We start from the raw sequence: 57671 nt of genomic DNA on the forward strand, positions 1-57671 counted from the left end.
TGTATCGAGTGTGTGATTAGTGTGAAAATCAGTATGTACATGCCAAATTACATTTAAGAGCCTGTCCAGTTCTTGGCTACAATCCACTGTTTTTTGAGAAGTCATTCCGTAGCGTTCAGCAAAATAAATCATTTTTTCGCGTTTTTTTTCAATCGCTTGCTCAAACATTGAAATCGGCTCCATCTCTAAATGAAATTTTTAGTATATATGTAGTACATATTATACAAAAATCCCATAAAAAAGAAACACATTTGCTAAAAAAAGTAAAAATTCTACATTTTACGCCAAAAATAAAGGAGTAACGAATAGGATATGAGAAGAATATTGTAAAAATTAGCGTGCATGAGAAGGTTTTTTTCTTACGGATGCGAATACAATTAAAGGGTATGAGTTTTAGGATGGAGAGTGGAAATATTGCGTTTGGTAACGGCGAAAAAAGATGAAAAGGTATTTGTAGGTATTGTGGATGAAGAGGAAGAAAAGGTATTACATGTAAGAGAAGCGCAAAGACAAAAAGGGGAAAAGGTTACGATTCCGATTACAATGTTAGAGTGTATTGAAAGAGGAACCGAATGCTTTGAAAAAATATGTGATATTGTAAATTGGGCGAAGGAAAATGAAGGAGCGGCGTATTATCCGTTAACTGAGGTGAAAATATTAGCACCAATTCCAAGGCCAAGGAAGAATATTCTTTGCGTTGGAAAGAACTATCGTGAGCATGCGATAGAAATGGGCGGAGTAGAGTCAATTCCAGAAAATATAATGATCTTTACGAAAGCGCCAACGACAGTTATTGGAATGAATGAAAAAATTAATAGTCATCCCCACGCAACGAATGAACTAGACTATGAAGGAGAACTAGCTATCATCATTGGTAAGAGAGGGAAACAAATAAAAAAAGAAAAAGCACTTGAGCATGTTTTTGGTTATACCATTATAAATGATATAACTGCTCGCGACATTCAAAGGAAGCATAAACAATTTTTCCTTGGAAAAAGTTTCGATACGTTTTGTCCGATGGGACCGTATCTAATTCATAAATCAATGGTGAGTGCGCCAAATGCGTTACACATTGAAACGGTAGTAAACGGGGAAGTAAGGCAAACTTCAAATACAAATAAAATGATTTTTACAATAGAAGAAATCATTTCAACGATAAGTAAAGGAATGACGTTAGAGCCAGGCGATATTATCGCAACAGGAACGCCGGCTGGTGTCGGGAAAGGTTTCACACCACCGAAGTTTTTGCATGCTGGTGATGAAGTGGTCATTACAGTAGAAGGAATTGGTACTTTGCGAAATGTAGTGAAATAAAAAAAGAGCTATCTTGTGAAAAGATAGCTCTTTTCTATGGTCTTGGGTGATAGAGGTAATCGATAATCGAAAAAGTGTAAAGACCAATGAATGCAAGTGTACAAATGCCAAATAGTATAACCGTAAGTGCACTTTTTTCTCGTCCAAAACCAATGATAGTAAGAATAACAGCAGTCCAAAATGATGCTTTCAGTAATGTGAATGTAGTAGAAGTTGAGTAGTGACTAAGCAATGTTACGGAAATTAGGAAGCCGAAGAATGTAACTAAAATAAAAGATGTAGCTAAATAGTTAATATGTTTACCATACCTTAATAACATATCGCACCTGCTCTCTAAAATAAAATACAGAAAATTACAATTTTATTTTAGTATAAATCAATATAAAAAGAAAGAGGTTGTCCCAACATGTAGGGCAACCTCTCTATTATTACGATAATACCGCTTTAATTTTTTGGAACGCCCACTCTAAATCTTCTTCAGAGATTACTAGAGGTGGTGCGATACGAATTACATTTTCGTGTGTTTCTTTACATAATAGACCAGCTGCTTTTAGTTGTTCACAGTAAGGACGAGCTGGCTCGTTCAATTCGATACCGATGAATAAGCCTTTACCGCGAATATCAGTAATCATTGGGTTATCAATTTCTTTTAATTGCCCAACTAATTTTTCACCTAATTGAAGAGAACGCTCTGTTAATTTTTCTTCTTCTAACACTTCAAGAGCTGCGATAGAAACAGCACATGCAAGTGGATTACCACCGAATGTAGAACCGTGAGAACCTGGCTCGAATACGCCTAAAATGTCGCGGTTTGCTGCTACGCAAGAGATTGGGAATACGCCGCCGCCAAGTGCTTTACCAAGTATGTACATGTCAGGAGTTACATTGTCCCAATCACAAGCAAATACTTTACCAGTACGGCCTAAACCTGTTTGGATCTCATCTGCTACAAATAAAACGTTTTCTTTTTTACATACTTCAAGAGCTTCTTTTAAGAAACCAACTGGTGGGATGTTAATTCCTGCTTCACCTTGGATTGGCTCTAAAATGAATGCAGCTGTATTTGGTGTAATTGCAGCTTTTAACGCTTCTAAATCACCGTAAGGAATTACGATAATGCCAGGAAGCATTGGACCGAATCCACGCTTGTACTCTTCGTTTGAAGACATAGAAACAGCACCCATTGTACGACCGTGGAAGTTATCTTCACAAACGATGATTTCAGCACGGTTTGCTTCTACTTTCTTCACATCATAAGCCCAGCGGCGAGCTGTTTTAATTGCAGTTTCAACAGCTTCTGCACCTGTATTCATTGGAAGTACCATTTCTTTATTAGTTAGTTTCGCAACTTTTTCGTACCAAGGACCTAATTGATCGCTATGGAAAGCACGAGAAGTTAACGTAACACGATTAGCTTGGTCAATTAAAGCATTAATAATTTTTGGGTGACGATGACCTTGGTTTACTGCAGAATATGCACTTAATAAGTCCATATAGCGGTTTCCTTCAGGATCTTCTACCCAAACGCCTTCTGCTTTAGAAATAACGATTGGAAGTGGGTGATAGTTATTTGCCCCGTATGTGTCTGTAAGTTCGATAATATCCTTAGTTTGAATCATGATTGTTCCCCCTTTTGTTATTACAAGAAGTTTGTAAATACTCTAAATATTATAGCATTTAAATGTAAAAAAGCGAAACATTTCCTGAAAATAAATGAACATGTTATCATATAGAGTGAAAAAGTGTGAAAAGAGGAGGTAAGGGATACGATGGTACATATGCATATTACAGCATGGGCGTTAGGTTTAATTTTATTCTTCGTTGCGTATTCACTTTATTCAGCAGGAAGAAAAGGTAAAGGTGTACATATGGGGCTTCGCCTAGTGTATATCTTCATTATTGTGACAGGATTCATGTTGTACATGAGTATTGTGAAGACAGCAACAGGTAGCATGCACATGTGGTACGGCATGAAAATGTTAGCCGGTATTTTAGTTATCGGTGGAATGGAAATGGTTCTTGTAAAAATGAGCAAAAACAAACCAACAGGGGCGGTTTGGGGCTTATTTATTGTTGCGTTAGTAGCAGTAATATACTTAGGACTAAAATTACCGATTGGCTGGTACGTATTCAAATAAAAATAAAACCACCTTATAATCTCAAGTGTTTGGGAGGTAAGGTGGTTTTTTTATTTTATGTAGCATCGATATGTAACTCTTCTCCGGTTACTTTCGTAAAACGAAACATGTTTTTATTTGACGTAGCGTGACGAACGAAATGGTGTTGCAGTGTACAAATCATCTCTTCGTTATCAAACAAAAGAATATTTACTCCTTCGCGTGCTTCTTCTTTCGGTAAGAAGGATAAATAATTATGACAATACATGCAATCATATAAAGAGTAATGAAGGGATTGCAATGATTCGGTTAATAACGTAAAGACAGAGTCAGGTAATTCCTCAAGCCATTCCGTATAGCTAAGAAGTAATTTCTTTCGAATTCGTATCATTTCCCCGTTTTGCAGGTGGTGCTGTTCGTTGGCGATTTGTAATACATCTTGCTCATAGAAACGAGCTGGTAGCCAGTTGTTGTTATATAAAATCTCAAAGCCATCTTCGGCAATATCTTCTAATAAAAATGCTTCATCATTTTCATCATCAAAGAATACCCATTCATTGTTTATATATTCTACATTACCAACTGTATGAGCGCGAGGCTGGTTATATAAAATATGGTTACGTTGTATCATACACGATTTCTCCTTTATGAAAAGTAGTTATTTCTGTTATAGACAGTTCGTGCATTCTTTATAACTAGACACATCTAGACATAGGTGGGCATACAATAAAACACGTTTTACTGAGTGAAAATGCTATTCCGTATGTGGGTAGTAGATTATAGTCAAGTTTGTCATTTTTTTGATCCGCACCTTTAAGGTGGGGATTACTGCTCGTTTAGGAAAAGAAATAAGATGGAAGGATGATTCGTATGTGCGGGATTACAGGATGGGTGGATTATAAACGCTCATTAGAAGGAGAAAGGGACGTCGTTACGAAGATGGCCGAGACGTTAGCGAAGCGTGGCCCGGATGATAATAAAGTTTGGATTAAAGGCAATGTCGCATTTGGCCATAAACGGTTAATCGTTGTTGATCCTGAGGGTGGTAAACAACCGATGACTTGTTTAAAAGATGAAACGAATTATGCGATTTGCTATAACGGCGAACTGTATAACACGGAAGATATTAGAAAGGAACTATTAAGAAGAGGATATACGTTCAAAGGTCATTCTGATACGGAAGTACTATTAGCGTCGTATATTGAATGGAAAGAAGAATGTGTCGATCATTTAAACGGTATATATGCGTTCGCCGTATGGGATGAACAGAAAGAACAAGTGTTTATTGCGCGAGATCGATTAGGGGTAAAACCGCTATTTTATAAATATGATAGTGGGCGATTATTATTTGGTTCAGAGTTAAAAGCGATACTGGCTCATCCGGATGTGAAAGCGGAAGTAACGTTAGAAGGATTATCAGAAATATTCGGTCTTGGACCATCTAGAACACCTGGTCACGGTATTTATGCTGGTATAAAAGAATTACGTCCAGGTCATGCAATGACATTTTCAAAGAATGGTTTATGTATATGGAGATATTGGAATGTAGAAAGCAAAAAGCACGAAGACTCCTTTGAAGAAACAGTAGAGAAAACACGCTTTTTATTACAAGATGCAATTACGAGGCAACTCGTTTCTGACGTACCACTATGTACTTTTTTATCAGGCGGTGTAGATTCGAGCGCGATTACAGCAATTGCTGCGAGAGAATATGAAAGATCAGGGAAAGGACAATTACACACATACTCTGTTGATTATGAAGATAATGACAAATACTTTAAAGCGAATGCGTTCCAGCCAAATTCAGATGCTCCGTTTATTCATTTGATGACCGAGACGTTTCAAACAACCCATCATCGTTGTGTCATTTCAAATGAACAATTAGCACAGTATTTAACAGAAGCCGTACTCGTTCGTGATTTGCCTGGTATGGCTGATATTGATTCGTCATTATTATGGTTTTGTCGTGAAATCAAACAAGATTTTGTCGTCGGTTTATCTGGGGAATGTGCAGATGAAATATTTGGTGGTTATCCGTGGTTTTATAGAGAAGATGATTTACAATCGAGTGCATTTCCATGGATGCGCTCTACAGAAGCACGGGAACAACTTCTGAAAAAAGAATGGAGAAATAAATTAAATTTACAACAATATGTACAGCAGCGTTATGAAGAATCCATTCAAGAAGTTCCTATTTTAGAGGGAGAAAGCCCAATTGAAGCAAAGAGAAGACAATTATTTTACTTGAACATGGTATGGTTTATGACAACATTATTAGACAGAAAAGACCGTATGAGTATGGGGGCAAGCTTAGAAGTACGCGTTCCGTTTGCAGACCATCGACTTGTCGAATATGCGTGGAATATTCCTTGGGAAATGAAAATGTATAAAAACCGCGAAAAAGGTCTATTGCGTAAAGCGTTAGAAGGATTACTTCCAAATGACATTTTATATAGAAAGAAGAGTCCATATCCGAAAACGCATAATCCGCACTATACGAAAGCAGTAACAGTATGGCTACAAGATTTATTAACGGATAAAGGATCAATTTTACACGAACTATTTGATAAAGAGCAGCTGAGCGGATTAATTGAGTCAGGTGGCAGTGCATTTCAGTCCCCTTGGTTCGGTCAATTAATGACTGGTCCTCAGCTTTTAGCTCATTTAGCGCAAATTCATGTTTGGTTTAAAGAGTATGGGGTGAATATTAAAGAATAGAGAAAAGAGCGGCTTACTGGTGTGAGCCGCTCTTTCTCTTATTTTACTTCAATATAAATATATTTGTTGTATTTCTTGTCTTCAGTCGTTGCTGTTAAAACAACACGTCCAGGTTTTAAAGCTTTTACATACGCTCTGTCATTTTGATGTTCTAGTGTAGCGATGCTAGAATCGCTGCTTTTCCAATTCAGCTTTTTGTTTGTTGCATTTTCAGGAAGAACGGAAGCAGATAGAAGCTTTGTATTTCCTTGGTCAAGCTTGAAAGAACGTTCATCCACCTTTATTCCTGTAGCCGGTACATAATTTGGTTGCACTGTTACATTGCATGTTGCCATATATTCTCCTGTTGCAGTTGTTACAGTAATTGTCACAGTACCAGCTTGTTTCGCATGGACAGTTGTTTTTCCGTTTGCTGTTTCTACTGTAGCGATAAACGGATTACTACTTGTCCAAGATAATGTTTTATTTGATACATTTTGATTGATTTCAGGAGAAAGCTCAAATGATTCTCCTTCTTTTAGCGTGTGTTCTGATGAATTTAATTTAATGTTGGTAGGGAAGGTTGTTAATAAATTTTCAGGTGTTTTTGCATCCCAAGTTACTGGCTGATTTAAGCGCAATGCTTTTGCTACAACAGCAGCTGTATCCATATTTGTCATTGGAGCTGTAATAGTCAAAGGTGCGTTTATTCCAGGTCCGTTTATTGCCCAGAATATATTTTTCTCTTCAGGAGAGTTGCCGCCATGACCGAATCCTTTTCCGCCGTGATCTGTTGTCATAATAATAAGGCTATCATCGATTAAACCAGCATCACGAATTGCTTCTAATATGCTATTTACATTACGATCGGTCCGTTCAATTTGTTTCATATACTCAGGGCTTCCATGACCATAAGTGTGGCCGGCTTCATCAATTTCATCTAATTGAATAAATGTTACATCTGTTTCCTTCCCTTTCGTAAGAATATAGTCGACAATTTTTGGTGTCAGCTCATCATCGTGTGTAGATTGTAAATAAGCACCCGATGATTGTTCGATAATGCCGAAATTAATTGGATTCCAACCAACGAATGATGCGAGTGTGGCATCTGGTCGCTCTTGTTTTAACATTTTCATAAATGATGGGACTGTTGAATTTTCTGGGAATAGAGTCGATTCAGCGATTGCATTTGTTATTTTCGTTTTATCTGCTACTGAACCGTGTAAAATACCAGCCCAGTTTTGACCACTCATCGTTGGTGAAAGAGCTTGTGCTGTATAAGTGCTAGCGCCGTTAGAGATGAAATTTTGAATATGAGGTGCATTTGCATTTTTTACAGCCACGCCTGCCCCATCTAAGCCGATAATAAAGACATGTTTATAAGGGAAAGTATTATGCTTATTTAATTCCTTTTCTAATATTTGTATATCCATTTCGTTTATTATGCTGTCTTCATTTAAATCAGCTTTTTTTATTTCATTCCAGTTTGCATGAGTAGGAGTACTTCCGATAAATGTTTTTGCCATGTTTATGTCATCATTCGATAACAATCCATCTTGATTAATATCAAGTGAGTTTGCCACTATAACTTCAGATTGAACTGTGTTTTTACCATCCTCAGATGTAGCTTGAATCGTTGTTTTTCCGGTTGCTTTTCCTGTTATCTTTACTTTTCCATCAACCATTTGAACTTCTGCAATATTTGGATTGGTGCTTTTCCATGTAACATTTTTATTTGTGGCATCGAGTGGTTTTATCTCTGTGTGAAGATAAGTAAATCCTCCTACTTTTAATTGAACAGAAGGTTGATCGATTAAAAGATCCGTAACGGGAATTGGTGGAGCGGCTTCATACATCGCTTGAACTTCTTCAATTGTCACGGATTTTTTGAAAATGGATAAATCATCTAGTTTCATATTGAAGTTATTTCCGAATAAAGAACCTTTTCCATCCACTCCAATTTTAGGTGTGTAATTTGTATCAATTGTACCTTTCATTTTACTAATATCAACTTGCTTCGCGATTTTTCCATCTTTATAAATCGTTGCATTGCTATTACGATCGTGTGAAATTACGATATGATGCCAAGCGTTATCAGCGACATTAGGGATAGTGGAATCAACACGAGAACTACCGGAAGTTTTGAAGTTCCAAAGTAACGATTTGTCTTTTAAGCCGACAAACCAGCCTAAGTTTCCGCCACTGTTCCAATCTTTGTTTGAAATAATGGCTGGATCAGCGTTTACACCAGATGATTTTATCCAAAAAGCTATTGTGAAGTTTGTATTCTCGCCAAATTTAAACTGTTCGTTATTTCCTAAGTCAATATAGGAAGCTTCTTTTTGCGACGTTGCTTTAAATTGAAGAGCTTTATTGATGCGGCCGTCTGTAAAGAGAGGGTTTCCATTTTTGAAAGCGATGGAATGTTTAGAAGTTGAACTATCTGACAAATTTTCGTCAAATGATAATTTTAAAACTTCAGCTGATGTATTGATTTCTTGTTGTATGGATATAATTGGGGATTCTGCTAAAACGTTCGTTGGGATAACGGTAGATAAAAATGTACCCATTGTTAATGTAGAAATAATCGATGATTTTTTTATAAAAGGCTTCTTCATTATAATTCCTCCTTAACGGTTACCCGTTTGTTTTTTTCTAAGTTTCATAATAAAACGCAAATTTTGAGGATGAGTAACTAGAATATTGAGAATTCTTTAAGTTGATATGAAGTTCCACAAAGAATTTGTTTCTATATAGTTTGGAAGAATCGAAACCTTAAGGTTATCTTAAGGTTCAACTTAATATAACTAAAGGTTTGTTTCTTACAATGGCTTATATAGAAAATGACATAAAGGAGAAACAAATATGAAAACAGTATTGAAGTGGGGATGTTTAACACTTTTAGTTCTTTCCTTATTAGGAGGAGCGGGAATTTATTTTCTAGGGAAAGAAATATGGGGACAAGTAGATCAATCGATTCAAAATCCTTCAAAAGATATGATCATTGCTGTTAGCGCAGAGCAATATATAAAAGACTATATGGAAGATGAAGATGGGAAAAAATATAGCGGGAAATTCGTTGAAGTATCAGGGACAATTAAAGAAGTTGGAGAGAGGTATGTTGAACTAGAAGGGGAGAAACGGATTGTAGTAAAGTTGCAAAAAGATGTGCAAACATCGGAATTAAAAGTAGGAGAAGCAATTACGATTCGTGGATTTGAAGCTGGTTTTGTAAAAGAAGATGGGTATATTCAAATTTGGAAAGGTATTATTGTGAAATAATGAAAAAAATAGAGAAACTAGAAGGGAATAAGAATTATGAGTGAACAAGCAGAAAAGAAGCCATCTATATTTGGAATGATAGGGAATCCTGTTTTGCAATATAAGAGAATGAAAAATGATATAAAGATAACGAAAGTATTACTTATCGTATTAATTTTATCAGGTATGGCAGGGACAATACAAATATACGCCCATGAAAGAACGCAAGAAGGGATGCAAAAGGCAGCCGAAATCGCAGAAATTTCTGGCTCAGGTGTCTCTTTATGGGCTACATTAGGAATGGGATTTGGGGTTGCGTTTATAATGGCGCTGTTTGGATATTTGTTTACAGCACTTGTTTATAAAGCATTATTAATGTTTACGGAGAGCTATGCGACATACAAAACAATATTATGCCTTACTTTGTATGTGAGCATTATTACGGTGCTAGGAAGGTTTTGTAATGCACTCATTGCTGTTGGACTAGGCGGAAGTGGAAAAGAAGCATACACAAGCTTAGCTGGTTTATTTGAAAAAGGTACGATGTTATATGCAATTGGGAGCAAGTTTGAATTATTCTCCATTTGGGCATTGATCGTAACAGCGGTTGGTTTACAAATTGTGGCGGGAGTTAGCAAAAGGCAAGCGATGGTTATAACTGTGGTGTTCTTTAGTTTATCAGTTTTGTTTGGAGCAATCCGTTATATGTAAAAAGACTACGATTTCGCGTAGTCTTTTTTATTTTTGCTTTGGTAAAGTAATGATAAAGCGAGTTCCGGTATCCGTTTCACTTTGAGCAGTAATTTCCCCGTGATGTAATTCGATAATCCGTTTTGAAATGGCCAGGCCTAACCCGCTTCCGCCATCGCTACTACGAGCGGCGTCACCTCTTACAAATTCAAGAAAGATGCGATTGATTGTATCGGAGGGGATACCGACGCCATCGTCTTGAATTTGAAGAGTAATTGTGTCTTCTGTTTCCGAAAGAGAGATAGTAAGTTTCGTTCCGATAGGATTATATTTCAAGGCATTTATAATAATATTTCCTATAGCGCGTTCCATTTGTTTTCGATCCAGTTGAATGATACTTGGATGTTCTAAAAGTTGTAAATCCAATGCGAAGTTTTTTGCTTCTATTTCCCCGTAGTACGTGACAATCGTTTCTTTAATAAATTCGGTGATGTCTTCAGGCTGTCGGTCCAATTTATATACAGGGTTGTCTAATTTTGTGAAATGTAATAAATCCTGAATCAAGTTATCTAACTGCAATGATTTATCGTGGATATAAGTTAAATACTTCTTCTGTTGTTGCTCATCCATTGAATGATCCACTAATGCTTTAGAATAGCCTGCAATCGAAGTCATTGGCGTACGGATATCGTGTGTAATATCACGAAGCAACCTTTTTTTATTTTCTTCGCTTTTTATTTTTTCCTCTTGTGCGATTTGTAGCTCATGAGCCATATAGTTGAAAGCATTTTTAATTTCTTCAATCTCATGATACGTTTGAAATTGAAGTTTGTTGGAATAATCGCCTTCTGTCATCTTCTTAATACCAATTTGAATCTTTTTCATTGGTCTAGATAACTTTCGAATAGAGAAGAAGAGCAATAAGCTGTTAACGCATAAAAAGAAAACGAAAGCAATACCGAAAGCTTGAAAAGCGTAAACGCCAATATTTTCGAATAGCTTTTTCGTGGCTTCTTGCTGAGGTAGTTTAACGATGCAAAAATAGGGTTGCTCATCATTACCAGTAAAAGGAGTGATATTCATACTATAGTCTTGAGAGTTTGTTTCGTCGGTATTCATGTAATGTTGCAAATTATTTAATGTATACTCAGTTACGGCATCTTGCTTCTCACCAATAACATGAACAACTTTATTGTTTTGAATAATCTCGATCCAGCCGCCAGCCTTTAAAACAGCGTCTCCTCGTATTTCTTTATAATTACTTTGGACGATATCTTTCGCTTCAATGTTGAGAAGTGCAGGCTCTCGTTCGATGTCATGAGAAAGTCGAATCAGAATAAAACTAATAAAAATGACAACTGAAATAATGGTAACGGCGATAATGGCGAAATAATTAATGACGAAGATAGAAAATAGGCTACTATTTCGCTTCATGTTGATACCTTGAAAATATAACCGAGCCCACGAATTGTTTGTAAATAGGTAGGTTTTTTGCTGTTTTCTTCAATCTTGTCTCTTAAGTTGCTAATGTGAACCATAATTGTATTGTCATCTCCGAAATAGTCTTCTTCCCAAACCTTTTCGAATAATTGACGCTTCGTAAAAACGTGATTTGGATTGCTCATAAATAATTCAAGTAGCTTATATTCTGTAGAAGTTAAAGTAATAGTGTTTGCATTTTTACAAACATGGCAGCTTGCTGTATCGAGCTGTAAGTCGCCTAACGTAATGACTTGTTGCTTCGTTAGAGTTTGATTGAATTGATAGTGTCTGCGTAATTGAGCTTGCACTCTCGCAACAAGTTCAAGTGGATCAAAAGGCTTCGTAATATAGTCATCTGCTCCTAAATCAAGTCCTAAAATTTTATCGTAACCTTCACTTTTCGCCGAGATTAAAATGATTGGAAGTGTTTTTATTTTACGAACTTCTTTTACTAAATGATAGCCGTTTAGTTTTGGCATCATAATGTCGGCAATGAGTAAATCAATTGTTTCATTTTTGATTATCTGCAGGGCTTCTTCGCCTTCAAAGGCTTTTATAATATGAAAATTTTCACGTGATAAATAAAGCTCAATAAGCTCTACAATTTCTTTTTCATCATCAGCGATTAAAATTCTTTTTGTCATGATGTCTCCTTGCAATGTATTTAATGAGTATTATGTACGTTCAACACTTATATATCATAGTCGTTTTACATAAATGGAAGCAAATTAAAATATGACAATTAATATTAAATAAATTGTCATATAAAATTCAAAATTATATTAGAAATAATATTTATTTAGAATAATTATTTTGACGTACTTATTATTAGTTGTTATAATTGGAAACAAATGTTCTTGAAAAAGATTCTCATTTATAAAATTGAGGTGTTATATAGATGACAAAGAAAAAAATAGGCTTACTCGTAATGGCATATGGAACGCCAGAATCATTAGATGATGTAGAAGCGTACTACACACATATTCGCCACGGGCGTAAACCTTCCGAAGAAGCACTCCAAGATTTAATAGGGCGCTATAAAGCAATTGGAGGAATTTCACCACTTTCAAAAATTACGAAAGAGCAAGCGCATAAATTAACAGATTCAATGAATAATATGTTTACAGAGTATGAATTTACTTGTTACTTAGGCTTAAAACATATTGCCCCATTTATAGAAGATGCAGTAGAAGAGATGAAACGCGATGGAATTGAGCAGGCGATTAGTATCGTATTAGCTCCGCATTATTCTACATTTAGCATTAAAGCGTATAATGACCGTGCTATTCTTCTTTCGGAAGAAATCGGTGGTCCTGTTATTGAACCAATTGAACAATGGTACGATGAACCGAAATTTATTTCGTATTGGGCAGAGCAAATAAAAGAAACATTTACAAAGATTGAAGGCAAAGAGAAAGCTGTCGTAATTTTTTCAGCGCATAGTTTACCAGAAAAAATTATTGCGGTAGGTGACCCTTATGTAGAGCAATTGCAGCATACAGCGGATTTAATTGCAGAGGCTGCAAATATTCATCACTATACAATTGGTTGGCAAAGTGCTGGAAATACACCTGATCCATGGATTGGGCCGGATGTGCAAGATTTAACGAGAGATTTATTTGAAGAGCGTGGATATGAATCTTTCATATATTGTCCGGTTGGCTTTGTGGCAGAGCATTTAGAAGTTTTATATGACAATGATTACGAATGTAAAGTTGTAACTGATGAATTAAATGTGGCATATTTTAGACCAAATATGCCAAATTCACAATCTGTATTTATCGATTGCTTAACTGAAATTGTTTCCAAAAAAATGAAGGGAATAGTTGACAAGAACCTAGTTTTAAATAATAATTAATTTATAATAATTTTAAATAAATAATAATTACTATGAGAGAAAGAGGAGGATCCCCTAGATGAATCCAAATAATCGCTTAACAACAAACCAAGGTGCTCCAGTTGGAGACAACCAAAATTCTCGTACAGCTGGTCGCCGTGGACCGGTATTATTAGAAGACTATCATTTAGTAGAAAAACTGGCTCACTTTGATCGTGAACGTATTCCAGAGCGCGTTGTGCATGCACGTGGTGCAGGTGCTCACGGTGTATTCGTAACGAAAAACAGCATGAAGCAATATACGAAAGCAGCATTTTTACAAAATGAAGGAACTGAAACGCCTGTATTTGTTCGTTTCTCAACGGTTATTCATGGTCAAGGTTCTCCGGAAACAGCTCGTGACCCACGCGGGTTCGCTGTTAAATTTTATACAGAAGAAGGAAATTACGATATCGTAGGTAACCATTTACCAGTCTTCTTCATCCGTGATGCAATTAAATTCCCTGATATGGTGCATTCTTTAAAACCAGCACCTGATACAAATATTCAAACACCAGATCGTTACTGGGATTTCATGACGTTAACGCCAGAATCTACACATATGATGACATGGGTATTCTCTGATTATGGTACACCAGCAAGCTACCGCGAAATGGAAGGTTTCGGTGTCCATTCATTTAAATGGATTAATGCAGAAGGTAAAATTGTCTACATTAAATATCACTGGAAACCACAGCAAAATGTACGTAACTTAAGTGCAAAAGAAGTGCAAGAAGTACAAGGAAAAGACTTTAACCATGCAACTCGTGACTTGTTCGATGCGATTGAAAAAGGAAATTATCCGAAATGGGATTTACACGTACAAGTGATGCAACTAGAAGAAACGGATTCTTTAGATTTCGATCCATTAGACCCGACTAAAGTATGGCCAGAAGATCGCTTCCCATTAATCGAAGTAGGGACAATGACGTTAAATCGTAACCCGAAAAACTTCTTCGCAGAAGTAGAGCAGGTGGCGTTCTCTCCAAGTGCAACTGTAAATGGTATTGAACCATCTGAAGACAAATTATTACAAGGTCGTTTATTCTCTTATCCAGATACACAGCGTTATCGCCTTGGTGCAAATTACTTACAAATTCCTGTAAACTGCCCATACGCAGCTGTTCGTAACCAACAACGTGATGGTGCGATGCAAATCGATCAAAATCCATCTACAATCAACTACGAACCGAGCCGTCACACTGAAAATCCAGTTGAAGACCCGACTTACCGCGATTCAACTATGAAAGTAGAAGGCTATGTATCTCGTGAAAAAATTGAGAAACCAAATGATTTCAAACAAGCAGGTGAGCGTTACCGTTCATTCTCTAAAGAAGAGCAAGAAAACTTAATTGCAAACTTAACAAATGACTTAAAAGACGTAAATGAACGCACGAAATTACTAGCTGTTTGTAACTTCTTCCGTGCAGATCAAGAGTACGGTATGCGTTTAGCGCAAGCGTTAAATGTTGATATTACGCAATATGTAGGAAATGCTCCGAAATAAATAGGAAAAGACGACTGTTAAACAGTCGTCTTTTTTGTGTGTAAAAGATGTTTTACATGCGGGGTGAAAGATGTTATACTCTTGTCAAACAAGTTTTACATATAAGAGGTGTATTTTGATGGATGTTTTGATTTTTATTATTGCGTTAAGTGTCTTTTTATTTGTATTGTTTGCTATTATAAAAATGTTTATAGCGATTGGGAAACAAGGTGATGAGCGCGCTGCGTTTATAAAAAATAAAGCGATGGCTGAGACGTTTCAAATTGCGATGGGGTTAATGGTACTTGAGATGATCCCTTTTATTTATCATCGTTTTAATGAAACGGTAGGAACACCGTTTAATCCAGTTCGCTTTTTAGCTGTAATAGCTGTGGCGTTTCTTATTATCTTAAGTGCGAATAAAAGGAAATACGGTGATTCGTAAGTTACGTGGGGGATTTTTCGTTTTCGATATGTCGGAATTTGTTGGTAAATCGATATATCTGACTAATCGCTGATATATTCTCTCAAATACCAGGTCGGTTATTGAGAGGCCTATGTAACAAGTCCTCATTATTTAATAAAGCTAAGTGGCCTGAGTTCTACAGTAGATAGAAACTCAGGCCTTTTTATGCAAAAAATTTATGAAATCTTTTTGGAATAAAACTGAGGACAAGAAAAAGTGCGAATTCACCTAAAATAGCGACAATGATATTGAATAAGAAGGTGCGAAAATTTACAGTAATATGATTAAGAATAGCGTATTTCCAATAGGATAAGCTCATGAAAATCACTCCCTGTGGCATTTTTTTAATAGTATATAAAATTTGTTTCGTAAAAGTGCATGTATTAGTTTGTAATTTGTAAAAAAACAAAATGATTTCTCAATGTAATCTCAACAATTGAGTAAGAATATGATGGAATATATTGCCTATATCCTTGCATAAGAATAGAAAAGTTCACAAAAATTATCTGAATTAACATAAAATTTACAAAAAACTAATAAATTGTTGAAATAATACAAACGAAAATATATACTCGATATATACTTTTTACAAAAAAAGGATGTGATAAAGAGGATTACATGTGTACTTAGCTGTATAGATTTGGTCTATTTTGTGGATTTGAAAAAAATTAAGTGAGGAGAAATGTACATGTTTAGATTTATGAAATCACCAATCGGTATAGCGGTTGGGGTAGCGGCGGTTATATTAGCGTCACCGAAAGCGAGAAAGGCACTAAGAAAACTAGCGGTAAAAACAGTATCTGCTTTTCTTGGTGCAAAAGAACAAATGCAAAGTGCTGGTGCAGAAATGGAAGAAGCGTTACCGAAAGTGAAAGAAGCGGCACATAAAGTGGCAGTAAAAACAGTTTCACCAATTATCGGAGCAGTAGAAGCGGTTCCGACTACGATTTCTAAATTCCAGGAAAAGTGGGTATCTCGTTTAAATGCATATCATTCCAATGAGAGTATGGATTACGAAAGCTTACCTGTCACTCCTTAAATAGTAAGTGATGTTACTTCATTTACAAGAATAAGGATAAGGAGGATGATGATGCAGAGTAAATCATTGAAAACGAGATTTATACGATCGTTACCTGGAAGAATTCGAATTGAAATATATAAACTGAAATACAATATGAACATGGCGAACTTGATAGTAGAACGTTTTCGTGACGTGGAAGGTATTTATCAAGTGAGTCCCTCTATTTCTACAGGAAGAGCCCTTATTACTTACGATATCAACAAGACCTCTCTACATACAATTTGTGAAATAATTAAACTCCTAGAAGAACAAATTACAAAGAATAATAACCTTAATAATATGGAAGAAACGAAGAAAGTAGAAGATTCTTCATCTAGTGTAATTTCTTACGAGAAAAAAGGTGAAGGTGTTCCGTTACCGCTAGCGCTTTCGGTCGTTGGATTAGGTGCTTTCGGTATAAAACAATTATTTATGGGAAGATCTGCTTTAGCTAGAAGCCCAGGACTTTTTTACGTATCAGGTGCTTTATCTGTTGTGACGGGATATCCGTTTCTGAAACGTGGATTCAAAAAAATGATTGCTAGCAAAAAGGTGAATTCGGATCTTGTGCTTGGTATAGGGACGTTAGCGCTAGCACTTGCGCGAGAAAATATTGTCGTGCTAGCAGGACTTAGTCTATTAAATTATTTAAATTGGAAGCGTAGTCAAGCGAACATAAATGAAGAAACATATTCGTATAAAGAACGGATTTTATCCCCAGAGATTAGAGCATACAGTGAAAAGCAATCGAAATGGGGTATGCTTTTTGGCGGGGCAACATGGGCATTTACGAGAAATCCGTTACGCGGAATGGCGGTCTTATTAGCTGCGAATCCGAAACCGGCTGTTTCGTCTGCTGAGTATGCATGGAGACAAGGAGATCTCGTTGCGAGAGAAAGAGGATACCTTATTCCAAATGAAGGATCGTTATCTCAATTGTCCAGAACGAGAACGATCGTATTTGACGATGTTTCTCGTATATTCCGTAATGAAGAAGCGGAGCTTAGCTGTATTTCAGAAGATGAAGGGCAAGTTCTGTGCACGGCAGCCTCATTACTGGAGAAAAGTGAGCATGATTGGAAAGATGAGGTTGTGCAACGAGCGAAGCAAACAGGAAGAACGTTAAGAAAGGCTTTTGAAATCGAGATGGATGAAGAAGGGATAAAAGGTGAAATACAAGGTATCCCATCTTTTTCCGGTAGTAAAGAATTTATAGAACGAAATGGTGTAGATATAAGCCTTTATGAGTTAGAAGCGAAGAGACTGAACAAAGAAGGGTTTAACGTTCAGTTTGTTGCTAAAGGTCAAAAATGCCTCGGATTGTTAGCTGGATCAAAAATAGCAATTGTTCCTGAGTTTGCAGACATCTTTCATCAGTTAAACGAAAATAAATGGGCGATAGCTGTTATGGGAAATAGTTTAAATATGAATGAGGGTGTTCTAACGCAATACGGTATTGATACAAGTTGGCAACATAGCGATGTTGTAGAACGTGTAGAGCGTATCCGTTTGAATGGGGAAGAAGTGTTATTTGTATGTGAGGAAAAGATTGAATTCCCGTCAATATCTCACTATGAAATGAAAAATGTCTTTCAATCAATGGCGTATGCAAAACGAATCGATTTATTGGTGAAAGAACATTTTCGAGTAGCAAAAATGTGGAATATTGCCGGTGAGATGCTGGCTGTTTGGTCTATATTTACGGCGCCTGTTATCGCTTTATTGGCGAATGCTCTATCTTTAACGTTTTTATCTAGAGCGAAGCGGGTGAGTGAGAAGATTTTTTCTAATGAAGAGATAGTAAATAGGAACGAATCCGCAGCAAGAGAACCTTCTATGAAATGGTATACACTCTCGCAAGAAGACGTAATAGATGAATTGCAAGTGGAAAAACAGCAAGGATTAAGTGATAGAGAAGTGCAAATGCGACAAGAAAAGTATGGAATGAATAGAATGGAACCGAAGAAGTCTGTCCCTTGGATTGTGTCATTTATGGGGCAATTTAAAGAGTTCACATCGCTTATTTTACTTGGAGCAGCTGGTTTGTCTGTATTATCAGGCGGGGTGTTTGATGGATTGGCAATGGGGACAATTCTTATTGTGAATGCGGTAATTGGAACGCTTCAAGAGCGAAAGGCCGAAAAAGTAGTGGAAGCTTTAAATCAATTCCGTGCGCCGAATTGTACAGTAATTCGAGCAGGAGAAGAAGTAGAAATAGCAAGTAGTGAGCTCGTTCCTGGGGATATTGTTTGCCTTCAGGCTGGAGACCGTGTGCCTGCTGACCTTCGTACTATACATTCTTGGAATTTAGAAGTTAATGAAGCGATGTTAACGGGTGAGTCTCTACCTGTTGAAAAGAAAGAGGATGCTGTAGGAGAAGAATGTTCGTTAGCGGAGCGGAATAATATGCTCTTTATGGGTACGTCCGTAACGCGCGGTAAAGCGAGAGCTGTAGTAGTGGAAACAGGGATGAGCACAGAAATGGGCTATATGATTTCTTTAATGAAAGGAGAAGAAACAGAACCTACACCACTCCAGCAAAAGGTGACGTCTATTAGTAAAACATTTATTAAAGGGGCATTTGTAGCTGGTGGTATCGTACTTGTGGCAGGATTACTACGAGGTTTGCCGATTACACAAATGATTACAACATCGGTTGCTCTTACAGCATCAGCTGTTCCAGAAGGTTTGCCGATTATGATTACAATCGCTTTAAGCGCAGGGATATTCCGTATGCAAAAGCAAAATGCACTCGTTCGGAAACTTTCCAGTTTAGAAACGTTAGGCAGAACAACTGTTATTTGCTCTGATAAAACAGGTACTCTTACGAAGAATGAAATGACGGTTAAAGTGATCGCTACGCCAAATCGTGTATGGAGTGTATCGGGTGATGGATATGAACCGGTAGGTAAGATTTCGGATGTAACGTCATCTAAAGTCGCCGCTGCTGTAGAGATGGAAGTAGAAGAAGTGACTTATCATGAAAGTGAAAAAACACCGTTAGAAAATCCAGATTTAGTTCGCGTTCTGCAAATTAGTGTCCTTTGTAACAATAGTAAATTAGAACAAGAAGAGAATCAGTGGATCGTGAAAGGTGACCCGACTGAGGGGGCTTTGTTAAGTTTGGCTTCTAAAGCGGGTGTGTCACATGAAGATATGAAATCATTTGAACGACATCATGAAGAACCGTTCGACTCTGAAACGAAAATTATGAGTGTTGTTTGTAAGGAAAATGAATCACTGTATAAGTTTTCGAAAGGATCTGTAGAGGCGATTCTTACTAGATGTAAATGGTATCAACATAATGGTGAAATCTATCCGTTATGTGAACAAGAAAAAGAAGTTATTTTACAACAAAATGAAGGTTTTGCAGAACAGGCGTTACGAGTATTAGGTTTTGCATACAGTGATGGTGAGAAGGATGAGCTTATTTTTGTTGGGTTAGTTGGTATGATTGATCCTCCGAAGCCTGAAGTAGAAGAAAGTATTCGTGAAGCGATTGAACTTGGTGTAAAGCCAGTCATGATTACTGGGGATCATCCAACCACGGCGATTTCTATTGCAAAGCAGACTGGTATTTGGAATCGTGATGATCGTGTTTTAACTGGGATAGAAATTGATCATTTAACAGATGAAGAGCTAAAAAATATCGTGAAAAACACTTCTGTCTTTGCGCGAGTAACACCGGCCCATAAATTACGCATAGTAACTGCATATCAAGCTGACGGTCAAATTGTTGCGATGACTGGAGATGGTGTGAATGATACGCCTGCTATAAAGAAAGCGAATATCGGTATTGCGATGGGGCAAACAGGAACAGAAGTAACGAAAGAATCTGCAGATCTTATATTGAAAAAAGATCACTTTGGTTCCATTGTGGAAGGGGTAAAAGAAGGTAGAACGATCATTGGTAATATTCGTAAAGCGGTTGGTTGTTTATTAACGGGAAATTTAGCTGAAGTATTGGTGACAAGTGCAGCTGTTATTGCAGGGATGCCGATTCCGTTAGTGCCAATTCAAATTTTATTAATGAACCTTATTACAGATGCTTTACCGGCAATGATTTTAGCTGTAAATCCTGGGAACAAAACGAAGCAAACGAAACGCCAAGATATTGTGGATAAAGAGCTATACAAAAAGGTTGTGACGCGAGGTATATTGCTAGGGGTAGGATCGCTTGCTTTATTCGGTATGAGTTTAGCTGCTGGTGTGCCTCTTGTAGTAGCGCAAACATCAGCGTTTGCGGCGTTAGTTGCAGGTCAACTCATTCAAACATTTTCTTGGAGGCAAGAAGGATCAGACGAAACAATGCGTGATTGGTCAAAAGATCGTTTCTTTGTAACAGCGCTAGGGACGTCTTGGCTTGTATTATTATCAGCTATATATGTTCCGTCATTTGCTCGTATATTCCATACAGTGCCATTAACGCTTATGCAATGGATACCTGTTCTTCTTGTAGCGGGCACAGTATCTCAAATTTCGAAACCTATTATTAATTTAATTTCATATAAGAATGATGACTCGGCAAAACCGGTAGTCAAGGAACTAGCATTATTAAAAACAGTGTAAAGGAGCAATGGAAATGATACGAAAAATTGTTATTGGATCTACTTTAGCGTTAGCGAGTGCCGCTTTATTACCTGTTGTAAGAAATACACTTCGTCCACTTGTTGAATCAGGGGCAAAAGGTGTGAAATCTACTTTTGAAACGATTAAAGAAGAAGTAGAAGATATTATTGTAGAAGCGAAAATGGATAGAATGCAAAAACAATTTGAGAAAGAACTTTCTTACGTTGAAGATGATCATGCTGAAGAGCAAGAGGTAATAGAAGCGGCTGCAAAGGTTGAGGAAATGGAGGAAGTAAGAAATGACGCATAAAGCTGTTGAACAAGATGTAGATTACCATTTAGAAAAAGCGTTAGAGCATTTTGAACAGGCGCTAGATTTGAGTGTAAAGGCGGCATTAGAAAATAAAGCAATGCAAAAAGAGATTGCTACTAAAATGGGGTCCTTCACAGGAGAGATTTTTCAATCTGTTCGTGAAAAAGGAAAAGTGAATCGCATGAATATAATGAAGTGGTTCACGCTACCTCGTTTTTAAAAAGAGTTATTAATTGGGAGGGATATAGGGAGTTGTTTCTCCCTTATCCATATTCCGTACTATGTATGTCACGTTAGTTTCCGGAATGTTCAACAATATGAAGGGGTGAACGAAATGGCAGCATGGATAATGGTATTGGCATTAACATTTTCATCAAGTATCGATAACTTAGGGGTAGGAATTTCTTACGGCATTCGAAATATAAAAATTAGTCATCTATCAAACTTTATTATTTCGATAATTTGTTTTTTATTTAGTGTAGTAGGAATATATTTTGGTTTATGGCTGTCAAAAATTTTACCTGGGATTATGCCAGTTGTAATCGGTTCGTTCTTATTAGTTATAATTGGTCTCCGAATTATTTTGCTAGCAATTCCTCGTAAGGTTGCAGTGCAAGAGACTGAGGGAGAAGTGGCAGATACAGAAATAAATGGCTTAACGAAAAATATCGGTAAATCTGGTGAAATCGGTTTTGTAGAGTCTATTTTTCTTGGAATTGGTTTGTCCGCGAATGCACTAACGAACGGTTTAGGAGCAGGGTTATTCGGTTTAAATCCAATTGCTATTTGTATTGCAGCTGCAGTTGGTAGTTTTATTACAGTGTGGGGTGGAGTTGCGTTAGGGAGAAAAATCGCTCACGTTCGCATCGGTAAATTCACTTTAGGTCAGTTTGGTACATTGATTAGTGGAACATTATTATTATTTATTGCGTTTGCTGCATTTTTTGATTAATTCATAGAAGGTGAGTGAAATTGAGATTACTGTATAAAAGGCTAAAGTATTCGGAATTAGAGTCGGAGTTGCAATTAGTAGAAAGTGTTTTAACTTCAGGATACTTTATTTTATTAGATTTACTCTTTGTATCTTTCTTATTGATGGTGCTAACCTTTTCTCTACATCATTCATTTTTTATGGCAATCGTCATATTCGTGAGTTCTTACATAATTTGCGGTAGTGTATTTTTATTATTGCGGAAATGGTTAAAATGATTTTAAAAAGCTATCTTGAATATAAGATAGCTTTTTTGTTTGCAAAATGTAAACATATAAAGGGACTTCTATCTTGTAAATGGTCAGAAAAATTTGTTAATATAAAGTGTATAGAGGTTGTAGTTATTTTTCTTATAATAACTATGGTTATTCTCGTGAATAAAGGGGAATGAGATATGTCTCAAGATAATGAAAGAAGTAATCTTGGATTGTTGTTGAAAAAGTTACTTAAAGAAAAATCTTTATCGATGCGAAAATTGAGTTCGCTTACTGATATTGATACCGCTACTATTTCAATGATCGTAAATGGTAAGCGAAAGGCGAATCCGAAGCATTTGCAAAAGTTTGCAGTGAGTCTTAATGTTCCGGTAGGTGATTTGTTTGTGGCGGCAGGTTATTCTATTGAAACGAAACAGGAGGAGCAATCTGATATTCACGTTTCCATTAATAACATTGAGCACTTACTTGAATCTGCCCAACTCTATGATCAAAAGTTTAGTATATCGAATGTAGAGCAGCAGTTAGCGAATTATGAACAGTATTCGCAAACTGAAGAAGGGAAAGAAACGATTGAAAAGGGGTTTCTTGAAAAGATTCAAAAGGTAAGCAGTATTGGTCCATTTATTACTGATTTGAAAGAATTGTATGAGAGATTTACGAAGAAGAAGGGAACGACTGCAGAACTTGCTTTAATGGGAAGTGCGCTCATTTACTTTATATTATCGGTCGATGTAATTCCAGATTATATATTTCCAATCGGCTATTTAGATGATGCGGTTGCGGTACAACTCGTTTTAAATGCACTAATGAAAAGGTAAGATGTTTATATGAATAGATAGATAAAGATATTTATATGCCAATAGTTTGGAATAATTGTATCGTTATGAATATACGAAAAAGGTGTACCCCGTGTTAGAACGGAGTACACCTTTTTCGTTTTAATTAGCGGATTTTTCTACATACTCATAAGCTTTTTCCCCGTGCATCGAAATATCAAGTCCCATATGTTCTTCGTGCTCATCTACCCGAACAGGGAGGAAGAAGTTGATTGCTTTAATAATGGCATACGTCATTATAATTGTGAATGCATATGTTGCTCCAATTGCTACAAGTTGTTTAAATAGTAAAGCGGTATTTCCGTAAAATAATCCGTTAGCACCATCGGCATTTACCGTAGTAGTTGCAAATAGTCCTGTCGCAATACCGCCCCAAGTTCCGCCGATACCGTGGCATCCAAAGGCATCAAGTGTATCATCATATCCGAATTTCGTTTTTAAGAAGAAGACAGCGCCGAAGCATAATACGCCGCCGATGGCTCCGATAAGAAGAGCGGCGAAAGGTGTAACGAACCCGCAAGCTGGTGTAATAGCGACTAGACCAGAAACAACTCCGCAAGCAGCTCCCATCGCAGTCGGTTTTGATTGGAAGAACCATTCTGAAAGCATCCAAGTTAATGCGGAGGCAGCAGCAGCTATATTTGTATTAATAAATGCAGTTAAAGCTACGTCGTTTAAAGATAATGCACTTCCGACGTTAAAACCAAACCAGCCGAACCATAGTAAGCCTGCGCCTAACATTGTAAATGGTAAATGATGAGGAGAAGTACCGTTTATGTTTTTTCGTTTTCCGAGGAAAATAGCTAATACAAGGCCGGCCACGCCAGATGTAATATGAACGACGTTACCACCAGCGAAGTCTAACGCGCCAAGTTCTCTTAGCCACCCGCCGACGCCCCATACCCAATGAGCGACAGGGTTGTAAACGATTGTTGTCCATAGGAGGATGAAAATAAGGAAAGCAGAAAATCGCATTCTTTCGGCGAATGCACCTGAAATTAAAGCGGGAGTTAAAATAGCGAACATGAGTTGGAACATCATAAATAAATTGTGAGGAATAGTAGATGAGTAGTCTGGATTTGGTGCGTAGGTAACTCCGTTTAAACCGAACCAATCGAGTGTACCGATAAGTCCGTGCCAATCTGGTCCGAATGATAAAGAATAGCCGATCAAAATCCATTGAATCGAAACGATAGCCATTGCGCTATAACTATGCATTGTCGTACTGAGTACATTTTTACTCCGAACCATGCCCCCATAAAAAAGTGCTAATCCTGGTGTCATTAACATGACCATTACTGTCGTTACAAACATAAAAACCGTATCTCCCATATTCATTCTCTCTCCTCCTATAATGTTAGAAAAAATAACATCAACTTGTTATGTTTCATATCATATTCGAAATGAAATAGAAAATCAACTAAAAATTCAGAAAACTTTATACTTCATGTTAGGAAATCTTACATGAAGTATTTTAGGGAGAAAGAAATCAACGTATGCGATTCGTTCAAATAATTGGTATAATATTCTTACAATTAAAAAACATGGGGGATGCGTGTGAGAAAAATATGGACTAGGAAACTATTCATTTGTTTTTGTTTAGCTGTCGTTTTGTTTGTACCAATACATACGTTTGCAGATGAAAAAAGAGAGTGGCGAGACGAAGTTATCTATTCCATTATGATTGATCGCTTCAATAATGGAGAACCGAAAAATGACAAACAGTTAGAAGTTGGCAATTTGGAAGGATATCAGGGCGGAGATATAAGAGGGATTATAAAAAGACTGGATTACATAAAAGAAATGGGTTTTACCGCCGTTATGCTTTCTCCGCTTTTTCAAAGTGGAAAGTATGATGGGTTAGACGTGCATAATTTTCAAAAGGTAAATGAACATTTGGGAACAGGGAATGATGTGAAAGAACTTGTGCAAGAAGCGCACGCAAAAGGAATGAAAGTTGTGCTTCAATTTCCACTTGGGGAAAACGAAAAACAAGTTATCGACTCGATGAAATGGTGGATCAAAGAAGTTGATTTAGATGGAAGTTATGTGATAAATGGTGAAAAAAAGTCGCGTTCTTTCTGGGATGACGTGCAAAAAGATATGCAAGTGATAAAGAAAGATTTTCGTATTATGACAAAGGAAGATAGTGAATATAACGAAAAAATAGTAGAATCGTTTTCCAAAGTGAATGTATCAGTGAAACCTTTATATGATGTGAGTAAAAAAGAAGGGGAATCCGTTACATTTTTAGATAATCAAGATACAAAAAGATTTGCCCGTATTGCAAAAGAGAATATGAATTATCCACCGTCTCGTTTGAAACTAGCCCTTACATATTTATTAACATCACCAGGTATTCCGAATTTTTATTACGGGACTGAAATTGCATTAGATGGAGGGGATACTCCGGATAATAGACGATTAATGGATTTCAAATCAGATGAAAAATTTGTGCAACACATAACGAAACTCGGTGAGCTTAGACAAGCGAGACCATCTCTACGACATGGAACGTTTGAGCTTTTATATGATAAAGATGGAATGAGTATACTAAAACGAAAGTATAAAGATGAAGTCACATTAGTAGCGATTAATAATACGAAAGAAACACAAAAAGTTGCTTTACCTGTAAGTACGATTGGTAAAAAACAAGAGTTAAGAGGATTGTTAGAAGATGAAATTATAAGAGAAGAAAACGGAAAGTTTTATCTCGTTTTAAAGCGCGAAGAATCAAATGTGTATAAAGTTAACGGAGAAACAGGTGTGAATTGGTTGTTTATCTCCTTAATAGTCGGTGTGAATGTATTATTTATTGCGTTTTTAATTGCGGTTAAAAAGAGACGGAAATGAGTAATGGATGTGTTGTTCTTAATAAGTATGAAAACTCTTCTAATGAGAGGGGGCAGGCTAAGGAGGATACTTTCTCTTTAGCCTGTTTTTTTGTGTGAAGTGTGATTCTCGCTTCGAAATACAGCTAAAAAAAGAAGTGAAAAGACCTTTAGAACAACAATAATTGCAACTATACTAATTTTACATTACATTAAAGGGTGAAAAATATTCTGATACTCATTGAGGGTTATATTTGAGGAGGAAAAATGGAATTTTACGATTTGGGTATTACCATTAAAGAACTTAGAATGAAAAAGGATATATCACAATCTGAATTATGTCATGGAATATGTTCACAAAGTCAAATTAGCAAAATAGAAAAAGGTATGATTTATCCATCTAGTATATTGTTATATCAGTTATCTGAAAGACTTGGTATTGATCCAAATAATATTTTCGCACTAACTCAAAACAAAAAACTAAAATATGTAGAAAATGTAAAATATGTAATGAGAGATTGTACAAAGCAAAAGCAATATACTGAACTGTACGAAATAGTGAAACAAGAGAAAAACGAAAGTAATTTCCAGTTAAAAGAAGATAAACAATTTCTAATATGGCATGAAGCAATTGCTATATTTCATGTAAATAAATCAATAAAAACTGCTTTAAATCTTTTAAATAGTGCATTAAAACTAACTGTAACGAATAGTGATTTTTTATCAGAAAGAGAAATAGATATTATGCAGTCGATGGCTATATTGTATGGGGAAAATAAAGAGTATGAAAAGAGTATTAATATACTAAGAAGATGTTTAACTAATTTTAATAAGTTAGATTTTCCTAGAGATAAAGAGGTTAAATTAAAAGTCATTTTTAATTTAGCGAAAATTTCAGGTCATGCAAATCAACATGAGGAGGCAATAAAATACAATGATATGGGTATCAAATTAGCTATTAATCTAAACACTTTATATTTATTAGGTGAATTATATTATGGAAAAGGTTGGAATTTACTAAAGCTGAAACAATATAATGAAGAAGATGTAGCTGATAACATGAAAAAAGCATTATTTATCTTTGAACTAACAGAAAAAGAAAATCTGATAAAAATGGTTAAAGAAAAATATTTTGAAAATCAAAATAAAAAAATCACTCATAATTGTTGATGAACATCTTATTATTTTCTATCAAAAAAGGCACCTTATGGTGTCTTTTTTATGACCTATATCATCAATTATTACATTACATATGTTTCTTGTACCAAGCTTTGTTGATGTATTTACACTTCGCAGGTGTTGAAGTTTTAGACGTACCCTTGAGTGTAGCCATATTATTAGAGCATCCTGCAATATTTAGACAGAATGTAGTTAATAAAAACCATAGTATTAATTTCTTCAAATAACCACTTCTAACTCTTTTTTAATTAACATTTTTTCATAAAATAAATTCCTTACTAATTTTACATTACATGAAAGGGTGAAAAATATTCTTATACTCATAAATTGTTACATTTGAGTGGGGAGGGAGGTTTTTTGCACCAATTATTAAAAGGACCTTCTTCATTTATGCATAATAATAAAATACCCATTCTAAATATCTGATTGCTCGTAAGCTTAGACTTTGTAATATTTTCTCTACAAGCTAAAAAGAAAAACACCCTCTACACTAGAGGATGTTTTTCTTTTTAGCGGTAGTTAATAAATTGTACGTCAATCGGTAAGTCAGCACTGCGAACTGCTGCGATAACTGCTTGTAAGTCATCACGGCTTTTCGCTGTAACACGTACTTGGTCATCTTGTACTTGTGTTTTTACTTTTAATTTCATTTCTTTAATGATGTTGTTAATTTTTTTCGCGTTATCTTTATCGATACCTTGTTGAAGTGTTGCACGTTGGCGAACAGTGTTGCCAGTTGCAGCCTCAACTTTTCCGTAATCTAAGTTCTTAATTGGAACGTTACGTTTTACAAGTTTAGAAATTAGAACGTCTTTTACTTGGTCTAATTTGAACTCATCGTCAGAAGTTAAAACAAGTACTTCTTTTTCTAATTTAATATCACTTTTACTTCCTTTAAAGTCATAGCGATTTTGGATTTCCTTTAATGCGATGTTAATTGCGTTTGTTACTTCAGGTAATTCTACTTTCGAAACGATGTCAAAAGAACTATCTTTTGCCATAGTTAGCACCTCCAAATAAATTTCTAATCTTTTTATGTACTGTACATACTAAAGTATAGCTGAAAACGAGTCTGGACTTAAGTGTTTTCATACTTATATTTATGTAACCTCATTTTATTATAGTGAATTTTGGGCAGTTGGACAAATAAAGGAAAAATCGTGTTATAATTAACTTTTGTTTGGAATGATAAAAAGATAAAAAGTTAATTTTATATATATAGAAGGGAATTAAAAAATATGTATTTACAATTAGGAGCGATTGAACAGGTAACCGTTTTACGCGAAACGGAAATCGGATATATGGTTGGGAATGAAGAGGAAGAAATTTTCCTACATAAAAACGAATTAGTTGGAGAAATTGAAGAAGGCGATACGATTGATGTATTCTTATACCTTGATCATCAAAATCGTGTTTCAGCAACAATGAAAGAGCCACTTATTACAACTTTTGATTGGAACTGGGTAAAAGTTGTAGAAGTTATCCCTAGTTTAGGTGTGTTTGTTAATATTGGTGTATCAAAAGATATATTAATCCCAGCTGATGAGTTCCCGATTTATATGCCAGTATGGCCAGAAGTCGGCGACGAATTATATTGTACGTTAAAATTAACGAATCGTGATCGCCTTATTGCTCTTCCGGCAAGAGACAGTGATATGCAAGAAATTATCGTAGATGCGACGCCATCTATGCGTAATAAAAACGTAAATGGACGTGTATATCGTTCACTTCAAGTTGGTTCATTCATACTAACTGATGAGCATTTCCGTGCTTTCTTACACCATACTGAAAGAAAAGAACAAGTCCGCATCGGTGAACGTGTAACGGGCCGTATTATTGACGTGAAAGATGACGGTACAATTAACATTTCACTTCTTCCTCGTAAAGAAGAAGGAATGGAAGACGATGCTGCAGTAGTTTATGCATATATGGAAGAACGAGGCGGAGCAATGCCGTTTTGGGATAAGAGCAATCCAGAAGACATTAAAGAACGATTCAACATGAGTAAAGCTGCCTTTAAGCGTGCGCTTGGTAAAATGATGAAAGAAGAAAAGATTTACCAAGAAGAAGGTTGGACGTATTTTAAGAAGTAAATGAAATAAAAAGCACCGCCTTATTTTGCTGTAAAAATAAGGCGGTGCTTTTTTAATTCCCTTGCTCATGCGCAAGAGTAAACGTATCTTCTAAGTCACTATCATTTATTTTAATATTAGCCTTTTTTAATTCCTTTTGTATTAATTTGTGACTGAATGTAGGGTCGGCAATACGTTCTGCTTCTAAGTTTTTGCGGATGGAGTCTTTCACTTCATCGTAAGGTTGTAAATCTTTTTTACCAGTTAGTTTAATAATGTGATAGCCATTTGGTGATTTGACAGGATCACTAATTTGACCGATTTTTAGTTTGTAGGCAGTTGTTTCAAATTCAGGTGTCATTGTACCTGAATTGAAGTATCCAAGGTCTCCACCTTTATCTTTTGATAGTAGATCTTGCGATTCTTGTTTTGCTAATTCTTCAAATGAAGCACCAGCATCTAATTTTTTCTTTATTTCTTTCGCTTCATTTTCGTCACTTACTAAAATATGACTCGCTTTAATTTCTGGTTTATAGTGGTCTTTAACGTCTTTTTCTGTAACACTTTTCTTAATTGCTTCATTCATAGCAAGTTTGAACTTAATTTGATTTTTGAAATCAGCTTCATCTTTTAAACGATTGTTTTCTAGTACTGTTGTGAATTGATCTCCGTATTGATTTTTCGCTTTTTGTACTTCTTTATCTACATCATCGTCGGATACTTTATATTTTTTCGTGATAACGTCTTGTGCCATCATTTCGTATAGCATGTCTTTTCCGTAACGATCTTTCAACTGTTTTTCGAAGTCGCTCTTCTTAATGGTTGAGTCTGTTGCTGTAGCGACTGTAGCTGAGCTGTTTTTTTGTCCACAAGCAGCTAGCATTAATATACTTATTAGTGCAGTAATAATGAAAATGTGTTTTCCTCTCATGCTAACACCTCATCCGAATATGTTATCGCTATTGTAGAATATAGAAGTGAACATGAAGTGAATTTTTAATGTTTTTTTCCTGTAAAATGTAAAAAAAGTACATCAACAATACTGTTGATGTACGATGGGATCAAAGGTGATCAGTCTTTTTAGAATAGGCACGCTTACCTTGCTGAATATTTTTTTGTTCTTGCTCATTTTTTTGTGTACGCTTTGCATTATTATCGCGTGCTTTTTTGTCGTTATCACTCGTATGTGGCATATGTATCAACTCCATTTCTAAACGTTGTACGTTTATCATTTCCTTTTTCGTAAAGACTATGTATAGCAGTGCATTCATGAATAATAAGGGTGGATTAGAAATGGATTTGAAGTTGAATTATACCGAACTTATAAAGAAGTTAATCGTTGTAATCATCGCAGGTTTGTTAAACGCGATTGGAATGAATTTATTTTTAACGCCAGCGAAAGTGTACGCGAGTGGCTTTGCTGGATTGTCCCAATTGTTATCGCAAATATTAGGTGACTTTTTATCTATTCACATATCAACGGGGGTACTGTTTAGCTTGTTTAATATTCCCGTCGTTATTTTAGCATGGAAAAAGGTTGGGAAGGCCTTTACTTTCTTTAGTTTTCTTTGCGTTATATTTATGACTTTGTTTCTAGAAATTATCCCGGTTAGAGCAGTTTCGAACGATATCATATTGAATGCGATTTTTGGTGGGATTATTTCAGCAATTGGGGTAGGGATTGCGTTAAAGTGGGGGGCTTCTACAGGTGGTTTAGATATTATCGCCATGATTTTATCAAAGATTAAAGACAAGCCTGTCGGTACGTATTTTTTCTTCTTTAATGCACTGATCATTATAGCTGCTGGCTATGTATATGGATGGGAAAAAGCATTATATACTTTGGTGACTTTGTATGTGTCAACGCGAATTATCGATGCGATTCATACACGTCATGTGAAGATTACAGCATTAATCGTGACGAAGAATGGGGCAGATGTACGAAAGGCGATTCATTCACGCTTAGTGAGGGGGATTACAACTATACCGGCAACAGGTGCTTATACGAATGAAAATAAGGAAATGTTAATGATTGTTATTACTCGTTACGAACTGTATGAATTAGAGCGGGTTATTAAACAAGTGGACCCAGGTGCATTTACAAACGTGCTGCAAACTGTCGGGGTGTTTGGATTGTTTCGAAAAGATTAAAGAGGACCAAAGCTGGTCCTCTTTTTTAATGCAAATTCGTAATGTTTTGCAACTGCTCCTGCATTTCACGTAGCTGAACTTTTTCAGCTGTTGAAGAGTTTGCATAAGCAGAGTGCAAAGCGTTTTTTGCTCTATATACGAGATCTTGTTGCTCAGCACCACTTGAACAAGTTACGGCATTTGCAACGGCATCTCTAGCTTGTTGGAATAGTAAGTTCCCCATTTAAACCCCTCCAAAAGAAGAGTTACTTCTCGCTTTTTCTGCCTCAGCTAATGTACCACGGTACGGGAATCTTGCATCATGCTTCATAACAGCATCGGCTCCTTGTTGGATAAAACGTTTTGATTTGTTCTTTTTACCCATTCGAAAAACCCCCTTTATTTAGCTGAAAACACTCGACGCTATAATCCGGCGTCTAATTATAGTATAGGCTTTTGGCGAGAAACTATAAGCAGGGAATTTTTAGATTATAGCCCAAGAACCTCTTCTAAATATAGTGCAATACCATCTTCTTCATTCGTTAACGTCGTGTGGTTTGCGAGTGATTTTAATTCAGGAATAGCATTCCCCATTGCAATGCCGTGACCAGCAAATTCAATCATTTCAAAGTCGTTATCTTCATCACCGAAAGCGATAATTCGTTCTTGTGGAATGTTGTAATGACTAGAAATTTTTTGTAGTCCGACAGCTTTATTTAGCCCGCTTTTTACAATTTCAATAATCGGCCAAGGTGCGCCCCATTTTCTGTGATCGATTACTTCAGCGTGCATATCAGTTAAATGTTGACGAATTGCACTGGAATGCTCGTCATGTGCGTCAATTAATAAGCAAGTTGGATGATCGTTTAAAGTATTTAATAAGTCTCCTGTAAAAATCTTTGGAGAACCGAATTCAAAAATATGTTTTTTATCTTCATCAATTTCACGAACATACACATCGTCCATTACTTCTGCATATATATTTTTTACGCCAAAATCAAAGCAAGCTCGGACAATTTCTTGCGCTGTTGCTAGCTCAAGAGGAGAATGATGTGTTCCCCATTTTGAATCAAGAGGGTGATGTACGTAAGCGCCGTTAAAGTTTACGATTGGTGTATTAAGACCGAGTTCTTTATAATAATCAAAACTAGCACGGAATGGACGCCCTGTTGAAATAACGACAATATGTCCTTGTTCCTTTGCTTTTGCAATTGTATGTTTTGTTCGAGTGGAAATTATTTTGTTGTCTGTCAATAAAGTGCCGTCTAAGTCTAATGCGATTAAATGCTGTTTATTCATAATTTCACCTCTTATAATAATTTTTTTGTTTCTATCTGTATTTCCGTTTTTAATATGCAGAAATAAGAGGTTAAACTGGGTGAGAACACCAAAGATGGAAAGTTCACTATATATCCATCTTACGTCCCAAGGTGCTACGGTGTCTACTATTTCTCGCTGGAAATTAAGAAAAGTCAACATCTTTTTAGAAAGTTCAAATAATGTTTCTTTCATTATGTACAAATTGTGAAAAGGGTTACATTGTTCGTATGATGAGGCTTATAATGAACATGTAATCTTCTCGTATATGTTTGACTCTCCTTTGAAGCTGGCCTATAGTAGGTTGGTTTCTTTTTTTTTCTACAAATAGGAAAGAAATCCCTTCCTAAGCTTGTGTCATTCATGTATATGTACAAGAACGAAATGTAGTACTTGTTTCCTAAACATGACAGAAAAGCTTTCTTTTAAAATGGATATACTAATGAGGCAAAGACGTCATGGAAGGAGAATGGAAATGGGACAAAATCGCAGGTTTCGTTCTGGACAAAAAGCGCCAAATGATGGCATTTACGTAGAAATAGGTGAAACAGGAAGTATGGTGAAAAATCCGCAAATGGTACAATTAACTGCCGGTGAAAAGTTTCCAGATAACACGAATCATAATCGTCAGTGGACATATAAAAGAAAACCGTAACAGAAGCCGCAATCATTATTGCGGCTTTTTTGTCGTTATACATAATAATTTCATTTGCCGAGCTATTTTAAGTAGCATAATGAATGCTCTCTTTTTCTTTTTCCAATAATAAGTTTGAAAATACATAAGCAAATTTATTGTATAAAAAAGTCAGTTGGCGTATAATCAAATCAAAGGTCAAAGAAAGTCAAACTTTTGGAGGGCTATAAAGATGGACTTAAATCAAATGACAACGAAAACACAAGAAGCGATTATGAGTGCCCAATCTTTAGCGGTGTCTCATCATCATCAAGAAGTAGATACTGTTCATCTCTTGTTTACATTATTAGAAGAGCAAGATGGGTTAGCGGTACGTATTTTTCAAAAAATGAATGTCGATATAGAAGCGTTAAAACAAGGCGCCGAAAGTTTAATTAAGAAAAAACCTTCTGTAACGGGAAGCGGTGCAGAAGCAGGAAAATTATATATAACAGGTGCTCTGCAACAACTACTTGTAAGAGCAGGGAAAGAAGCGGAGAAATTGCAAGATGACTACATTTCAGTTGAACATGTACTACTTGCTTTTTCTGAAGAAAAAGGCGATATAAATCAATTACTTACAAGATTTCATATTACGAAAGATAACTTATTACAGTCTTTAATGACAGTTCGGGGGAATCAAAGAGTGACTAGTCAAAATCCAGAAGCAACTTATGAAGCGTTAGAAAAATATGGCCGTGATTTAGTGGCGGAAGTAAGAGCGGGGAAAATTGACCCTGTTATCGGCCGCGATAGTGAAATTCGCCGCGTAATTCGCATTCTTTCACGTAAAACGAAAAACAACCCGGTTTTAATTGGTGAGCCAGGTGTTGGTAAAACAGCAATCGTTGAAGGATTAGCACAGCGTATTGTGAAAAAGGATGTACCAGAGGGGTTAAAAGATAGAACAATCTTTGCATTAGATATGAGTGCGCTTGTAGCTGGAGCGAAATTCCGTGGTGAATTTGAAGAGCGCCTGCAAGCTGTATTAAATGAAATTAAAAAGAGTGAAGGCCGCATTTTATTATTCATTGATGAACTTCATACAATCGTCGGCGCTGGTAAAACAGAAGGTGCGATGGACGCAGGAAATATGTTGAAACCGATGCTTGCGCGTGGTGAACTGCATTGCATTGGGGCGACGACGCTCGATGAATATCGTAAATATATTGAGAAAGATCCAGCGCTAGAAAGACGTTTCCAACAAGTATTAGCAGAAGAACCAACTGTTGAAGATACAATTTCCATTTTACGTGGTTTAAAAGAGCGCTTTGAAATTTATCATGGTGTAAATATTCATGACCGCGCGATTGTAGCAGCATCTGTTTTATCAGATCGATATATTTCGGATCGTTTCTTACCAGATAAAGCAATTGATCTTGTTGATGAAGCGTGTGCAACAATTCGAACAGAGATTGATTCTATGCCAACGGAATTAGATGAAGTAACGCGCCGCATTATGCAGCTGGAGATTGAAGAAGCAGCTCTTGGAAAAGAGAAGGACTTTGGTAGCCAAGAACGTCTAAAAACGTTGCAACGTGAATTATCGGATTTAAAAGAAGTTGCAAGTGGTATGAGAGCGAAATGGGAGAAAGAAAAAGAAGATATTCACAAAGTTCGTGACTTACGTGAACATTTAGAGCGTCTGCGCCGTGAATTAGAAGAAGCAGAAGGTAATTACGATTTAAATAAAGCAGCGGAACTTCGCCACGGGAAAATTCCTGCAATTGAAAAAGAGTTAAAAGAAGCAGAAGAAATGGGCGCACATAATAAACAAGAAAATCGTTTATTACGTGAGGAAGTAAGTGAAGAAGAGATTGCTGATATTGTTTCACGCTGGACTGGTATTCCTGTTGCAAAACTCGTTGAAGGTGAACGCGAGAAATTACTACGCTTAGAGCAAATTTTATCAGATCGTGTAATCGGACAAGAGGAAGCGGTAAGTTTAGTATCAGACGCAGTTCTTCGTGCACGCGCTGGTATTAAAGACCCGAACCGTCCAATTGGTTCCTTCATCTTCTTAGGACCGACAGGTGTTGGTAAAACAGAACTTGCAAAAACGTTAGCGCAGTCTTTATTCGATAGTGAAGAGCAAATGATTCGTATCGACATGTCTGAGTATATGGAGAAACACGCTGTGTCACGCTTAATTGGTGCGCCTCCTGGATATGTTGGATATGAAGAGGGTGGTCAATTAACAGAAGCGGTAAGACGTAAACCGTATTCAGTTATTTTGTTAGACGAAATCGAAAAAGCACATCCAGAAGTATTCAACATTTTATTACAAATGTTAGATGATGGACGCATTACAGATTCGCAAGGACGTACAGTAGACTTTAAAAACACGGTTATTATTATGACTTCAAATATTGGGTCTGCTCATTTGTTAGATGGATTAGAAACAGATGGCTCAATTAAAGAGGGATCAAGAGAACTTGTAATGGGGCAATTAAGAGGACATTTCCGACCAGAGTTTTTAAATCGTGTCGATGAAATTATTTTATTCAAACCTCTTACAACAAATGAAATTAAAGGTATTGTTGATAAGATTGTACAAGAATTACAAGGTCGTTTAGCTGACCGTCATATTACGTTAGAATTAACAGATGCAGCGAAAGAGTTTGTTGTAGAAGCTGGCTTTGATCCGATGTACGGAGCTCGTCCATTAAAACGATATGTACAACGTCAAGTTGAGACGAAATTAGCGAGAGAATTAATTGCAGGGACGATTACTGATAACAGTCACGTAGTTGTTGATGTAGAAAATAACGAATTAGTCGTTCATGTAAAGTAAAATAAAAAAGAGTTCGGATAAAATCCGGACTCTTTTTAGTGTTGTTCTACTGGCTCGTTTGGAATGGCAGCTGCAATTGCTAGTACTAATACTGCAAGAACAACTGAGAAAATAGACGCTTGGTTAAAATCGTATGTACCGCCAGTCATAGAGCCGATTACGTAGCTCATCATATGCACAAGCGCGAACGACCAAATTAATGCCCAAATGAAACGCATATTTTACACCTCTATTCGTTCAATCTGTCCTTATTGTAACACAATTGAAAAAAGAATATAGAAAAATATTTGTAGATTTTTCAACGCAAATTTGCATTCCGTTCATACATTATAGAAGAGTACTTTTATACGTTTAGAAAATAAGGCGGGGGAAAAATGAGTATTACGGAACGTTTTTTTTACTTAGAAAAAGAACCATGTGTCATTTATTTACCGGAGAAGCCAAATGGATTTTCTGTAATGCTTCTTGGTGATTACAACTACTTTATTGAGAATGGTACAAGTTTATGGACACAGCATGCAGGCAAATCTTATTTTTTACATGGCCTTATTGCGGAAGGCTACACGGTCTTTTCTTCTAATTTATACGGAAGACATTGGGGAAACGACCAATCTGTTCGTCTAGCAAAACGCTTATATGACGTTGTTTTGAGAAAAGAGACATTAAATGCGAAAATGCACATTATGGCAGACGGTATGGGGGCACTTGTAGCACTTGAAATGATGAACAAATACCCTGAATGTATACGCTCAGTCATTATGTTAAATCCGTGTTTAGATTTACCAGAATATGTGGAGTTTGAGAAAGAGCATAAGTTTTTTTACAAAAGATTAGTGAAGGAATTAAGTTTGGCGTATGATTCCAAAGAAGAAGAATTGGAGTCCAAAATAAATAAGAAAACATTTACGCTTCTTCCGTCTTGTGTACCTGTTAAAGTTTTCGTATCAACACAAGAAAAAAGAGGAAGAAAACAGTTGTTACGTAAATATGAGAAAATGAGGCAATTCAATCAATGCGATACTTCTGTCTTATTCCATCTGCAAGATGTGAAATATAAAATGGTTAGGCAAACGACTGATTTCTTTAAAAAATATGAAGAAGAATTGTGAAGCTCCCATATACATAAATGAGGAGCTATTTGTTTCAAGGAGAAAGGGTTGGTGGTATGGAGCGCGTGCTAATTATAGGTGCACTTACGTTTGTAGGTTATCACCTTGTGAATAAAATGATTGCAGAAGAAGTAGAAGTGTACGGTCTTGATTTTGATGAATTCGAGAATATGACAAAAATTAATGAAGAGAAGTTATTGTTAATTGGGCGAAATGCGTTATTTACGTATTATTCGATAAGAGATGAAGATGGATGGAGATCAGTAGAAGGAGAGAAGTTCGATACGGTTTATTTTTGCTTATATGAGCCAAATCAACAAAGTGGTTTTCGGAATGAAAGGGTTATATTACAGTATTTAAAGCGGATTATAAGACTGTGTGCAGAACAGAAAGTGAAGTTAAATCTAATTTCTTCTATTGAAGTAGGAAATGCAGACGAATCTGAAAATAAACGATTATTTTCGAAAGTGGAAGAAGGATTGAAAAAAGGAGAGGTACAATATAGTGTATTTCGAGTTCCTATATTATATGGGCCATGGCAACCATCCTTTATGATGTATCATCAGCTCATTTTATCAGAACTCGATGAGAAAGAGTGCCATTATGCGAGTGAGGAAAACGGAAGTGATTTATTGTATGTGGAAGATGTAGGTGAATACTTATGGGAAAATGGAATGAACGAGGAGCATCTCGGCATATACAATTTACTTAGTGGTAAAAAGACATTATGGAAAAAAGGTATGAACCTTTTACGTGCAGAGGATAAAGAGAATAAAGAGAATGAGGAAGAAAGAGATTCAGCTGTAGAGGTTGTTTTGATAAAAAGAAATACCCCACTAGAATACGGTTTAAATAAACAATTGGCCCATATGAAAAAATATAAAGAGTTATACGAAGGATAGCGAGCGTGTTACACTATGTATGTGAAAGTTTTAATGGAGAGGAAGAACATAATATGAATGAGAAAAGCATGCAATTTTTACAAATCGCAATGAAGCATTTACCAGAAGCAAAGGCCATTTTAGATGATAATGGAATTGCGCTTGATATGGAGAAAGCACAACCAGTATTAGAGTTATTGATGAAAGTTATGAACGAAGCATATGAGCTTGGGAAAGCAGATCAAGAATAAAAAGAATAAAAAACATCTTTTTAGATGGAAGAAAGGCCCGAACCGTGGATAGAAGCGGTTCGGGCCTTTTTATATTTCAAAAGAAACAGGGAAGGTATGTTTCTGTTTCTTTTAATAAACAATAAAGTGAATAATGCTGGCTTTATGTTTTAGCTGAAATATATTCTAGACAAAAATACATTTATGTTTTAAAATTAGTACCAAGTCATAATAATTGATATAAAACGGAGGGCTGCGATGTGAACGTGGGCATTTTAGGGATCGGAAGATATGTGCCGGAAAAAGTAGTCACAAATCACGATTTAGAGAAAATAATGGATACATCCGATGAATGGATTCGTACGAGAACGGGAATTGCAGAAAGACGCATTGCCGATGATACAATAGATACTTCATATATGGCCGTAGAGGCTGCTAAAAAAGCACTTGAAGATGCAGGGGTTAGCGGAGAAGATATCGATCTTATTTTAGTGGCGACAGTAACACCAGATCGTGCGTTTCCAGCAGTAGCTTGTGTCATTCAAGAAGCGATTGGAGCGAAACATGCAGCTGCAATGGATGTAGGAGCAGCATGTGCTGGTTTTATGTACGGAATGATTACAGCGCAGCAATTTATTCAAACGGGAACTTATAAAAATGTATTAGTAGTTGGTAGTGATAAACTATCTAAAATTGTAGACTGGAATGATCGCAATACAGCAGTACTATTTGGGGACGGAGCCGGTGCTATTGTAATGGGGGCAGTTTCAGAAGGAAGAGGCGTTCTATCTTTCGAATTAGGAGCAGACGGAAGTGGCGGTAAGCATCTATATCAAGACGAGTATGTTATGATGAATGGCAGAGAAGTCTTTAAATTTGCCGTTCGTCAACTTGGTGAATCTTGTCTTCGCGTGCTGGATAAGGCTGGTCTTACGAAAGAGGATGTGGATTTCTTAGTACCGCATCAAGCGAATATTCGTATTATGGAATCTGCAAGAGAGAGATTAAATTTACCACAAGAAAAAATGAGTATGACAATTGAAAAGTTTGGTAATACATCAGCTTCTTCAATTCCAATTGCAATGGTAGAGGAATTGCAAAATGGACGTATTCAAGATGGTGATTTAATTATACTTGTCGGTTTCGGCGGCGGATTAACATGGGGAGCAGTCGCTCTTCGTTGGGGTAAATAAGGACTGAGAGAAAAAAAGGAGTGTATTTTGTATGGAAAAAAAGAGGGTCGTAATTACAGGACTAGGAGCTGTTACACCGATCGGAACAGATGTTGAAACAGCGTGGGAAAACATTAAAAAGGGTGTATCTGGAATCGGACGACTTACAAGAATTGATCCGGAACTATTTCCAGCAAAAGTAGCAGCAGAAATTAACGACTTTGAAGTCGAGAAATATATTGATAAAAAAGAAGCGCGCCGTATGGATCGCTTTACACAATATGCAGTAGCAGCAGCGAAAATGGCAGTTGCAGATGCAAAGCTTGAAATTACAGAAGAAAACGGACCTCGAATTGGTGTATGGATTGGTTCTGGTATTGGCGGTATGGAAACATACGAAGAACAATTTAAGATTTTTACTGAGAAAGGCCCGCGTCGCGTGAGCCCATTCTTCGTACCAATGATGATCCCAGATATGGCAGCAGGTCAAGTATCGATCGCAACAGGAGCAAAAGGAATTAACACTTGTTCTGTAACGGCTTGTGCATCTGGTGCAAACTCAATTGGTGATGCATTTAAAGCAATTCAGCGCGGTGATGCTGATGCAATGATAACAGGCGGAGCAGAAGCGCCGTTAACAAGCATGGCATTTGCAGGATTTAGTTCAGCGAAAGCATTAACATTTAATGAAGATCCAGTAACAGCTTGCCGTCCATTTGATAAAAATCGTAGCGGTTTCGTAATGGGTGAAGGTTCAGGTATTTTAATTCTTGAAGAATTAGAGCACGCATTAGCTCGTGGTGCTCACATTTATGCGGAAATCGCTGGTTACGGTGCAACGGGTGATGCATTCCATATTACAATGCCGGCTCCTGGTGGTGAAGGTGGCGTGCGTGCAATGCGTCAAGCTTTAGCAGATGCAGGTCTACAGCCAGAAGATATTGATTACATTAATGCGCACGGTACAAGTACGGATGCGAATGAAAAGTATGAAACGATGGCAATTAAAGAAACGTTCGGTGAGCATGCGTATAAGGTGGCAATTAGCTCAACGAAATCGATGACAGGTCACTTATTAGGAGCAGCTGGTGCTGTTGAAGCGATCTTCTCGATTAAATCAATTACAGACGGAGTAATCCCTCCAACAATTAACTATGAAACACCAGATCCAGAATGTGACTTAGATTACGTACCGAATAAAGCGAGACAACAAGAAGTAAATGCAGTATTAAGTAACTCACTAGGATTCGGTGGTCATAACGCAGTGTTAGTATTTAAATCGTATAAATAATAGATGAAATAAGGAGTTTTTTCGTAGTATATTGCGAAAAAACTCCTTATTTATTTTTACGCCTTTTTCTCCTTTTGCATATACATAAGAAAAAGGAGGGATAGAGATGGGGATTGTTGAAACTGCTGAGTGGTTACATCTATATTATGGACGGCCAGAAAAGCTGTGTGAGAAGTTTACGAAGTATATCCCGCTGCCAAAAGAAAGGTTGTATCGCTTTTTAATTTCTAAAGGTATGTATCGCCCGGTTATGCGAGGAGAACAGGAAATTAAAGAGTTAGAGGAGAAGGAAATTTGGAAAGAGTTACGTACGGAGTATGAGAAACTGAAAAATTGGTTAAAAGGTCCGGATGTCCCTGTCTTTATTTTATTATCAGATTCCTATAATCGAACTGTACAAGAAGAGTATAACGGCAGGGCTGGATTATCTATGCGTCACGTTATTTTCTTATTCGTATGCGGACGGAATTCGGTGGAAGAATTAAAAGTGTTATTGGCGCATGAATATCATCACATATGCAGGTTACATCAAATTGAGACAAAAGAAACAGAATATACATTACTTGATACGATGATTATGGAAGGGCTAGCTGAGCAAGCGGTAAAGGAAAGATATTCAGAAAAAAACAATGCACCGTGGACGACGTATCTTTCAAAAGAAGAGGCTATTTATTATTGGAAAAATGTTGTGCATGAAAGAATAGGTATAAAACGAGGAACAAGGGAGCACGACATCTTATTAAATGGATTTCATTCTTATCCGAAGATGCTTGGCTATGCACTTGGATTTCATATTGTCAAAGATTGTGTAACTTCCGCATCTATAGATACACTTTCTTTATTATCTATAGATGCGAAAGAAATATTGAATAAAGCAAATACATTTCATATATAAAAAACAGGAGCTCTATTTCCTGTTTTTTTTAGTATTAATAGAAGAGAAAATAATAATTAGAATATATTTCCTTAGGTGGAATAAAGTTTAGCGAAATTGAACATAATGATTGATACAAACAGTAGTGAAGTGAGGGGTAGTGAATGTTATATCTACATGATGTATGGGTAAATTGGTTTGAAGGTGAAGAGAATGGGTATAACGTTTGTCATTTTTACGAATGGCGAAAAGATGATACGATTGAGCTATTAGATCAAGTGCCATTATTAAAAGTAGATTCCACATTATATCATTACATCGAAGACGAATTGTTAGAGCTTCCGCAAAAGTTGTTGGAAGACGTACATCATAAGGCTTATATTCGTAAAAATCATGAACGTTTGCAGCAAGAGTATTGCTTTGTTGTTACAGATGGAAAAGGAATTATTGCGATCGACACAATTGGTTACAATGTACCAATTCGAAAAAGTAGACTTATACCGCGCCAAGAGCAGATGGTATATGAGATGGTAGAAAGCGTACAAGCAGAAAAGTATGAGTTCCAAGTAGAAGAAATGGAAAAAGAACATCATATTTTATCACCATCACCTTTCATTATGAATGGCTTAACTCGTAAAGAAAGACAGCTGAAACAATTATTATTTATGGCGTTAGATCAATTACATACAACGAAAAATACAGCAGAAATTCGCTATTGGTTCACAGAGTGGGATCCATCAGCATACGGAATGGTTCAACATATGGAATTTGAAGATATTTGGTCTAGACTGTATGATGAAGCGAAAGCAGGCTGGTCTGAGAAGCACGAACAATTATGCGAGCGTCTCGTAAAAGGACAGCCATTTTTTGAAAAGTTATGGGAAATGGAAAATGAGCAAAAGGTAAATTAAAAAACCGCCAATTGGCGGTTTTTTAATTTGTTGTAGCTTAGCTCCAGCGGCGAGAATGTTCGGTGGCTTCGCGCCTTCCTGCGAGGCCAAAAGCGCCTCTGCGTCAGGAGCTCCATCCCCCTCACATTCTAAGCGAGCCGCTTCCGCTTTATATAGAAATCCAGCTCCGGCTCCTAGCCCTTCGCTTTATATGTTACCTACGCTTTCTACTTAACCCCATTGCGTTTTCTACTTTGCGAAGTTGTTTGAATGCAACGCGGTTTGCTTTTTCGGCACCTTTGTCTAGAATTTCGTCTAGTTCTGGTGAGCTGATTAGTTCGTTATATTTGTCTTGGATTGGACGAATTGCTTCTACGACTACTTGTGCTAGGTCGCCTTTGAAGTCTCCGTATCCTTTTCCTTCGTACATTGCTTCGATTTCTTCTACTGTTTTTCCTGAGAATGAAGAGTAGATTGTTAATAAGTTAGAGATTCCAGGTTTGTTTTCTTTATCAAACTTTACAATACCTTCAGAATCAGTTACAGCGCTCTTAATTTTCTTTTCAATTGTTTTTGGTTCATCAAGCATACTGATCATTGATTTTGGATTCGGATCAGATTTACTCATTTTTTTCGTAGGTTCTGTTAATGACATAACGCGAGCTCCTACTTTTGGAATGCGAATTTCAGGAACAGTGAACACTTCACGGAAGCGTTTGTTGAAACGCTCTGCAAGGTCACGTGTTAATTCCATATGTTGCTTTTGGTCATCACCAACAGGTACGATTTCAGTGTTGTAAAGTAAAATATCAGCAGCCATTAATGGTGGATACGTTAATAATCCAGCTGGAACTGAATCTCTACCAGAAGCTTTATCTTTATATTGCGTCATACGCTCTAATTCTCCAACGTAAGCAACTGATTGCATAATCCATCCTAGTTGAGCGTGTGCTGGTACTTCTGACTGTACAAATAAAGTAGCTTTTTCAGGATCAATGCCGCATGCTACATAAAGTGCAGCAAGACTTCGGATGTTTTTACGAAGTTGTACGGGATCTTGAGGTACTGTAATCGCATGTTGGTTTACAATACAGAAATAACAGTCGTGTTCATTTTGAAGCTCTGTAAATTGCTTCATAGCTCCTAAATAGTTTCCAAGTGTAATTGTTCCACTCGGCTGAATACCAGAAAAGATAACTGACATAAGTAATTCCTCCTAAATTTGAATGCGTGATAGGGAAGAGAAGACAAACAAAAAAGCCCATTCATCCCAAAAAACTATAGGGACGAATGGACCGCGGTACCACCCTAATTATTTCACTACTGTGAAATCTCTCTAATCCATAATAACGTTTGGATATAACGCCAAAGCCTACTACTTTCGGTTTGGTGCTCAAAAGCCCATTCCACACTGCGCAATTACTTGTTCACACCAGCCACAAGCTCTCTGAAATTGCCTCAATATGTACTCTTCTTTATCATCGCATACATATAAATTTATTTATTGTTACCTGAGCTCTTTTAATATGAAAGAACTAAAGTTTTATAACAAAATGTTTTGCTGATTATTATATCATATGGGATAGTGTTTGCAAACTACATCAAAATAGTAAAGCTAATGAGGGTTGAGAACAACCCAAGAACGATACCTGTAATACAAATTGGATACGTCCATTTGAATGAATATGTTTTATAAATACGTTCTTTCTTATCGACAGGTTCCTCTACTTCTTCAATTAAAGAGTCAATTTTTTTGTTCGTACCGAACACTCTTTGGAAGGCGTAAATCGTTACGTTAAAAAATCCATTTTGAAATATGAATAAAAAACCGCCAACAAGAATAAAAAATAGTGCGGCATAAAACGATATATTGACAAAATTCAACAAAAATTGCGATGAAACGAGGATTGCGCCAATACTAGAAGCGATTATCGCTATGAAAATTAGTATACAAGTATGAAAAAAAACTTTATTCAAAATGTTCCCCTCCGTCAAAATATTACTAGAATTATTATACTATAAAAGCTATAATATGTACTAGAATTAATTTTTTGAAAATTATACGCAATTAAAGGTCTGATTTCAAGATGATGGTAGCAATGTTAACCTATCCCTTTACAAAAAAATAAAAAAATAAACATTTTATTAAAAATTTTAACAAAAAAACAAAAAACTATATTCACAATTGTTATATTATATGTATAATGAAAATTGTAGAAACTTGGAGATTATTCTTTCAATTCTACTTTTTTACAAGTGAGGGTACAGGAAGTGCAATTAGGGGAGGCAACACAACATGAAGAAAAAGATACCGTTATTACTTGCATCGACTTTAACTGCAAGTATGTTGCTTGGTGCGTGCAGCTACCAAAAAGATGACGCAAAAGCAAAAGGGAAAGAAAACGCTACGAGTAGTAGTAACGGAAAGCAGATTCTTAATTTAACAGAGTTATCTGAAATTCCATCAATGGATGCATCATTAGCATCTGACTCGGCATCTTCTACAGCATTAAATAATACGATGGAAGGTTTATATCGTATCGGCAAAGATCAAAAGAGAGTGCCTGGAATTGCTGAAGATGTTCAGAAGCTAGACGATGGAAAGAAATACATATTTAAATTAAGAAAAGATGCGAAGTGGTCGAATGGGGAACCTGTAACAGCAAAAGACTTTGTGTATTCCTGGAAAAGAGCAGTAAATCCAGATACAAAAGCGACGTATTCGTACATTATGTTCGATATTAAAAATGCAGAGAAAATTCATAAAAAAGAATTACCTGCTGACCAATTAGGTGTAAAAGCGACTGATGAATATACATTAGAAGTGGAATTAGACAATCCCGTTCCTTACTTTGTTGATTTAACGGTTTATCCAGTATTTTACCCACTTAATGAGAACTTTGTAAAAGCACAAGGTGATAAGTTTGGGTTAGAGGCAAATACAACATTATATAATGGACCATTTGTTATGAGTGATTGGAAACATGAGCAAAGCTTCCAGTTTAAGAAGAACCCATCATATTGGGATAATAAAACGGTTAAAATCGAAGAAATTAACTTTAATATTGTTAAAAATACGTCAACTGATGTAAATTTATATGAGACAAACTCAATTGATCGTGCGGCTCTATCTTCAGAATTTGTTGATAAGTTTAGACAAAGCCCAGAATTCCAAACAAGAAAAGAAGCAGGGGTTGCTTACCTAAGGTTTAATCAAAGTAATCAATACTTAAGTAATAAAAACTTAAGAAAAGCAATTTCAATGTCCTTTGACCGTGATAATATTGCGAAGGTTATTTTAAATAATGGTGCAATTGGAGCTTATGGATTTGTTGGAAAAGATTTCGCTGAAGGTCCGAATAAAAAAGACTTCCGAGCTGAAAATGGGAATTTAGTTGAAACAAATCCAAAAGAAGCGAAAAAGCTGTGGGAAACAGCGAAGAAAGAGCTTGGCACTGATAAAATCGAACTAGAATTCTTAAACTTCGATAATGAAGATGCGAAAAAAGTTGGTGAATTCTTAAAAGGCGAGATGGAAAAGAACTTACCAGGTTTATCAATTAAAATTAAACAGCAGCCATTCGCACAAAAAAATAAATTAGAAGATTCTCAGCAATATGATATTGCGTTTGGTATTTGGGGCCCAGATTTCCCAGATCCAATTTCATATTTAGATATGTTTGTTACAAATGGTTCTCAAAATAAAACAGGCTATTCTAATAAAAAATATGATGATTTAATTCTAAAAGCTAAAACAGATACAAAAGATTTACAAGCACGTTGGAACAACCTTTTAGAAGTAGAGAAGATGTTAATTAAAGAGGATGCAGTTATCACTCCAATCTTCCAAAAAGGTTCAGCGTATGTAGTAAAAGGTGCCGTAAAAGATATTATCCCAATTAACTATGGTGGTAAATTAACTTACAAATGGGCATCTGTTGAACAAAAATAATCTTTTTTTCCATCGTTTACTAGGGTATATGCCTATGATGGGCATATGCTCTTATTTTAAAAAAATAAAAGTAAGAATATTTTAAACTATCTTATTGCTTTTGAGAAAAACGGGGAGGTGCTTGACTATGGGACGTTATGTATTAAAACGTTTCGTGTACATGGCTTTGACATTATTTTTAATTACTACACTGACTTTCTTTTTGATGAAATTACTTCCGGGTTCTCCGCTTAAAAACCAGGAGAAACTATCACCGGCACAAAAAGAAATCATTCTTGAAAAATATGGCTTAAATGATCCAGTACCAGTTCAATATGCGCGTTACTTAGGTAACTTAGCAAAAGGTGATTTAGGGGTATCATTCCAATATGATAACCGTCCAGTAACAGATATGATTGTGGATCGCATTGGACCATCAGCACAACTTGGTTTACAAGCGATTATATTAGGAACATTTATCGGTTTAATCTTAGGAATCGTTGCGGCACTTCGTAACAATACATGGGTCGATTATGGGGCGACAATTATTTCCGTACTCGGGATGTCGGTACCATCGTTCGTATTCGCCGCATTACTACAATATTTCGTAGGGGTAAAACTTGGGTGGTTCCCAGTAGCATTCTGGAAAGGACCAGAGTTTACCGTAATGCCTACAATCGCTTTATCGATGGCAGTTATCGCAACAATCGCACGTTTTGCTCGTGCAGAGTTAATTGAAGTTATGCAAGCTGACTACATTTTAACAGCGAAAGCGAAAGGAATTAGCCAAGGCGTTATCATTATCAAACACGCACTTCGTAACGCGTTAATTCCAGTTGTAACGATTTTAGGACCAATGGTTGCAGGATTAATTACAGGGACATTAGTTATTGAGCAAATTTATGCTGTACCAGGACTAGGGGAACAGTTCGTTAAATCTATTACAGTGAATGACTACACAGTTATTATGGGAACTACAATTTTCTATAGTGCGATTTTCATCTTAGTTATTTTCATTGTTGATATTTTATACGGAATTATTGATCCTCGTATTCGTTTAGCGGGAGGGAAAAAATGATGAAAGATGTACAAAAATTATCTCCAGATTTATTTCAACAAGCCAATCAAAATAATGTTGATAATGAAGTCATTGCCCGTCCAAGCTTAACGTTTTGGCAAGATGTAAGAAGACGTTTGTTCCAACATAAAGGAGCAATGTTTGGTTTCATTTTATTAGCGCTTATTATATTACTAGCAATTTTAGGACCGATGGTAAGTAAGCACTCGTATAAAGAGCAAGATTTAGGTCGTGCGAAATTACCACCGAAAATTCCTGTTATTGAAAATGTTCATTGGCTACCATTTGACGGTACAGATCAATATGGTGTTGACCAATATGAAAAACGTGATATTAAAGAGTATTTCTGGTTCGGTACAGATGATCTTGGACGCGATTTATGGACAAGAACATGGGAAGGTACGCGCGTATCATTATATATCGCTCTTTTAGCAGCAGCAATTGACTTAGTAATTGGGGTTGCATATGGAGGTATTTCAGCGTTCTATGGCGGTAGAGTAGATAATATTATGCAACGTATTATGGAGATTATTAACGGTATTCCATACTTAATCATCGTTATTTTAATGGTAATCATTATGGGATCTGGTATATGGTCAATTACACTCGCAATGGCGATTACAGGTTGGATAGGGATGTCGCGTATCGTTCGTGGACAAATCCTGAAATTAAAAAATCAAGAATACGTATTAGCATCTCGTACATTAGGTGCAACAAATACACAGTTAATTGTAAAACACTTAATCCCGAACGTAATGGGACCAATTATCGTAATGACAATGTTTACAATTCCAACAGCAGTGTTTGGTGAGGCGTTCTTAAGCTTCATCGGTTTAGGTATTCAGCCACCATTCGCATCACTTGGTTCTCTTGTAAACGATGGTTATAAATCAATTCAAACGTATCCACATATGATGTTCATCCCAGCGGTTGTCATCAGTATGTTAATCTTAGCATTCAACTTAATGGCAGACGGATTACGCGACGCGTTAGATCCAAAAATGCGTAAGTAAAAGAGGGGAGAAGTAAAAATGAAAACATTGCTAGAGGTAAAAGATTTGCAAGTCTCCTTTGATACACATGCAGGTGAAGTACAAGCTGTACGCGGTGTTACTTTTGATTTGAAAAAAGGAGAAACATTAGCGATTGTAGGAGAATCTGGTTCTGGTAAATCAGTTACTTCTAAAGCGTTAATGGGATTAATTCCGAATCCTCCAGGACGTATTAAAAACGGTGAAATCGTATTTGAAGGTCGTGACTTAACGAAACTAACAGAAAAAGAAATGCAACAAGTGCGCGGTAAAGATATCGCGATGATTTTCCAAGATCCAATGACATCATTAAACCCAACGATGACAATTGGAAATCAAATTATGGAAGGCCTTATTAAACACCAAGGGATGAGTAAAGCAGATGCACGTAAAGTTGCGTTAGAATTAATCGACCTTGTAGGTATTCCAAATCCAGAAGCGCGCTTAAAACAATATCCTCACCAATTCTCAGGTGGTATGAGACAGCGTGTAGTTATTGCGATGGCGTTAGCTTGCAACCCAAAATTATTAATTGCCGATGAGCCGACAACAGCGCTAGACGTTACAATTCAGGCGCAAATTTTAGAACTTATGAAGGACATTCAGCAAAAAACAGAAGCAGCAATCATTTTCATTACGCATGATTTAGGTGTAGTGGCAAACGTTGCGGACCGCGTAGCAGTTATGTACGCTGGTAAAGTTGTTGAAATTGGAACGGTTGATGAAATTTTCTACAATCCAAAACATCCGTATACTTGGGGCCTAATCGCATCTATGCCAAGTTTAGATGGTTCAGAAGAAGAGTTATATGCAATCCCTGGAACGCCTCCAGATTTATTAAAGCCGCCAAAGGGAGATGCTTTTGCACCACGTAACCCGCAGGCGCTGAAAATTGATTTTGAAATGGACCCACCTTTATTTAAAGTAAGTGATACACACTATGCGGCAACTTGGTTACTTCACGAGCAAGCTCCAGAAGTAAAACCGCCGGCAGTTGTTGAAAAACGTATTCTTCAAATGAAAGCAGGTGAACAACATGACTAAACAACGTGAGAAATTAATTGAAGTAAAAAATGTAAAGCAGCACTTCGACGTGAGTGGTGGTGTTGTCAAAGCGGTTAATGATATTTCATTTGATATTTTCCGCGGAGAAACATTTGGTCTTGTAGGAGAATCAGGTTGTGGTAAATCGACAACTGGAAGAACGATTATTCGTTTATATGATGCAACTGCTGGTGAAGTGTTGTTTGATGGTGAAAATGTACATGGTAAAAAATCACGCGCACAACTGAAGAAGTTCAACCGTAAAATGCAAATGATTTTCCAAGATCCATATGCATCATTAAATCCTCGTATGACAGTAGGGGATATTATTGCAGAAGGTATTGATATTCACGGACTAGCAAAAGGAAAAAAAGAGCGTATGGACCGTGTTCATGAATTATTAATCACAGTTGGTTTAAATAAAGAGCACGCAAACCGTTTCCCGCATGAATTCTCAGGTGGACAACGTCAACGTATCGGTATCGCTCGCGCACTTGCTGTAGAACCTGAATTTATCATTGCTGATGAGCCAATCTCAGCACTTGACGTATCAATCCAGGCGCAAGTTGTAAACTTACTGAAAAAGTTACAAAAAGAAAAAGGTTTAACATACTTATTCATTGCCCATGATTTATCAATGGTAAAATACATTAGTGATCGCATCGGCGTAATGTACCGTGGTCAAATCGTTGAGCTAACAACAAGTGAAGAGTTATATGCGAATCCAATTCATCCATATACGAAATCACTATTATCAGCAATCCCGCTTCCAGATCCAGATTATGAGCGCAATCGTAAACGTATCGTATACGATCCATCACAGCATGATTATGCTAGTGAAGCACCAACAATGCGTGAAATTCGCCCAGGACATTTCGTATTATGTTCTGAAGCGGAGTATAAGAAATATAAAGAGATTTATCAATAATAAAAAGAGCCATTCTTCCGTTACAGAAGAATGGCTCTTTTTCTACTATATAAACAGTTGTATTGTTAACATTTGTCGGTAAGTGAATATAAATGTTATCTACCAATGAATGCATCTCGATTAAACGAGTATTACTGTGCCTGAACAGAAACAATCTCTTCTTGTTCTTCAGGTTTAACGAGTGCATAACGTTCCCACGCTCTACTTTTCCAGCGGAAGAACATAATGATGGCACGTGTCCATTCATCAATAGCAATCGCTAGCCAAATACCAACGAGCCCCATATCTAAATGGAAGGCGAAAAAGTAACCGAGTGGTAAACTCATTAACACCATAGAGAATGCTCCAATTAAAACTGGATACTTTGCATCACCAGCTGCGCGAAGTGAATTGATAATGACGATGTTCATCGTACGTCCCGTTTCAAGTAGTACACTTAGTAAAAGAACTGATGCACCTAACGTAATAATGTGCGGATTATCTGTAAATAGTCCCATTAATTGTGTACGGAATGTAATAACGAGGGCGACCATACATAAAGTGACACCAATTGCCCACTTTACACTTTTCCATACGCGTTCATACGCTTCGTCTTTTTCACCACCGCCAACAAGGCGTCCGATAATAATGGCTGTTCCCATACCGATCGCAATCGCGAATAAATAAGTGAACATAGAAATGTTCGTAGCGTATTGTCTCGCCGCTAATGATTCTGTTCCTAAGTATGTTGCATAGTATAAGAAGACAATTTGGCAAGCTTGATACATAACCTGCTCAAATGCAGATGGAATCCCAATCTTTAAAATTTTCCCGATGTATTCTTTTGATAAGGTGAAGTAATATTGTAATTTCACACGGTATTCCATAACGCGGTACAGTAACCAGAAGAAAACGATAAGTGCGATTAATCTGCTGACAGCAGAAGAAATGGCAGCCCCTTGTACACCGAGCTCTGGGAAACCAAATTTCCCAAAAATGAGTACGTAGTTTCCAGCGATATGAATAATATTCATTCCAAGAGAAATAAACATCGCTTGCTTTGTGAAGCCATGTACGCGGATAATTGCGGCTAATGAATTAATAATAGCTTGAAGGAAAATAGCGCCTCCGACGATGGATAAATAGCCTTGCGCATACATGAGTACATCGCCTTGTAAGTTCATTGCCATCATCATATGTTTTGAAAATAAAAGAAAACCAGCGCTTATAATGATTCCGACCACTAAATTTAATGTGACGGCTAAAGCTGATATTTTAGATGCTTCCATAAAACGTTTGGAACCGAGGTATTGAGATACGACGATAGCTGCGCCGTTCCCGATGACTTCTAGTACCAAAATAGCGATATGGAGATATTGATTCGCTGCACCAACCCCAGATACAGCATCGTCTGATAATGCACTTAACATGAAAGTATCAGCGATCCCCATTAACATAAATAGAAAAACTTCTAGAAAAATAGGCCATGTTAATAAGAATAAACTTAATTTCTCTGTCGGCCCGTTTTTTGCCTGAATTGCTGTCATGTCCGTCCCCTCTTTACCGATATCTATTTTTAGCAAAGTGTATCGTAACATACTTTCTTATCCTTTGCACTCATTTTAGCCTACATATCTTTATTATGAAGGGGGCGCTATTTTATGATAAAAAGAGAAGGATAATTATGCGGAAAGTATTATGAGATATAAAATTTATTTTTCTCTAATAATTTAGAAAAATATAAAAATATTTATTTTCAACACTTTAGTAAGGATAATCAACAATATAAAACGTTTACACAGGTTTATTTTTAAACAGAAAATTTTAATAAAATAGAAATATAAATATACAAAAAATATATTTGTGTGTATAATATGAATTGTTAGAACATATATATATTTCTATTTGTTTGAAAATGAAAGGGCTAACATTTTTGTGGAGGGTGGAAGTATGAAAAAAAAGATGCCAGTTTTTGTAGTATCAACAGTAGCGATGAGCATGATGTTAGGGGCATGTAGCTACCAAAAAGATGAACCGCAAGCGAACGCAAAAGGGGATAGCGGGAAAAGCGGTGCGAAGCAAGTTATTAACTTAATTGAAACACAAGAAATTCCAACGATGGATCCAGCGTTATCAGCTGATGCAGTTTCTTCAAGAGTAATGACTAATACGATGGAAGGCTTATACAGTTTAGGAAAAGATGATAAGCTAGTTCCTGGTGTAGCGAAGGAATTCCAAAAGTCAGAAGACGGTAAAAAATATACATTTAAATTACGTGAAGACGCAAAATGGTCAAATGGTGAGCCTGTGACGGCGAAGGATTTCGTATACGCATGGCAAAGAGCGATTAACCCAGATACAGCTGCGAAATCAGCGTACATTATGTATGATATAAAAAATGCAGAGAAAATCAATAAAAAAGAGATGAGTCCAGATCAATTAGGCGTGAAAGCGATTGATGATCATACATTAGAAGTGGAATTAGACAATTCAATTCCATACCTTGTAGATTTAATGGTATATCCAATCTTCTATCCTGTGAATGAAAAGTTTGTAAAAGAGCAAGGTACGAAGTTTGGTTTGGAAGCGAATACAACACTTTATAATGGACCATTTACATTAAGTGATTGGCAACATGAACGTAGCTTTAAAATGACAAAGAGCGCGTCATATTGGGACAATAAAGAAGTGAAGATTGAGGAAGTAAACTTTAATATTGTAAAAGATACGTCTACGCCAATTAATTTATATGAGACAAACGCAGTCGATCGAGCGACGTTATTAGCAGAGTTCATCGATAAATATAAAGGAAAACCAGATTTCCAAACAGTAGAAGATACATCTGTATTCTTCCTTCGTTTAAATCAAAAAGACCCAGCTTTAGCAAATAAAAATATTCGTAAAGCAATTTCACTTGCTTTTGAACGTAAGCCGTTCGTTGATACATTATTAAATAACGGTTCTAAGCCGGCAACAGGATTAATTCCTGATAACTTCATTAAAGGGCCAGATAAGAAAGACTTCCGTGCTGTAAATGGAGATATTGTAAAACCAAACGTGAAAGAAGCGAAGAAATATTGGGAAGCTGGTAAAAAAGAACTTGGTAAAAATGAAATTGAATTAGAGCTATTAAATGAAGACGTTGAATTATCGAAGAAAACAGGTGAATATTTAAAAGGTGAATTAGAAAAGAATTTACCAGGTTTAACAGTGAAAATTAAACAACAGCCATTTGCGCAAAAACTAAAATTAGAAGATGCGGGCGATTATGTGATGTCATTCTCTGGATGGAGTGCAGATTTCCCAGATCCAGTTACATACCTTGATATGTTTGTAACGGACGGATCACAAAATAAAATGAAATACTCTAATCCGAAATATGATGAAATTATCATGAAAGCGAAGAAAGATGGAAGTGATGTAAATGCTCGTTGGAAAAACTTACTAGAAGCAGAGAAAATGTTACTTGATGACGCTGCGATTGTTCCAGTATATCAACGTGGTAGAGCATATATACAAAGAGAATCAATTAAAAATATGTACAATCATAAATATGGCGGCGATTTAAGCTTTAAATGGGCGTCAGTAGAGAAATAAGAAAAAAGCAGGCTAACCGCCTGCTTTTTTTAATACGTACGTTTCTTATAAATACCTTTCCCGCCAACTTGGTTCCAGCCGGATTGGACATCCAAGCTTTTATTAACAAACTTCATTTTTTCTTTTCCGCCAAAGAGCTTTTCACCAATGCTATTTGTAATGACACCAATCAATGCTGTTATTCCGATGATGAGGGCAGCAACCGTGACAAAATCAATAAAAAAAGCAATCATTTGCAAATTCCCCCTTTGCCTGTCTGTATTTTTATTGTATGAGATAAAAGGTAAAAAAGAAAGAAATGTCAGAAAAATTATTGATTTATTTTAGAAATCGTATAGACACGAATGAGAATGTTTGTTAAAATGAGAACAAATGTTCCTTTTGATTCTCACTTGTATAGTCTTACATTTCTTAATTGATTTATCAAGAAAAGGTAAGAAAACGTTCTCTTTTTTATAGGAAAGATTCTGAGAAAATAACTATATATCATATGAATAATCTATGAAAAGCAAGCGTTAAGAGGGTTGGAGGTATTGTTAAAGTACAGATAAAGAGAGTGTGATCATGTTACATAGCAGTGGAATGCACGGAAGAGTTTTCTCAATTAGAAGGAAATTTACTGTATATTTCTTGCAAAATCTATTGTATAATGATTATAGAAGTTACTTATTAAAAGTAATTGTTGTTTGCTAAAAGTTGTTGCTTACATGAAATGCGATTTTTGCACTTTGTTTTAAGACAAGGTATCGCAAAAAATTGCTGAATTTAGAAATTTAAACTGTAATTAGTACAGAATTTGTACTCTTTAAGGAGAGTGAGCTTTGTATGGTAACATTATATAGTTCTCCAAGCTGTACGTCTTGTAGAAAGGCGAAATTATGGCTAGAGGAAAATCATATTCCTTATACAGAACGTAATATTTTCTCAGATCCATTAACGATTGAGGAAATTAAAGAGATTTTACGTATGACAGAAAGCGGAACGGATGAGATTATTTCTACTCGTTCGAAAGTTTTCCAAGAATTAAATGTAAACTTAGAGTCTTTACCACTTCAAGATTTATATAAGATGATTCGTGACTATCCAGGGATTTTACGTCGTCCAATTATGATTGACGAGAAACGCCTTCAAGTAGGTTACAATGAAGACGAAATCCGCCGTTTCTTACCACGTACAGTAAGAACGTTCCAATTACGTGAAGCACAGCGTCTTGTAAATTAATTATAATAATATGAAAACCTTCTACCTATTATATAGTAGAAGGTTTTTTTTAATGTTTCACATTTCGTAATCGAACTTGTTGCACGATAAAGCCGATGCATAAAATGGTGAAAATAAACAAGTATGGAATGCTTGCAGTGAAACTTGGGTTGTTATGAAAAAAGGTTGCAAGTCTGTCTTCATGTGTGACCATTTTTCCTGCTGTATAGGCGAGAATCGCTGCTCCGCAATAAATGAGGAATGGAAAGCGTTCCATAAGTATTAAAATGAGTTTGCTGCCCCAAATAATAATCGGAATAGAAATGAGTAAGCCGATTATTACGAGTAATAATCTTCCGTGAGCTGCTCCTGCAATAGCAATAACGTTGTCAAACCCCATAACGAGATCAGCGAATACAATTGTACGCACAGCTTGAAATAAAGTTGTTTTTCCTTGAATAGCGGAAAGATCGTTGCTATTATCAGTTAGTAAATTTACTGCAATTAATGTAAGTAAAACGCCCCCGATAAGTTGCAGAAATGGAATGTCGAGTAAATAGACAGCTAGTATAGTAAGGAGAATTCTTAGTACGATTGCTAAAAGAGTACCAATCAAAATGGCTTTATTTCGTTTTGATTCAGGTAAATTGCGGCTAGCTAGTGCGATGACGATTGCGTTGTCACCACCTAATACAACATCGATACCGACAATCATTAGTACAGATGTTAAAAACTCTAAGTCCATTCGTCTGCCTCCATTTATGATGTTTTAATAAGCGAACTATATGTATGTGGTGAAGAGAGAGATTAAATCATCTTCTCTAATAAAAGTTTCACTTTATTACAGTGTACGGGGGAAGATGGAAATGTATGTCCAAATTTTTTGTGGGTGAGAAATCGCTATAATGATATATTTGTGTAGATGGTCGAATAAAGATAGGCATATAACTATTTTTGTAAAATAAATCGATTTTATTTCCATTCTGGAGAATCTTATCATAAAATGAGAGTACAAGAATCTATTGATTTGTCATATGAGTGGGGAATCCCTTCATAACAATTCCAAACAGGAAGGGAGAGTTGTATTTTGGATATTGAAAGAATTAATGACCATACGATGAAATTTTTTATTACGTACATTGATATAGAGGATAGAGGGTTTAATCGTGAAGAAATTTGGTATGACCGCGAACGAAGTGAAGAGCTCTTTTGGGAGATGATGGACGAAGCTCGTGATCATGATGATTTCTTTATTGATGGACCGCTATGGATTCAAGTGCAAGCAGTCGATAAAGGGATTGAAGTACTTGTAACAAAAGCGGAGCTTTCAAAGGATGGACAAAAGCTAGAACTACCAATAGGTGTAGATAAAATTATAGACATTCCTCTAGATGAAGGTATTGAATCATTATTCCAGCAAGAATTAGTGGAAGAGGTAGAAGAACAAGCAGGAACAAACTTTAACGAAGGTGGTACGTTTGGCTTTTTAATTAAGTTTAATGATTTTGAAGATGTCATTTCATTAAGCCACCGTCTTATCTTTGAAGATATAAAAGATGAGCTATATTCATTTGAGAACCGCTATTATGTATATGTGGAATTCGATGAAGTGCTACATGATGAAGAAGAAATTGATCGTATTTTAAGTATTGTTTTAGAGTACGGAGAAGAGTCAACTTTAACAATTCATCGTGTAAGTGAGTATGGGAAACAAATTGTGAAAGAGCATGCGCTTGAAACAATTCGCAATAATTTTCCTGCTAAAACGTAGGCCGATTTCTGTAGTATGAAATCGGCTTTTTATATGAAGAATAGGAAAGCTTTCTTAGTAAGGAGGTAAGAGATGAAAAATACGCTAAAGTTGATTTTCTTTGTTTTACTATTATTCGCGTTATTTGTTTCGTTACGTATGTTTATTGATGTAGCATTTTATTCGGATGTAATTGGGATAAAAGATGTTTCGATTTTAGGTATTATTAGTATTTTATTTACGGTATCTGCATTTTTAATTGGCTGCGTTATTTTCTTAGAGAACCGTCATCCGTCTAAAACACTTACATGGCT

The 57671-nt window shown here is 36.3% G+C and carries 57 protein-coding genes and 1 other annotated feature (2 of these 58 only partly in view); of the genes, 37 read left to right on the forward strand and 20 right to left on the reverse strand.

Annotated features, from left to right (window positions below):
- A protein-coding gene (locus tag KZZ19_RS05730; protein WP_088095506.1) for an aspartyl-phosphate phosphatase Spo0E family protein crosses the window boundary here: on the reverse strand, positions 1-168 show its 5' portion. Its footprint begins 12 nt before the window's first position; 168 of the gene's 180 nt are visible here — the first part of the coding sequence; the start codon lies at positions 166-168; its stop codon lies off the left edge, out of view.
- A 246-nt stretch (positions 169-414) separates the two neighbouring features.
- On the opposite strand from KZZ19_RS05730, the gene KZZ19_RS05735 reads away from it, so the two are divergent.
- Positions 415-1314: a fumarylacetoacetate hydrolase family protein gene (locus KZZ19_RS05735; protein WP_170930122.1), complete on the forward strand. Its 900-nt coding sequence runs from the start codon at positions 415-417 to the stop codon at positions 1312-1314.
- A gap of 34 nt (positions 1315-1348) precedes the next feature.
- Here KZZ19_RS05735 and KZZ19_RS05740 read toward each other — a convergent pair whose 3' ends face one another.
- Positions 1349-1633: a hypothetical protein gene (locus KZZ19_RS05740; RefSeq protein ID WP_098343164.1), complete on the reverse strand. Its 285-nt coding sequence runs from the start codon at positions 1631-1633 to the stop codon at positions 1349-1351.
- Between the two features lie 109 nt (positions 1634-1742).
- On the reverse strand, positions 1743-2933 hold the full coding sequence (rocD, locus tag KZZ19_RS05745; protein WP_088095509.1) for an ornithine aminotransferase: 1191 nt from the start codon (positions 2931-2933) through the stop codon (positions 1743-1745).
- 150 nt (positions 2934-3083) lie between these two features.
- On the opposite strand from rocD, the gene KZZ19_RS05750 reads away from it, so the two are divergent.
- Complete coding sequence (locus KZZ19_RS05750; RefSeq protein ID WP_088095510.1) at positions 3084-3452, forward strand: YisL family protein; 369 nt, start codon at positions 3084-3086, stop codon at positions 3450-3452.
- A gap of 55 nt (positions 3453-3507) precedes the next feature.
- Here KZZ19_RS05750 and KZZ19_RS05755 read toward each other — a convergent pair whose 3' ends face one another.
- Complete coding sequence (locus KZZ19_RS05755) at positions 3508-4062, reverse strand: DUF2777 domain-containing protein (protein WP_237979815.1); 555 nt, start codon at positions 4060-4062, stop codon at positions 3508-3510.
- Between the two features lie 239 nt (positions 4063-4301).
- On the opposite strand from KZZ19_RS05755, the gene asnB reads away from it, so the two are divergent.
- Entirely contained in the window at positions 4302-6149 is a 1848-nt protein-coding gene (asnB, locus tag KZZ19_RS05760; protein ID WP_237979817.1) for an asparagine synthase (glutamine-hydrolyzing), read from the forward strand.
- 38 nt (positions 6150-6187) lie between these two features.
- On the opposite strand, the gene KZZ19_RS05765 is transcribed toward asnB, so the two are convergent.
- Positions 6188-8746, reverse strand: coding sequence for an Ig-like domain-containing protein (locus KZZ19_RS05765; RefSeq protein ID WP_237979818.1), 2559 nt, complete (start codon positions 8744-8746; stop codon positions 6188-6190).
- A gap of 247 nt (positions 8747-8993) precedes the next feature.
- Between KZZ19_RS05765 and KZZ19_RS05770 the strand changes: the two genes are divergently transcribed.
- Entirely contained in the window at positions 8994-9410 is a 417-nt protein-coding gene (locus KZZ19_RS05770; RefSeq protein WP_237979819.1) for an OB-fold protein, read from the forward strand.
- Positions 9411-9446: 36 nt separating this feature from the next.
- On the forward strand, positions 9447-10100 hold the full coding sequence (locus KZZ19_RS05775; protein WP_237979820.1) for a YIP1 family protein: 654 nt from the start codon (positions 9447-9449) through the stop codon (positions 10098-10100).
- A 27-nt stretch (positions 10101-10127) separates the two neighbouring features.
- Here KZZ19_RS05775 and KZZ19_RS05780 read toward each other — a convergent pair whose 3' ends face one another.
- Complete coding sequence (locus KZZ19_RS05780) at positions 10128-11513, reverse strand: HAMP domain-containing sensor histidine kinase (RefSeq protein WP_237979821.1); 1386 nt, start codon at positions 11511-11513, stop codon at positions 10128-10130.
- Positions 11510-12205: a response regulator transcription factor gene (locus tag KZZ19_RS05785; RefSeq protein WP_237979822.1), complete on the reverse strand. Its 696-nt coding sequence runs from the start codon at positions 12203-12205 to the stop codon at positions 11510-11512. Before KZZ19_RS05785 ends, KZZ19_RS05780 begins: the two co-directional genes overlap by 4 nt.
- A gap of 254 nt (positions 12206-12459) precedes the next feature.
- Here KZZ19_RS05785 and hemH point away from each other — a divergent pair, with 254 nt between their 5' ends.
- The 10 genes from hemH (at position 12460) to KZZ19_RS05835 (ending at position 23358) form a co-directional block, all read left to right on the forward strand.
- The gene (hemH, locus tag KZZ19_RS05790; protein ID WP_237979823.1) at positions 12460-13419 is read left to right on the forward strand and encodes a ferrochelatase; all 960 of its coding nucleotides are present in this window, start codon (positions 12460-12462) and stop codon (positions 13417-13419) included.
- A gap of 58 nt (positions 13420-13477) precedes the next feature.
- On the forward strand, positions 13478-14944 hold the full coding sequence (gene katB, locus KZZ19_RS05795; protein ID WP_237979824.1) for a catalase KatB: 1467 nt from the start codon (positions 13478-13480) through the stop codon (positions 14942-14944).
- A 118-nt stretch (positions 14945-15062) separates the two neighbouring features.
- Entirely contained in the window at positions 15063-15368 is a 306-nt protein-coding gene (locus KZZ19_RS05800; RefSeq protein WP_237979825.1) for a hypothetical protein, read from the forward strand.
- Between the two features lie 709 nt (positions 15369-16077).
- Complete coding sequence (locus tag KZZ19_RS05805; protein WP_098343167.1) at positions 16078-16428, forward strand: YtxH domain-containing protein; 351 nt, start codon at positions 16078-16080, stop codon at positions 16426-16428.
- Between the two features lie 51 nt (positions 16429-16479).
- A complete protein-coding gene (locus KZZ19_RS05810; RefSeq protein WP_237979826.1) occupies positions 16480-21018 on the forward strand; it encodes a cation-translocating P-type ATPase in 4539 nt (1512 codons plus the stop codon).
- Between the two features lie 13 nt (positions 21019-21031).
- Positions 21032-21328 (forward strand): hypothetical protein, encoded by a 297-nt coding sequence (locus KZZ19_RS05815; protein WP_073517563.1) that lies wholly within the window; start codon positions 21032-21034, stop codon positions 21326-21328.
- Positions 21318-21551: a hypothetical protein gene (locus KZZ19_RS05820; RefSeq protein WP_073517562.1), complete on the forward strand. Its 234-nt coding sequence runs from the start codon at positions 21318-21320 to the stop codon at positions 21549-21551. Before KZZ19_RS05815 ends, KZZ19_RS05820 begins: the two co-directional genes overlap by 11 nt.
- Before the next feature lie 105 nt (positions 21552-21656).
- A complete protein-coding gene (ytaF, locus tag KZZ19_RS05825) occupies positions 21657-22283 on the forward strand; it encodes a sporulation membrane protein YtaF (RefSeq protein WP_237979827.1) in 627 nt (208 codons plus the stop codon).
- 20 nt (positions 22284-22303) lie between these two features.
- Positions 22304-22540, forward strand: coding sequence for a hypothetical protein (locus KZZ19_RS05830; RefSeq protein ID WP_088095521.1), 237 nt, complete (start codon positions 22304-22306; stop codon positions 22538-22540).
- A gap of 176 nt (positions 22541-22716) precedes the next feature.
- Positions 22717-23358: a DUF1232 domain-containing protein gene (locus tag KZZ19_RS05835; protein ID WP_237979829.1), complete on the forward strand. Its 642-nt coding sequence runs from the start codon at positions 22717-22719 to the stop codon at positions 23356-23358.
- Positions 23359-23478: 120 nt separating this feature from the next.
- On the opposite strand, the gene KZZ19_RS05840 is transcribed toward KZZ19_RS05835, so the two are convergent.
- Positions 23479-24714 (reverse strand): ammonium transporter, encoded by a 1236-nt coding sequence (locus KZZ19_RS05840; RefSeq protein ID WP_237979830.1) that lies wholly within the window; start codon positions 24712-24714, stop codon positions 23479-23481.
- Positions 24715-24927: 213 nt separating this feature from the next.
- Here KZZ19_RS05840 and KZZ19_RS05845 point away from each other — a divergent pair, with 213 nt between their 5' ends.
- The gene (locus KZZ19_RS05845; RefSeq protein ID WP_237979831.1) at positions 24928-26229 is read left to right on the forward strand and encodes an alpha-amylase family glycosyl hydrolase; all 1302 of its coding nucleotides are present in this window, start codon (positions 24928-24930) and stop codon (positions 26227-26229) included.
- Positions 26230-26474: 245 nt separating this feature from the next.
- Positions 26475-27377, forward strand: a complete 903-nt coding sequence (locus KZZ19_RS05850) for a helix-turn-helix domain-containing protein (RefSeq protein WP_237979832.1) — start codon at positions 26475-26477, stop codon at positions 27375-27377.
- Between the two features lie 518 nt (positions 27378-27895).
- On the opposite strand, the gene KZZ19_RS05855 is transcribed toward KZZ19_RS05850, so the two are convergent.
- Positions 27896-28387: a YajQ family cyclic di-GMP-binding protein gene (locus KZZ19_RS05855; protein ID WP_001040146.1), complete on the reverse strand. Its 492-nt coding sequence runs from the start codon at positions 28385-28387 to the stop codon at positions 27896-27898.
- A 237-nt stretch (positions 28388-28624) separates the two neighbouring features.
- On the opposite strand from KZZ19_RS05855, the gene KZZ19_RS05860 reads away from it, so the two are divergent.
- Positions 28625-29479, forward strand: coding sequence for a CvfB family protein (locus KZZ19_RS05860; RefSeq protein ID WP_088095529.1), 855 nt, complete (start codon positions 28625-28627; stop codon positions 29477-29479).
- Between the two features lie 52 nt (positions 29480-29531).
- On the opposite strand, the gene prsA is transcribed toward KZZ19_RS05860, so the two are convergent.
- On the reverse strand, positions 29532-30389 hold the full coding sequence (prsA, locus tag KZZ19_RS05865) for a peptidylprolyl isomerase PrsA (protein ID WP_237979833.1): 858 nt from the start codon (positions 30387-30389) through the stop codon (positions 29532-29534).
- 130 nt (positions 30390-30519) lie between these two features.
- Complete coding sequence (locus KZZ19_RS05870) at positions 30520-30651, reverse strand: DUF3941 domain-containing protein (RefSeq protein ID WP_001120851.1); 132 nt, start codon at positions 30649-30651, stop codon at positions 30520-30522.
- A 100-nt stretch (positions 30652-30751) separates the two neighbouring features.
- Here KZZ19_RS05870 and KZZ19_RS05875 point away from each other — a divergent pair, with 100 nt between their 5' ends.
- Entirely contained in the window at positions 30752-31609 is an 858-nt protein-coding gene (locus KZZ19_RS05875) for a YitT family protein (protein WP_088095531.1), read from the forward strand.
- 25 nt (positions 31610-31634) lie between these two features.
- Here the strand turns inward: KZZ19_RS05875 and KZZ19_RS05880 are convergent, their stop codons facing one another.
- The 3 genes from KZZ19_RS05880 to KZZ19_RS05890 all read right to left on the reverse strand — a co-directional run bounded on the left by KZZ19_RS05880 (position 31635) and on the right by KZZ19_RS05890 (position 32887).
- Positions 31635-31832 carry a DUF3813 domain-containing protein gene (locus KZZ19_RS05880; protein WP_000527404.1) on the reverse strand — a complete coding sequence of 66 codons (198 nt, stop codon included), beginning with the start codon at positions 31830-31832 and terminating at the stop codon, positions 31635-31637.
- Positions 31833-31973, reverse strand: coding sequence for a hypothetical protein (locus KZZ19_RS05885; protein WP_000516816.1), 141 nt, complete (start codon positions 31971-31973; stop codon positions 31833-31835). It lies immediately after the preceding gene.
- 104 nt (positions 31974-32077) lie between these two features.
- Positions 32078-32887 carry a Cof-type HAD-IIB family hydrolase gene (locus KZZ19_RS05890; RefSeq protein WP_071721617.1) on the reverse strand — a complete coding sequence of 270 codons (810 nt, stop codon included), beginning with the start codon at positions 32885-32887 and terminating at the stop codon, positions 32078-32080.
- Between the two features lie 493 nt (positions 32888-33380).
- On the opposite strand from KZZ19_RS05890, the gene KZZ19_RS05895 reads away from it, so the two are divergent.
- A complete protein-coding gene (locus tag KZZ19_RS05895; protein ID WP_000531422.1) occupies positions 33381-33560 on the forward strand; it encodes a YjzC family protein in 180 nt (59 codons plus the stop codon).
- Between the two features lie 211 nt (positions 33561-33771).
- Positions 33772-36372 (forward strand): ATP-dependent chaperone ClpB, encoded by a 2601-nt coding sequence (gene clpB, locus KZZ19_RS05900; protein ID WP_237979834.1) that lies wholly within the window; start codon positions 33772-33774, stop codon positions 36370-36372.
- A 35-nt stretch (positions 36373-36407) separates the two neighbouring features.
- Here clpB and KZZ19_RS05905 read toward each other — a convergent pair whose 3' ends face one another.
- A complete protein-coding gene (locus KZZ19_RS05905) occupies positions 36408-36590 on the reverse strand; it encodes a YjzD family protein (RefSeq protein WP_001211111.1) in 183 nt (60 codons plus the stop codon).
- Between the two features lie 156 nt (positions 36591-36746).
- On the opposite strand from KZZ19_RS05905, the gene KZZ19_RS05910 reads away from it, so the two are divergent.
- From KZZ19_RS05910 to KZZ19_RS05940, 7 genes are all read left to right on the forward strand, one after another.
- Complete coding sequence (locus KZZ19_RS05910) at positions 36747-37481, forward strand: alpha/beta hydrolase (protein ID WP_237979835.1); 735 nt, start codon at positions 36747-36749, stop codon at positions 37479-37481.
- 29 nt (positions 37482-37510) lie between these two features.
- Complete coding sequence (locus tag KZZ19_RS05915; protein ID WP_140392379.1) at positions 37511-38383, forward strand: NAD-dependent epimerase/dehydratase family protein; 873 nt, start codon at positions 37511-37513, stop codon at positions 38381-38383.
- 53 nt (positions 38384-38436) lie between these two features.
- A complete protein-coding gene (locus tag KZZ19_RS05920) occupies positions 38437-38613 on the forward strand; it encodes a ComZ family protein (RefSeq protein ID WP_009879752.1) in 177 nt (58 codons plus the stop codon).
- Between the two features lie 239 nt (positions 38614-38852).
- Positions 38853-39785, forward strand: coding sequence for a beta-ketoacyl-ACP synthase III (gene fabH, locus KZZ19_RS05925; protein WP_001100533.1), 933 nt, complete (start codon positions 38853-38855; stop codon positions 39783-39785).
- 31 nt (positions 39786-39816) lie between these two features.
- Positions 39817-41055 (forward strand): beta-ketoacyl-ACP synthase II, encoded by a 1239-nt coding sequence (fabF, locus tag KZZ19_RS05930; RefSeq protein WP_237979836.1) that lies wholly within the window; start codon positions 39817-39819, stop codon positions 41053-41055.
- A gap of 106 nt (positions 41056-41161) precedes the next feature.
- Positions 41162-41950, forward strand: coding sequence for a DUF2268 domain-containing protein (locus KZZ19_RS05935; protein ID WP_237979837.1), 789 nt, complete (start codon positions 41162-41164; stop codon positions 41948-41950).
- Between the two features lie 143 nt (positions 41951-42093).
- Complete coding sequence (locus KZZ19_RS05940; protein WP_088095535.1) at positions 42094-42840, forward strand: YjbA family protein; 747 nt, start codon at positions 42094-42096, stop codon at positions 42838-42840.
- Positions 42841-43033: 193 nt separating this feature from the next.
- Here the strand turns inward: KZZ19_RS05940 and trpS are convergent, their stop codons facing one another.
- Positions 43034-44023 (reverse strand): tryptophan--tRNA ligase, encoded by a 990-nt coding sequence (gene trpS / locus KZZ19_RS05945; protein WP_000110997.1) that lies wholly within the window; start codon positions 44021-44023, stop codon positions 43034-43036.
- 75 nt (positions 44024-44098) lie between these two features.
- Positions 44099-44310: a binding site (T-box leader), on the reverse strand.
- A gap of 105 nt (positions 44311-44415) precedes the next feature.
- Entirely contained in the window at positions 44416-44796 is a 381-nt protein-coding gene (locus KZZ19_RS05950) for a DUF3899 domain-containing protein (RefSeq protein ID WP_088095536.1), read from the reverse strand.
- 319 nt (positions 44797-45115) lie between these two features.
- On the opposite strand from KZZ19_RS05950, the gene KZZ19_RS05955 reads away from it, so the two are divergent.
- The 5 genes from KZZ19_RS05955 to KZZ19_RS05975 all read left to right on the forward strand — a co-directional run bounded on the left by KZZ19_RS05955 (position 45116) and on the right by KZZ19_RS05975 (position 50831).
- Positions 45116-46771, forward strand: coding sequence for a peptide ABC transporter substrate-binding protein (locus KZZ19_RS05955; protein WP_237979838.1), 1656 nt, complete (start codon positions 45116-45118; stop codon positions 46769-46771).
- A gap of 127 nt (positions 46772-46898) precedes the next feature.
- Positions 46899-47828 carry an oligopeptide ABC transporter permease gene (opp3b, locus tag KZZ19_RS05960; RefSeq protein ID WP_000534165.1) on the forward strand — a complete coding sequence of 310 codons (930 nt, stop codon included), beginning with the start codon at positions 46899-46901 and terminating at the stop codon, positions 47826-47828.
- Complete coding sequence (opp3C, locus tag KZZ19_RS05965) at positions 47825-48841, forward strand: oligopeptide ABC transporter permease (RefSeq protein ID WP_048559566.1); 1017 nt, start codon at positions 47825-47827, stop codon at positions 48839-48841. The genes opp3b and opp3C overlap by 4 nt, the downstream gene beginning before the upstream one ends.
- An 18-nt stretch (positions 48842-48859) precedes the next feature.
- Positions 48860-49903, forward strand: a complete 1044-nt coding sequence (locus KZZ19_RS05970) for an ABC transporter ATP-binding protein (RefSeq protein WP_000854346.1) — start codon at positions 48860-48862, stop codon at positions 49901-49903.
- Complete coding sequence (locus KZZ19_RS05975; RefSeq protein ID WP_076535984.1) at positions 49896-50831, forward strand: ABC transporter ATP-binding protein; 936 nt, start codon at positions 49896-49898, stop codon at positions 50829-50831. Before KZZ19_RS05970 ends, KZZ19_RS05975 begins: the two co-directional genes overlap by 8 nt.
- Before the next feature lie 131 nt (positions 50832-50962).
- Here the strand turns inward: KZZ19_RS05975 and KZZ19_RS05980 are convergent, their stop codons facing one another.
- Entirely contained in the window at positions 50963-52408 is a 1446-nt protein-coding gene (locus KZZ19_RS05980) for an MATE family efflux transporter (protein ID WP_140392383.1), read from the reverse strand.
- A gap of 352 nt (positions 52409-52760) precedes the next feature.
- On the opposite strand from KZZ19_RS05980, the gene KZZ19_RS05985 reads away from it, so the two are divergent.
- Complete coding sequence (locus KZZ19_RS05985; RefSeq protein ID WP_000728618.1) at positions 52761-54407, forward strand: peptide ABC transporter substrate-binding protein; 1647 nt, start codon at positions 52761-52763, stop codon at positions 54405-54407.
- Between the two features lie 29 nt (positions 54408-54436).
- On the opposite strand, the gene KZZ19_RS05990 is transcribed toward KZZ19_RS05985, so the two are convergent.
- Positions 54437-54640: a hypothetical protein gene (locus tag KZZ19_RS05990; protein WP_000559978.1), complete on the reverse strand. Its 204-nt coding sequence runs from the start codon at positions 54638-54640 to the stop codon at positions 54437-54439.
- A 592-nt stretch (positions 54641-55232) separates the two neighbouring features.
- Here KZZ19_RS05990 and spx point away from each other — a divergent pair.
- Complete coding sequence (gene spx / locus KZZ19_RS05995) at positions 55233-55628, forward strand: transcriptional regulator Spx (protein WP_000258267.1); 396 nt, start codon at positions 55233-55235, stop codon at positions 55626-55628.
- 49 nt (positions 55629-55677) lie between these two features.
- Here the strand turns inward: spx and KZZ19_RS06000 are convergent, their stop codons facing one another.
- Complete coding sequence (locus KZZ19_RS06000; protein ID WP_088095547.1) at positions 55678-56352, reverse strand: TerC family protein; 675 nt, start codon at positions 56350-56352, stop codon at positions 55678-55680.
- Positions 56353-56694: 342 nt separating this feature from the next.
- Between KZZ19_RS06000 and mecA the strand changes: the two genes are divergently transcribed.
- Positions 56695-57378 (forward strand): adaptor protein MecA, encoded by a 684-nt coding sequence (gene mecA, locus KZZ19_RS06005; protein WP_237979839.1) that lies wholly within the window; start codon positions 56695-56697, stop codon positions 57376-57378.
- A 72-nt stretch (positions 57379-57450) separates the two neighbouring features.
- Positions 57451-57671, forward strand: partial view of a cardiolipin synthase gene (locus tag KZZ19_RS06010; protein WP_000799207.1) — the start only. 1324 nt of this gene lie beyond the right edge of the window; only the first 221 of its 1545 coding nucleotides appear in the window; it begins with the start codon at positions 57451-57453; its stop codon lies beyond the right edge, outside the window.

Origin of the sequence: Bacillus thuringiensis, assembly GCF_022095615.2 — a bacterium.
In the GTDB taxonomy this organism is placed as follows: Bacteria; Bacillota; Bacilli; order Bacillales; family Bacillaceae_G; genus Bacillus_A; species Bacillus_A cereus_AG.

What these genes read in the sequence shown, in the direction of transcription:
- KZZ19_RS05885 (WP_000516816.1), bottom strand. Translation starts at nt 31,973, where the DNA reads ATGGGTAAAAAGAACAAATCAAAACGTTTTATCCAACAAGGAGCCGAT.
- trpS (WP_000110997.1), bottom strand. Translation starts at nt 44,023, where the DNA reads ATGTCAGTTATCTTTTCTGGTATTCAGCCGAGTGGAACAATTACACTT.
- KZZ19_RS05875 (WP_088095531.1), top strand. Translation starts at nt 30,752, where the DNA reads ATGGATTTGAAGTTGAATTATACCGAACTTATAAAGAAGTTAATCGTT.
- KZZ19_RS06000 (WP_088095547.1), bottom strand. Translation starts at nt 56,352, where the DNA reads ATGGACTTAGAGTTTTTAACATCTGTACTAATGATTGTCGGTATCGAT.
- rocD (WP_088095509.1), bottom strand. Translation starts at nt 2,933, where the DNA reads ATGATTCAAACTAAGGATATTATCGAACTTACAGACACATACGGGGCA.
- KZZ19_RS05880 (WP_000527404.1), bottom strand. Translation starts at nt 31,832, where the DNA reads ATGGGGAACTTACTATTCCAACAAGCTAGAGATGCCGTTGCAAATGCC.
- KZZ19_RS05975 (WP_076535984.1), top strand. Translation starts at nt 49,896, where the DNA reads ATGACTAAACAACGTGAGAAATTAATTGAAGTAAAAAATGTAAAGCAG.
- fabF (WP_237979836.1), top strand. Translation starts at nt 39,817, where the DNA reads ATGGAAAAAAAGAGGGTCGTAATTACAGGACTAGGAGCTGTTACACCG.
- KZZ19_RS05940 (WP_088095535.1), top strand. Translation starts at nt 42,094, where the DNA reads ATGTTATATCTACATGATGTATGGGTAAATTGGTTTGAAGGTGAAGAG.
- hemH (WP_237979823.1), top strand. Translation starts at nt 12,460, where the DNA reads ATGACAAAGAAAAAAATAGGCTTACTCGTAATGGCATATGGAACGCCA.
- KZZ19_RS05820 (WP_073517562.1), top strand. Translation starts at nt 21,318, where the DNA reads ATGACGCATAAAGCTGTTGAACAAGATGTAGATTACCATTTAGAAAAA.
- KZZ19_RS05805 (WP_098343167.1), top strand. Translation starts at nt 16,078, where the DNA reads ATGTTTAGATTTATGAAATCACCAATCGGTATAGCGGTTGGGGTAGCG.
- KZZ19_RS05860 (WP_088095529.1), top strand. Translation starts at nt 28,625, where the DNA reads ATGTATTTACAATTAGGAGCGATTGAACAGGTAACCGTTTTACGCGAA.
- KZZ19_RS05840 (WP_237979830.1), bottom strand. Translation starts at nt 24,714, where the DNA reads ATGAATATGGGAGATACGGTTTTTATGTTTGTAACGACAGTAATGGTC.
- KZZ19_RS05850 (WP_237979832.1), top strand. Translation starts at nt 26,475, where the DNA reads ATGGAATTTTACGATTTGGGTATTACCATTAAAGAACTTAGAATGAAA.
- KZZ19_RS05985 (WP_000728618.1), top strand. Translation starts at nt 52,761, where the DNA reads ATGAAAAAAAAGATGCCAGTTTTTGTAGTATCAACAGTAGCGATGAGC.
- opp3b (WP_000534165.1), top strand. Translation starts at nt 46,899, where the DNA reads ATGGGACGTTATGTATTAAAACGTTTCGTGTACATGGCTTTGACATTA.
- opp3C (WP_048559566.1), top strand. Translation starts at nt 47,825, where the DNA reads ATGATGAAAGATGTACAAAAATTATCTCCAGATTTATTTCAACAAGCC.
- clpB (WP_237979834.1), top strand. Translation starts at nt 33,772, where the DNA reads ATGGACTTAAATCAAATGACAACGAAAACACAAGAAGCGATTATGAGT.
- KZZ19_RS05800 (WP_237979825.1), top strand. Translation starts at nt 15,063, where the DNA reads ATGGATGTTTTGATTTTTATTATTGCGTTAAGTGTCTTTTTATTTGTA.
- KZZ19_RS05890 (WP_071721617.1), bottom strand. Translation starts at nt 32,887, where the DNA reads ATGAATAAACAGCATTTAATCGCATTAGACTTAGACGGCACTTTATTG.
- KZZ19_RS05955 (WP_237979838.1), top strand. Translation starts at nt 45,116, where the DNA reads ATGAAGAAAAAGATACCGTTATTACTTGCATCGACTTTAACTGCAAGT.
- KZZ19_RS05750 (WP_088095510.1), top strand. Translation starts at nt 3,084, where the DNA reads ATGGTACATATGCATATTACAGCATGGGCGTTAGGTTTAATTTTATTC.
- KZZ19_RS05775 (WP_237979820.1), top strand. Translation starts at nt 9,447, where the DNA reads ATGAGTGAACAAGCAGAAAAGAAGCCATCTATATTTGGAATGATAGGG.
- KZZ19_RS05765 (WP_237979818.1), bottom strand. Translation starts at nt 8,746, where the DNA reads ATGAAGAAGCCTTTTATAAAAAAATCATCGATTATTTCTACATTAACA.
- KZZ19_RS05970 (WP_000854346.1), top strand. Translation starts at nt 48,860, where the DNA reads ATGAAAACATTGCTAGAGGTAAAAGATTTGCAAGTCTCCTTTGATACA.
- KZZ19_RS05770 (WP_237979819.1), top strand. Translation starts at nt 8,994, where the DNA reads ATGAAAACAGTATTGAAGTGGGGATGTTTAACACTTTTAGTTCTTTCC.
- KZZ19_RS05905 (WP_001211111.1), bottom strand. Translation starts at nt 36,590, where the DNA reads ATGCGTTTCATTTGGGCATTAATTTGGTCGTTCGCGCTTGTGCATATG.
- KZZ19_RS05870 (WP_001120851.1), bottom strand. Translation starts at nt 30,651, where the DNA reads ATGCCACATACGAGTGATAACGACAAAAAAGCACGCGATAATAATGCA.
- KZZ19_RS05810 (WP_237979826.1), top strand. Translation starts at nt 16,480, where the DNA reads ATGCAGAGTAAATCATTGAAAACGAGATTTATACGATCGTTACCTGGA.
- KZZ19_RS05980 (WP_140392383.1), bottom strand. Translation starts at nt 52,408, where the DNA reads ATGTTACGATACACTTTGCTAAAAATAGATATCGGTAAAGAGGGGACG.
- prsA (WP_237979833.1), bottom strand. Translation starts at nt 30,389, where the DNA reads ATGAGAGGAAAACACATTTTCATTATTACTGCACTAATAAGTATATTA.
- KZZ19_RS05815 (WP_073517563.1), top strand. Translation starts at nt 21,032, where the DNA reads ATGATACGAAAAATTGTTATTGGATCTACTTTAGCGTTAGCGAGTGCC.
- spx (WP_000258267.1), top strand. Translation starts at nt 55,233, where the DNA reads ATGGTAACATTATATAGTTCTCCAAGCTGTACGTCTTGTAGAAAGGCG.
- KZZ19_RS05855 (WP_001040146.1), bottom strand. Translation starts at nt 28,387, where the DNA reads ATGGCAAAAGATAGTTCTTTTGACATCGTTTCGAAAGTAGAATTACCT.
- katB (WP_237979824.1), top strand. Translation starts at nt 13,478, where the DNA reads ATGAATCCAAATAATCGCTTAACAACAAACCAAGGTGCTCCAGTTGGA.
- KZZ19_RS05740 (WP_098343164.1), bottom strand. Translation starts at nt 1,633, where the DNA reads ATGTTATTAAGGTATGGTAAACATATTAACTATTTAGCTACATCTTTT.
- KZZ19_RS05845 (WP_237979831.1), top strand. Translation starts at nt 24,928, where the DNA reads ATGCGTGTGAGAAAAATATGGACTAGGAAACTATTCATTTGTTTTTGT.
- KZZ19_RS05920 (WP_009879752.1), top strand. Translation starts at nt 38,437, where the DNA reads ATGAATGAGAAAAGCATGCAATTTTTACAAATCGCAATGAAGCATTTA.
- KZZ19_RS05835 (WP_237979829.1), top strand. Translation starts at nt 22,717, where the DNA reads ATGTCTCAAGATAATGAAAGAAGTAATCTTGGATTGTTGTTGAAAAAG.
- asnB (WP_237979817.1), top strand. Translation starts at nt 4,302, where the DNA reads ATGTGCGGGATTACAGGATGGGTGGATTATAAACGCTCATTAGAAGGA.
- KZZ19_RS05755 (WP_237979815.1), bottom strand. Translation starts at nt 4,062, where the DNA reads ATGATACAACGTAACCATATTTTATATAACCAGCCTCGCGCTCATACA.
- KZZ19_RS05990 (WP_000559978.1), bottom strand. Translation starts at nt 54,640, where the DNA reads ATGATTGCTTTTTTTATTGATTTTGTCACGGTTGCTGCCCTCATCATC.
- KZZ19_RS05785 (WP_237979822.1), bottom strand. Translation starts at nt 12,205, where the DNA reads ATGACAAAAAGAATTTTAATCGCTGATGATGAAAAAGAAATTGTAGAG.
- KZZ19_RS05780 (WP_237979821.1), bottom strand. Translation starts at nt 11,513, where the DNA reads ATGAAGCGAAATAGTAGCCTATTTTCTATCTTCGTCATTAATTATTTC.
- KZZ19_RS05935 (WP_237979837.1), top strand. Translation starts at nt 41,162, where the DNA reads ATGGGGATTGTTGAAACTGCTGAGTGGTTACATCTATATTATGGACGG.
- KZZ19_RS05910 (WP_237979835.1), top strand. Translation starts at nt 36,747, where the DNA reads ATGAGTATTACGGAACGTTTTTTTTACTTAGAAAAAGAACCATGTGTC.
- KZZ19_RS05895 (WP_000531422.1), top strand. Translation starts at nt 33,381, where the DNA reads ATGGGACAAAATCGCAGGTTTCGTTCTGGACAAAAAGCGCCAAATGAT.